This window comes from Ignavibacteriota bacterium (genome assembly GCA_016708125.1).
Lineage (GTDB): Bacteria > Bacteroidota > Ignavibacteria > Ignavibacteriales > Melioribacteraceae.
Window position 1 is genome coordinate 3,924,944 of the sequence record JADJGF010000001.1, and the last position, 57,671, is coordinate 3,982,614.

Below are 57,671 nucleotides of genomic sequence, written 5' to 3' on the forward strand. Positions count from 1 at the left end.
CTAAAGGTTTTTCGCATGCTACACCAATCAGTTCGCCCTTCCCAGATTCAATTGCATTTACAATTTCTTCCATAACTTCAAGTCGCGTAAAATTTGGAGTTAAAATCCAAACCGCATCTATATTCGGATCAGCAACTAAATCAGCTATTGAATTATGAACTTGTGGTTCGCCAACTTTTAACTGTTTAACCAATGCTGCGGCTTCATTTGCAGAATTAATATTTTTATCAAAAATTCCGTTTATATCTCCGTCACGAACAGAAACCCATGAACGAATGTGAAATCTTCCGATAAATCCGGTTCCAATTATTCCAACACCTAATCTTTTTTTTACCATATTTTTTCCTTTAAAATTTTTCTAAAAATTTTAAGCTTTATTTTCTTTAAACATTAATCCAAAAAATAACATTACAATTGCAGCAAAAATAGCTGGAATATACCAGAAATTCTGCCATTCAATTAAATTATTTCCGGTGATAATATTATTAAATAAAATACCGGCAATTTGCGATCCGATTAACATTCCTAAACCATATGTTGCAAGAATGATAAACCCTTGAGCTTGTCCACGAATATCAACTGGAGCAGTTTTATCCACATAAATAAATCCGGCAACAAAAAAGAAATCATAACAAATTCCATGTAAAATTACTCCCGAAATTATCATCCATGCAATTGAATCATCTGCTCCTAATGCAAACAGAAAGTAACGTAATGCCCAAGCTGCCATTCCGGTAAGCAACATTTTTTTTACACCTAAAATTGGAAATAACATCGGCATAATTAGAATGAACACTACTTCTGACATTTGTCCGAATGACATAACAAAAGCAGGATTTTCAATTCCGGTTTCATTTATATAAACAGGAGCATATGCATAATAAACAGCCAAAGGAATGCTAATTAAGAATGAACTTATAATAAAAATTGTAAAAGATTTTGTATTTAATCTTTTTATCGCATCAATACCTATAATTTTTCTAAAAGAAGTTTTTTCACCTTTTGCCGGAGGTGGAGTATGTGGAAGTGTAAAACTAAAAAAGCCCATAAGTAAACTTACAATACCGGCAATTGTTAACGGAAGTGAAGATTCATCAGCGCCCAAAATTTTACTCACAAATATTCCAGCAATAATCCAGCCGATGGTTCCGAAAACTCTGATTACGGGAAAATCTTTTTCTTGGTTGTTAAGATTTGCAAATGCTAATGAATTTGTTAATCCAACAGTAGGCATGTATGCTAACATATGAATTAACAAAAGTAAGATGAAAAGCGTTGGTGATGTTTCAGCGGCAAACGGAGTTAATAAAATTGAAATACCGCCAATGATATGCAAAACGCCTAAAACTTTTTCAGTTGCAAAAAATCTATCTGCAACCATTCCCAAAAAAAACGGTGAAATTATTGCTGAAATAGGACTAACAGTATAAGCCCAATGAATTACCGAAGTCATTCCAATTGCGTTCATATAATTTCCAACCGTTACGTACCATGCCCCCCAAATTGCATACTGAAGAAACATCATAATACCTAATCTTACTTTTACGTTCATTAAATCTCTCCGGAATCTGAATAAAAAATTATTAACTAATAATAAAATAAATTATTTTACTTTGTGATAAAAATAAATCTTAAAAATGTTGAGGCAATAAAAAAAAAATATTATATTGCAAGTAAAACGATTGTTCTTAAAATAAACTAAATTTTTATTTAATTCCATAAACAAATATCAAACATTTTTTTTAGTTTTAGATTATCTTAATAATTAAGTTAAATAATCACAAAATTTCATACAATAAATTATTCCTTTTACACATAGGAGTTAAAATGGATAAGAAAGACTTAACAAGTAATGATTCAAAAAATGGAATTTCAAGGCGAAGTTTTATTGGAAGAACCGCTCTCGCAACTGCTGCATTTACAATTATACCTCGCCATGTCTTAGGTGGAAAAGGCTATATTGCACCAAGTGATAAATTAAATATTGCATGCATAGGAATTGGCGGAAAAGGTGTTGAAGATTCAGAAGCAATGCAAAATGAAAACGTTGTTGCTCTTTGTGATGTTGATGATGTAAGAGGAGCCGAAACAAGACTTAAATATCCAAACGCAAAATTTTACAAAGATTTCAGAGTTCTTTTAGAAAAAGAAAAAAATATTGATGCAATTACTGTTAGTACCCCAGATCATACACATGCTATAATAGCATATACTGCAATAACACTTGGTAAACACGTCTATGTTCAAAAACCATTAACACATACAGTTTATGAAGCAAGAAAACTTGCTCAAGCTGCAAAAGAATATAACATTGTTTCTCAAATGGGAAATCAAGGACATGCTAGTGATGGTGCACGATTAATAAATGAATGGATTGCAGACGGTGCAATCGGTGATGTTCACGAAGTTCATACTTGGACAAACAGACCAATTTGGCCGCAAGGAATAAAAAAACCTGAAGAAATTCCATCATTACCAAATTATTTAGATTGGAATTTATGGCTTGGACCTGCACCATATAGAGAATATCATCCAGCTTATCATCCATTTAGCTGGAGAGGCTGGTGGGATTTTGGAACCGGTGCACTTGGTGATATGGGTGCTCATATTTTAGATCAACCATTTTGGGCTTTAAATCTTGATTTTCCCGACACAATTCAAGCTACATCATCCGAATTTAATGAAGAAACCTTCCCCGTTTCCTCAATTGTAACTTGGACATTCCCGGAAAAAGATGGAAGAGCTCCGGTTAAAATAGTTTGGTATGATGGCGGGCTTATGCCTCCTAGACCAGAAGATTTGGAACCCGGAAGAAAACTTGGAGTTTGCATTTACTATGGATCTGATGGAAAACTTATGCATGATAGTTATGGAGAAAGTCCACGTTTAATCCCCGAAACAGCAATGAAGAATTTTGATATGCCAAAGAAGACTTTATTAAGATCCCCAGGCATTTATGAAGAATGGATTCAAGCAATTAAAAATGGTACAAAAAGCACAACTGATTTTGAATATAGTGCAAAATTAACAGAAACAATGTTACTTGGAAATGTTGCTATTAAATTGAAAGAAAAAAATACAATTTTGGAATATGATGGTAAAAAAGGTCAGTTTACAAACATGGATGAAGCAAATGAATTGCTGACAAAAAAATATCCCCAAGGTTGGGAAATGTAAAATATTTTAATTCAACTTTAACTAAAAAATAAAATATTATGGATCAAAATAATTCTGGATTTTCTCGTAGAGATTTTCTTAAAACTTCAGCAACAGTTGGCATTGGATTGTTTGTTGCACCTTATATTAAAACTTCAGGTCAAAAATCATCAAGCAATGATATAAATGTTGCACTACTTGGTGCCGGAGCTGAAGGTCAAGTTTTAATGGATGCATGTCTAAAAATTCCAAATATTAGATTTAAAGCAGTCTGTGATATTTGGGAAAATTATCATTTAACTCGTGCAACAAGATTACTTAAAAAATTTGGTCATGATGCAAATGGTTATATTGATTATAGAGAAATGTTAGCAAAAGAAAAAGACTTGGATGCTGTAATTGTTGCAACTCCGGATTTTTGGCATGCTCGTCACTCTATTGATTCTATGGAAGCTGGATTACATGTATATTTAGAAAAAGAGATGGCAAATACTTTAGAAGGTGCACGTCAAATAGTTAATGCTGCCAAACGAACCGGAAAAATTGTTCAAGTCGGCCATCAAAGAAGAAGCAATCCGTATTATTTGCATTCATATAATAATTTGATAAAAGATGCCAGACTTCTTGGTAAAATTACAACCGTAAATGGTCAATGGAATAGATCTGTTCAGCCGGATAATGGCTGGCCGCAAAAATTTCCTATTCCAAACCATATTCTAAGTAAATACGGTTATAATAATATGCAAGAACATAGAAATTGGCGATGGTATAAAAAATTAGGCGGTGGACCAATTGTAGATTTAGGCTCACATCAAATTGATATTTACACTTGGTTTTTGGGTGTTCCTCCAAGTTCAGTAATGGCAAGCGGCGGAACTGATTATTATGAAAAAAGTACACATGAATGGTATGATACAGTATTAGCAACCTTTAAGTATAATACACCGAGCGGAATTGTAAGAGCTTTTTATCAAACAATTACTACAAATAGCAACCAAGGATATTTTGAAACTTTTATGGGTGATCAAGGAGCTTTAACAATTTCAGAATCTGCCGGAAGAGTTGGAGTTTATAAAGAAGCCAACGCTCCTCTTTGGGATCAATGGGTTACAAAAGGATTACTTGATGCACCAAAAGAAGATGCAAAAAAGGAAAATACTGCGGCAATTTTAGATGTTCGTGAAACTGCTGCGCCGCCAAAATATTCATTACCAATTCAATTTAATGATCCATATCATAAACCTCATTTGGAAAATTTCTTTAATACAATTAGAGGGAAAGATACTTTAAATTGTCCGGTTGAAGTTGGTTATGAAACTGCCGTTGCTGTTTTAAAAGTTAACGAAGCAATTCAAGCTAAACGTGAAATTAATTTTAATCCATCCGAATTTAAAATTTAGATATAATTTATGAAATATAATTTCAAACTTTTATTAAACTTTATAATATTTTTATTTTTAATTAATGCATCTAAAATTACTCCTCAAGATCGTAAAGTTGGTGATGTAAATGACGGCAGTAAATTACATCCCGTACATTTATTGAATTTAGTTGATCATGACGGAAACTCAATTGATCCAAAATATGAATATGGAATTCCATTTTCTACAAAAAATACTTGTGCAAATGAATGTCATAATTACAAAGTAATTAGCGATGGGTTTCATTTTAATTATAATGATTCAAATAAAATTGATTTAGAAACTCATGAGCCATGGATTTATACTGATCCAACAACCCTAACAATAATTCCACTTTCTTATAAAAAACAAAAAGGAACTTTTTCTCCGGATGAATTAAATATATCACCAATGGAATTTTTATTTCGCTTTGGTCCATATTATCCCGGCGGAGATATTAGTGAATTAGATAGTCTTGAAAATCCTAAAGATTTTATGAGATGGAATGTCTCGGGTAAATTAGAAGTAAATTGTTTGATTTGTCATGATACAGATCCGTTTTATGATCAAGCCGAATATGCTTCAAATATTAGAAAACAAAATTATAAGTGGGCGGCTGTTGCAAGTACTAGTTTTGCTGAATTTAAAGGCAACGCTTCAAAAATGCCTAATAATTATGATATGTACAATTTAACAACCGTTCAAAGTATTGATCAAAGGTCTTCAGTTCCGCCGACTTTAAAATATGATTCAACGAAATTTAATTCTGCAAATAAAATTTATTTTAATGTTTCAAAAAAAATTCCGAATGATAATTGTTATTATTGCCATTCCTCAATTGTTGCTAATGAAAATATTCATTCAAATTGGAAGAATGAAGAAGACGTTCATCTTAAAGCCGGATTAAATTGTATTGATTGTCACCGAAATGGCTTAGATCATAATATGATGAAAGGGATTTCCGATTCAAAAATTCCGCAGTCAAATTCGTTTACTTGTGAAGGATGTCATATTCCAAATTCAAATGATAGAAAACCGGTTAACGGAAATTTAGGCGCACCAATTCCACAACATTTGGGAATTCCGCCAATTCATTTCGAAAGATTATCTTGTACAACTTGTCATTCCGGAACCTGGCCAACTAATAAACCCAATATGATCAAAACTTCACGCGCACATTTTTTGGGAATGCACGGAACAAATAAATCACTGGATGTTTTTCCGCATATTTTAACAAATATTTTTACAGAAAATAATTCCAATAAAATTGAACCGAGAAATTTAATATTTCCATCTTTTTGGGGAATTAAAGATAGCTCCGCAAAAATTTCACCTTTACCAATTGAATTTGTCGAGCAAAATATCAGACCAATGTTAGCTTTGGATTCAATTTATAATTTTGGAACTTGGCCAAGTGTGAAAGAGAGTTTAATTATTTCAATTTTGGATTCGATTAAAAGTGCAAAACTTTTTAAAGGCCAACCGGTTTTAATTACCGGCGGTAAAATTTTTGAAGTTGATGGAAAAAATCTTGTTAATGAAGAATATTTTGTAAATGGATTTACTTGGAGAATTGCTCACACTGTAAGACCAGCTTCGCAAGCACTTGGAATAAACGGTTGCAGCGATTGCCATTCGATGTCATCTGCTTTTTTTACAAGTAATATTGATGTTGAAAGTTCTCTACTCTCACAGCAAGGGAAAAATATTTCCGCAAGCAGTTTTCAAAACAATAATGAAATTTATCAATCTTTATTTTCATTAACTTTTTTCTTCAGACCTTTTCTAAAGTTTATAATTATTTTTTCGGCAATTATAATTTTTATAGTAATTATTGGTTATGCTGTGTTTGGAATTAGATCAATTTCAAGTTTTATTTTTTCCAACAGTAATAATTCTTATGGAGATAAATAATTTTTATGTTTAGAATTTTATCATTTCTGCTGATTGTTGGATCATTAATTTGGCTTTATAATTTTGGGAAGAAAAACGGTTTCACAATTTCTGATTTATTTAAAAAATTCTTCTCCAATTTCAAAAATTTATTTAATAATATTTCTTCTCTAAAAAATGAATTGTTCGCACAAAAAATTAAAATAATTAAAAATATTTTTTACACAATTACAACTTCCCTATTTCTCGTAATGGCAATTTCTGCATTTTTACCCGCAATAATTATTGGCGAAAATTTAAGCGGAATTTTTCTATTGATTCATGTTTCATTTGCACCGTTTTTTGCAATTTCATTAGCAATAACAATTGTTTTATTTGCGCATTCAAATCAATTTGCCAAAAGTGATTTTATTTATCAAAATGAAATTGAAAAAAATAATTTGCCAAAATTTAATAATGATGGTTATTTAAAATTAATATTCTGGTTGATTGCAATTTTTTCATTACCGGCAATTATTTCAATTATCTTAAATATGTTTCCGTTATTTGGAACTGAAGGTCAAAATATTTTGTTAGAAATTCATAGATATTCTACTTTGCTCATGTTTATTTTGGTAGTTTTACAAAGTGGATATTTAGCAACTAAATTCAGAAATGAATTAAAATAATTTTGAAATTTTAATTTCTTTGGAGTTAATAAAAATGATGAAAAGTAACAAATTAAGTACACTTATTTTCGCAAGTTTATTTTTGGGATTATTTGCTACAAATGTTTTTTCTCAAAAAATGGTTCCTATAAAAATTGATCTTCCAAAAGCAATGTTTGTTGGAACACCAACAAATATGACAATCGATAAATTAGAAAAACCATTGGGTAAACCAAGACCTCCATTTTTAGCTCCGGAAGGAACCAAAAATCTCGCCTTAAATAAAAAAGTCGTAAGCACAGATGATATGCCAATAATTGGTGAAGTTGATTATTTAACTGATGGTGAAAAAGACGGCGACGAAGGTAATTTTGTTGAACTTGGACCTTTTACTCAACATGTAACAATTGATTTAGAAAAAGAATATAATATTTATGCCTTAGTATTGTGGCATTTTCATAAACAGCCAAGAGTTTATTTTGATGTTGTTGTTCAACTTTCGAATGATAAAGATTTTAAAAAAGGTGTAAAAACAATTTTTAACAATGATCTTGATAACTCAAGCAAACAAGGCAAAGGAACCGATTGGCATTATGTAGAAACTGCAGAAGGTAAATTAATTGATGCAAAAGGTGAAAAAGCAAGATATGTTAGATGTTACAGTAAAGGAAATAACAGTAACGATTTAAATCATTATATAGAAGTTGCAGTTTACGGAAAATAGAAAAATATTATCCAATTTAAATGACGGTTACATTTTTGTGATCGTCATTTTTTTTGCCCTCTTTTTAAGATTATTTGATTTAAATAATCGTCCGTTCCATACAGATGAAGCCGTCCACGCAATAAAATTCGGTGAATTACTTGAAACCGGAAAATATATTTATGATCCAATAGAATATCATGGTCCAACTTTAAATTACTTTTCCTTAATTTCTGCAAAAATTTTCGATGAAAAAATATTATCCGATACAAATGAAGTTACATTAAGAATTGTTCCGGCTATAATTTCAGTAATATTAATTATTCTGTTAATTTCTATTAAATCAGAAATGAATAAATTTTTGATTTTGCTTATTGGAATTTTAATTTCTATTTCACCAATATTTGTTTTTTACAGCAGATATTATATTCAAGAATCTATGTTGGTTACTTTCTCTTATTCAGCAATTATAACATTCTATAAATATTTTAAATCAAAAAAAACATTGTGGATAATTTTATCTGCAATATTTTGCTCACTAATTTTTACGACAAAAGAAACGAGCATAATAATTTATTTTTCCGGATTTGCATCGTTCATAATTCTTAATTTTTTTAACAAAAAATTAAAATCGAAATTTAGAATTAACAAAAATCATCTAATATTATTTTTAATAATTTTCATAATTGTTTCAATTTTATTTTATTCATCATTTTTTACAAATCCAAATGGAATTCTTGACTCATTAAAAACTTTTACAAATTATTTTGGCAAAGCTGGTAATAATACGGAGCATATCCAACCTTGGTATTATTATTTTAGTTTTTTACTTTTCACAAAAAATGATTTAGTAATTTTTACAGAAATTCCATTATTCATTTTTTATTTGATAGGAATTTATTTTTTATTTTCTAAAAAATATTTTTTGCAAAATTACTTTTTCAGATTCATATTTTGGTTTAGCTTAATTCAAGCAATCGTTTACATTATTATACCTTATAAAACTCCTTGGCTTGCATTAAATTTTTGGATTGGATTTTTGTTTATTTCTTCATTTGGAATTTATTCGTCATATTTAATTATATCAAAGAAAAATCAAAAAACTCTTATTGTATCTTTTATTTTTTTAATTGTATCTCATAATATTTTTCAGACATATTTAACAAATTTCAAATTCCCATATCAACTGGGAAATCCTTTTACATATTCGCAGCCAACTCCGGATGTAATTTCTGCTTCGGAAAATATTATTAAAGTTGCAGAAAGTGATTCGACAAATATAAATATCTTTGTAAATGTAATTTCTAAAAACAATGATTATTGGCCTTTACCTTGGTATTTGCGAAAAATTAAAAATATTGCTTGGAATGAAAATGTACCTAACGATATTCATCATTTTGAAATAATTATTACTACTCCAGATTTTGAAGAAGAAATAATAAATAAATTATATTCTCTTCCCGAGCCTGGAAAAATAAATTTGTATGTTCCCCTTTTTAATGATTACACAACAATAAGACCAAATGTTGAGATTATTGGTATAGTAAGAAATAGTTTACATGAAAAATATTTACGAACTTTAAATAATCATACAAAGTAAAATTTTATATGATCAATTTTCCTAAAAATGACTCAAATAATTTACATCATTTTATACATGAAGCAATGGCAACAGTTTTTGAAATTATTATTGATTTAGAAGATAAAAAATATGCAGAGCAAGCTGCACAAAATGTGTTTTCGGAAATTGATAAATTAGAAAACAAATTCAGCAGATTTAGACCCAATACTGATATATCTAAAATCAATAATTCCAAAGTTGGTGAAAAAATAAAATTAAGTTTTGAAACTTTTGGATGCATATGGATTGCAAAACAAATTTTTGAAATAAGCAATGGATTGTTTGATATAACAGCCGGAAATGTAATTGATCATTGGAAAAATAAATTTTCTGGAAACGAAATATCGGTTGAAAATAATTCTGATTTTGGAATTAATAATTTTGTTTTGGATGAACCTAATTTTACCATAGAAAAATTAAATCAAAATATCAGCTTTGATTTGGGCGGGATTGGTAAAGGTTATGCAATTGATTTGGCAGCAAAATTATTAATTGAATGGGATATTGAAAATGCCTTAATTCACGGCGGTGGAAGCTCTGTTAAAACAATTGGTAAGAATAACAATTCCGATGGATGGTTAATTTCAGTAAGCAATCCAAATAATAATTTGCAAACAATTGCAGAAATTTTACTTAAAAATTCTTCATTAAGCGGATCCGGAAAACAAAAAGAGAACCACATTATTAATCCGAAATCACTTTTGCCCAATAATGACAGAACCGCTGCTTGGGTTTTGTCGGAATCTGCAACTATTTCAGATGCAATGTCAACAGCTTTTATGTTGATGAATGAAAACGAAATTACGGAAATTTGTAATACTAATAATTTTATAAGCGGAATGATAATTTTGAAAGATTCAACCGTATTAAAAAAAGAGGATATTTTTATTTCAAATAATTTTTCTGCAGATAAATTTTTTATATAGATAAATAAAATCTGCAATAATTTTATTTGAACTTTTACCAATACTTAATCGACTGTCTCTATCGCAAGACCAAACTACCGGAAATTCAAGGATTCTAAAATTTTCCTTTTGAGCTAAAAGAATTAATTCAATCTCAAATAAAAATCCTTTTGTAATTAATTTTGGAAATAAATTTCTTGCAACATCACCATTATATACTTTAAATCCGCATTGAGTATCTGTAAGATTTTTGGGGATTTTCAAAAAATATTTTATTGCAAAACCAAAAATTTTTGATATAATTTTTCTATCTAAATCTTGTTCATTAATAATTTTTGATCCCTTCATTTTTCTTGAACCGTTTGCAATTTCGCATTGATTATTTTTTATCAAATCAATACCAACAATGGCATTTTCAAATGGAACTGTTAAACCGGAATCTGCATAAATAATTATCTTCCCTTTTGAATTTTTTATACCTTCAATAATTGCTCCGCCCTTTCCAACATTTTGAAAAAGTTGTATAACTTTAAATGAATTTTTAACCTTAATTTTATTGTCATTTGCAATTTGAAATGTGTTATCTGAACTTCCGTCATCAACAATTATTATTTCACCAATAAAATTTTGCTCAGATAAAAATTTATCCGCCGCCAAAATATCAATAGATATTTTTTTACTTTCATTAAACGCTGGTATTATTATTGAAATTTCCATTTGAAAAAATTATAAATGATTATTCTAAAAAATAAAAAAGCTACTTAATCAATTATTCTAAATTTGAGTAAATAGCTTTTTAAAACTACATTATTTAATTAATCTTACTTATCGTCAAATGCTGCATCAAATTTTACGTTTGATGGTTTGAAATCAATTTTTCTAACAAACTCACAAGCTTCTTTTACACCGTGTTCACGTTCCATTCCGCTGTCTTCCCATTCAACAGACAATGGTCCGTTATAATTAATATGATTTAATGCTCTGATAATTTCTTCAAAATTTACTCCACCGTGACCTAAAGATCTGAAATCCCAACCTCTATCTTTATGACCAAAATCTAAATGCGAAGCTAAAATTCCATTTCTTCCATTGAGTTGTCTTGCCGCATCTTTCATATGAACATGATAAATTCTATCCGAAAATTCATGAATAAACATAACCGGATCAACCATTTGCCAGTGAAGATGGCTTGGATCAAAGTTAAAACCAAAAGTTTTTCTTCCACCGATTACTTCAATTGCTCTTTGTGCAGTCACAATATCAAAAGCAATTTCTGTTGGATGAACTTCAAGAGCAAATTTAACTCCGCATTCATCAAAAACATCAAGAATTGGATTCCACATTTTTGCAAAGTAAGAAAATCCTTCTTCAATTGTTTTCGGAGAAACCGGAGGAAAGCTATAAAACATATGCCATATTGAAGATCCGGTGAATCCATTAACAACATCAATTCCTAAATTCTTTGCTGCTCTTGCAGAATTCTTCATTGCTTCAACAGCCCATGCTCTTTTTTTCTCTGCATCGCCAGCACAATCTTTTGGAGCAAATCCATCTGAACGATCATCATTATTTAAATCGCAAACAAGCTGCCCAGCCAAATGATTACTTATGGCAAAAAGTTTTAATCCATTTTTTCTTAAAATATCTAATTGTGATTCACAATAATTTAGATCTGTTGCTGCACGAAAAACATCCATATGATCGCCCCAGCAAGCTAATTCAATTCCGTCATATCCCCAATCTTTAACTTTTTTTGCTAAAATTTCAAGTGGAATATCTGCCCATTGAGCAGTACATAAAGTTATTGATCTTGCCATTTTAAAACTCCTTAACAAATTTTAAATTGAAGTCCATTTCTCATTTCCTTTGGAATTTTTTATTACAGCATCAATAAATTTCATTCCTCTCACACCATCATCAACATTTGGGAAATCAGAAATCAATTCCAAATCAACCTCAAGATTATATTCTTTTAGTCGAATTGTATCGCCAAAATTATTATAAATATTTGCAATTGCTTCTAATAATGCTTCCGGATGACCTGAAGGTAATCTTGTAGCTCGTGCTGCAGCTTTACTAAAATTACCGACGTATAGATTTCCCCTTTTCCAAACTTGCATTGGATTATCACCATCTTTTACATGGAGGTAATTTGGTTCCTCTTGATGCCATTCCAAACTTTTCTTTGTGCCATAAATCCAAATTGCTAAATCATTTTCTTCACCTACAGAAATTTGGCTGCAAAATAAAACTCCTTTTGCTCCATTATTAAAATGCAACAAAACATTTGCATCATCATCAACCGGTCTTCCTTCAACGAATGATGTAATGTCGGCGCTAATTTCCGTTATTCTTAAACCAGTAAAATACTCAGCTAAATTTGCAGCGTGAATACCAATATCGCCAATACTTCCACCTGCACCGGTTTGTTTGGGATCAGTTCTCCAAGAAGCTTGCATTTGTCCGGTTTTCTCAATTGCGTTAGTTAACCATCCTTGCGGATATCTTACAACAACTTTTCTAATTTCACCAAGTTCGCCATTTTTAATCAAATCTTTACCAAGTTTTGCCATTGGGTAACCGGTGTATGTGTGCATTAGTCCAAAAACTTTTCCAGTATTTTTTACAATTTGTTCCAATTCCAAAGCTTGATCAACTGAAATTGTCATTGGTTTTTCGCACATTACATGAAATCCGGCATTTAGAAAATCTTTTGCCATTGGGAAATGCCAGTTATTTGGAGTAGTAATTGATACAAAATCAATTCTTTCATTTTTGGGAAGACTTAATTCGCCTTCAATCATTTTTTGATAATTATCATAAACACGATTTGAATTTAAATTTAGTTCTTTCCCCATTTGGTGAGATTTAATTGGATCAATATCAAAAGCTCCGGCAACAATTTCAACATTTCCATCCATTCTTGCAGCTTTTCTATGAACTTCTCCAATGAATGCTCCGGGTCCTCCGCCAAGCATTCCCATTTTTAATTTTCTACTCATTTTAATCTCTATTTTTTTTATACAAATTACTTATAAACTTGCTTGAACTTTTTTCTTTCTTCCAAATTTAAAATATAATAAACTGAAAAGCACAATTAAAATTGCCGGAAGAATTGACATGTATCTAAGTGTTTCAGATCCTTGAGTTCCTGTATCCATAAATACTCCCATTATTGGAAGTACAATAGAAACCGAAAACATTCCAAGTCCGCCAATAACTGAGAGACCTAATGCCCCACTTTCCGGAATCTCTTCGGCTACAAAACCTAACATAGTTGGCCAAAAGAAACAAACACCAACAGCAAATACTGCTGCTGAGAAATAAACCATTATTCCATCAGAATTACTTAACAATTGCAAACCAATAAATGACATTACTGCAGAAAACAATAACATTCCGGATGTACTTAATTTATGAACTACTGGTCCGGCAAACGCTCTTCCTAATGCCATTAAACCTGTTGTTAATGCTAATACAAGCATTGGAACTGCATGTGCGTCTGCTAAAAGTGTACTAATTCTTTGTTGAGTTGCTAATTCCGTAACAGCAGTTAAAAGCATACTAAAAGCCATGAATATATAAATAGGTTTTAATAAAGATTTCCACATTTCAGAAGTTGTTACACCGGATGTAACTCTTTCCGTTTGAGGGAAGTTTTCTTTTAAAAACATATATCCATAAATAATTAAAGGAATATATAGCACTGCAACGTAAATTCTCCAATTTAAGTTTATAACATCAAGCATAAAATATGCTAACAAACTTCCAATAACAATTCCACCGGGAAACCAAACATGAAATCTATTAAGCATTGTTGCTTTATTTTTGGGATATAAAGAAGCAACTAAAGGATTGCATGCAGCTTCAATTGCACCATTTCCAATACCAATTGCGGCAGTTGAAAAAAATAAACTCCACATTCCGCTAGAGAAGATAGTTCCCGTAATTCCAATAAAATGTAGAATGAAAGCCATTGTTAACACTTTTTTCATTCCCCACGAATCAACAAAGGAACCAAATAAAATCATTGAAATTGTAAATCCATAAAATGCCGGACCAAAAGCAAACCCAATATCCGTTGCGGTAAGTCCATAATCGGTCATAAATATTGGTTCCAATCTTGCTCTAAGTGCAAAACTAATTGCCGTAACAATTAGCGCAATACAACTCATTAGAAATAATTTTTTCGAATTAATATTTTGTGTATTCATATAAGATTACACTCCTATAAACTAATAGTGATTTAAAATAATTTTATATTCTTACAATTATAATTCCCAACCAGCAGGATATTTTCTAATTAAAAATTCATTAGCTTCGGGAATATTTGTAATTTCACCTTTTTCACCATCCCAAACTAATTTATCGAATTTATCAGCCATGCGAATTGCAATATTTCCAAGCATCATTGTTTCAACAAGTTTTGATGCATATTCAAAATTAGAAGTAGCCTGAACATTTTTCTTAATTGCTTCAACCCATTCTTCATGAATTCCCGGTGATCGAGGAATAGTTTTTTCCGGTTGTTTATATTCTTGCATTTTTGTTTCCGGAATTAATCTTGGACTGCTTCCGTAACATCCACACATAATTTTGCCTTTTGAACCATAAAACATAACTCCGCCGTCTTCGTCGCCCATTCTTCTGCCGGGTTCTAATTCTTCGGGTCTTGGGGGCATAACTCCGCCATCATACCAGCTTAATTGAACTGCTGGCAAATTTCCTCTTTCAGGAAAATGATAATGGAATATTTCTGCAACAGGCCAGCTTTCGCCATTAAATTTACTTGAGCTTGCTTCAATTATTGTTGGGTATTCAAGTTTTAAAGTTTCATATGGAATATCAAATATATGTGCTCCCATATCACCTAATGCTCCGGTACCAAATTCACACCAAGCTCTCCAACTCCATGGCATATAAGAAGGATGATATGGACGAAATTCTGCTGGGCCCACCCAAAGATTCCAATCAATATCTCTTGGTACAGAAGGGATTTCAGTTGGTCGTTCCATTCCGGTTTCCCAAACTGGTCTATTTGTCCAACAATCAACTTTTGTTACTGGTCCAATTGCACCATCAGCCAGCCATTCAGCTATTAGTCTAATTCCTTCTTGGGCATGACCTTGATTCCCCATTTGAGTAATTACACCGGTTTCTTTCGCAATTTGATTTAAAATTCTTGCTTCTTTTACCGAATGAGTTAAAGGTTTTTGTACAAATACATGTTTACCTCTGCGCATTGCATAGGCTGCTGCAACCGCATGTGTATGATCCGGAGTACTGACAGTTACCGCATCAATATCTTTTTGTTTATCTAGCATTTCTCTAAAATCTCTGTACTTTGGTATTTTGTTGAGTACTTCCAAAAGTTCAGGTTTATTTTCCTCTTTAGTTTTTGTTAAAGTCTCATCAATTTTTCTATCGTCAACATCGCAAAGTGCAACAATATTTTCAGTTGCCGCAACTGTCCACATATCTGATCTTCCTTTTCCACCTGCTCCAATTATTGCGATATTTAATTTATCACTTGGAGCAACATAACCTTTACCGCCTAAAACATGTCTGGGAATAATTGAAAAAGCCGCAGTAGTCATTGTTACATTTCCAATAAACTTGCGTCTTGTCATTCCACTTGAATTTTTTTCTCCCATTGTAAATTCTCCAGTTTAATCTGTAAAATTAATTTATTTATTAATGCATTTTTCTAATTTCTTAATAACTTGACAAGTACCTCTTACAGTATGATAAAAAACTTTCCAGCTTGTTCCCATATAATCCCAAATAACATCACCATTTTCCGCAAGTAAAGCGAACCATTCACCTTTTTCCCAATTTATCATTTTAGTAAAAACAAAATCATGTACATTGAAAAAAGCATTTAAATATTTTTCATCTTTTGTTAATAAATATGCATCTAAAAATCCAACCATTGCTTCTGCTTGCTGCCAAAATTCTTTTGTGACTTCGGTTACTGCGCCAATTCTTCTTCCTTCAACATATATTCCGCCAAATTTCCAATCAATTCCATTATTATATGTGTGTTCATAAATTGGGAGAACTTTATTTAAACTTTTTTCTCTTGGAATTCCTAAAATATCTTGAGAAAGTAAATATAACCAGGTTAGTTCAATATTATGACCATAAGAAGTAATATCAGTGGATTTTCCATTTTCATCAAATCTATCACGTCCCCAAACTGTTTCAAGTTCAACATTTGCAATTGGTTTCCAATCATGTGTAAACATGGAAATTCCAGTCCCGGTTTCCGAATCAATCATTTTATCAAAAATTAATTCTATTACTTCTTCCAAAGCTTTTTTATGATTTTCATCTTTAGTCAATTCATATAAAGTTGTATAAGCTTCCATCAAATGCATATGAACGTCTAGTGATTTATGAACACTTATATCACCTCTTGAACTTTTGATTTTAAAGAAGCGGTCGAAATGTTCAAAATATCCTTTGTTAATTTTATCAGCGACTTTTTCTTGTAGTAAATTAAATACTTTTATTGCTTCATTTTTAGCAAACTCATCTCCGGTTAAAAGTGCATATTCTGAAAGTCCATAAATTAAAAACGAGTGTCCGTAAATAATTTTATTTACATCTTTTGGAGTTCCGTCTTCTTCAACAATCCAATAAAATCCGCCGATTTCTTCATCATAAAAATGTTTAAACAGAAAATCGATACCTTGTTTTAATGCCTCTATTCCGTTTGGCCAATTAAAACCTAAACGCATTGCATGCGAAATTGTAAAAATACTTCTGCATTGTGAAAGAAAAGATTTTTCCGTAACGTTGGTTCTATTACCGTTTCTATCATAATTTGTTTGGAATCCGCCGAATTTTGGCTCAACGGCTCTTTCAGCCCAAAATGGAATTAGATTATTATTTAAATAATCTGTTGTAACATCTAAATACTTGCTTAATTTTTCGCGCAACTCAGCATTCATAAATTCTCCCAAAATTATTTAAGTAAGTTTTACTTTTTACTTAAATCTCTATAAGCTAATTCTTTTATTTCGATTATTTGTCCCGGGTTGTGTCCTTGAATTGCAAAGTGACCTTTTGCATAATCTGAATCCGTGTATTCTGTCATCAATTCATCATTAATCCAAATCTGCATTTGAGTTCCGACCATTCTAACTTTCATTGTGAACCATTCATTATCTTTTGTAATTAATTTTTTAGCTTGTGCCGTTGGTTTACCGGGTTTCCAAAGTGTAGCTGTGTGTGCATCTTGATGATTATCGATTTGGGCTTCATATCCAGCCGGCCAATTATCCGGATTATCTGCCGGAGGATTTGCTCTGAAATACAATCCACTATTGCCTTTATCACTAATTTTAAATGCCCCCTTAATTTCAAAATCAGCAGCAACTGCATCTGTATAAATATGACCCATTCCGCCATCACCAATCATAATTCCATCTTTAACATCCCACATTGCTTTACCTTTTACGAACCAACCATCCAAATTTTTTCCGTTAAAAAGTGAAACCCAGTCGGAATCGCATTCTTTAACACAATGAGAACTGCAAGACATAATGAATAATGTAGATAGGAGAAGAAACTTTTTCATTCGTTAACCTCTTTATTTAATTTGAAGTGATAAATGTGAAAACCTTTTTAAACATTTACGATAAGAACTATTTATTTGAAAAGACAATCGTTTGTCTAATTGTAAAAGCAAATTATGTATTTTTTTCAATATTGGCAAATATTTAATGGCATAAGCCAATTATTTTTTATGATTGTGAAATAATATTTATATAAAATTTATTTGCTTTCATTTTCCCAAAATCAATTTTGCAATTTTGTTTTGGGATATGGAATTTTATATCCTTTAACTGAATGCCAAATTATTCTGTTAAATGTATCTTCATCAATTCTATCATAATTCTCTAAATTTTGTTCTAACGATTTCTGCGCCCAAAATAATTGTTCTCCGGTAATTTCAGAAAGTGACGGATTTAATTCATCTAATGAAATATTATTTTTTCTTGCTTTGTAAGTCGAAAAGTCCGGTTTATTTGTAAAGCAATCGCTCATTGGTTCTGCAGCTAAATCAAATTGATTTAGTGGAGGAATACCTAAAATATTTTCAATTGTTCTGAACATATTAATTTGTGAATAATTTGTGGATATTACTTCTCCCCTTTTTGTGTAAGGACTGATAACTAATCCAACTGTTCTATGTCCATCAATATGATCAAGACCGTCTTGCGGATCATCTTCCGTTACTAAGATGCAAGTTTCCTTCCAAAATTTACTGTTCGAAATAACATCAACAATTTGTCCAAGTGCAAGATCATTATCTGCGACAGCCGCACGCGGAGTTGGTAATCCCGGTCTCGTTCCGGAAGTATGATCGTTTGGAAGAAGCATAATAATAAAATTGGGAAGATTATTATTTTTTTCAAATTCTTTAAATTCTCTTATGAATTCTGCTGCGCGGTAAACATCTGGAATTGTTTCCGGAAATCCCACAAAATTTTCGGATGTATATTTTTCAATTTGAGGAAGATTAACCTTTGAACGAAATTTAACTTTATTTGTTCCGTTCTTGTAATCGTTATAAATATCTGTAAATGTTGCTGTGTTTGGTTCAATAATTGCGTCAACAAATTCGCCGTAATTTCTAAAAGTTAAACCGTGATTTAAAACATTATCCCAAATAAATCCGGCTGGTGAATAAGCAATTGGATCACCTCCATTGTAAGGATAACTGCGTGGAAAATCTCCAAAAAATTTTTCAAGATAATCTGTAACATAAGCTTCATCAGTCCATTGATGTCCGTCAGCGCTAAGAATTCCGCTGCAATAAAAATTATCCAGAAGAACAAATTCTTCGGCTAAGGCATGATGATTTGGCGTAACATTTCTACCAAAATGAACGAGAGATGTATCTCCGTTTCCTTGCGGCATATCCCCAAAAACTTGATCGTAAGTTCTGTTTTCCTTAATAATATAAATCACATGTTTAAAAAAAGATTTTTGTCCTGGCAATTGCGGAACTGCAACAATATCGTCCATTTTTTCTTTACTATTAATGTGATTAAACATTTTAGAATAAGAATTATTTTCCTTAACAATTTCGGTTAGTTCAAGTAGTTTTTCATTATTAGGCAATTGAATAATTGAAACCGAACCAAGATGGTTATGCGAATTATAACCTTTAGCATCCTTCTCTAAATTTCTTGATCCAACTCCCTTAGTGTTTGCTACAATTAATTTTTTCTCGTCATTATCAAGAATTATTGCTCCCGGATACCATCCAGTTGGAATAAAGTGTTTTTCGTTTTTGGGATTTTCTAAATCTATTACACAAATTGCATTATCGGTTCCATTAGCAACAAAAAGTTTTTTCCCATCTTTAGAAATTGTAAGTGAATTAGGCGCACTTCCAAATGGTAAATCTTTATTCATTTTAACATTTATTTCATTTACAACTTTATCAGTCTTTGTGTCAATTACGGAAATGAAATCACTGTTAGCGCAAGCAACATATAAAAATTCCATATTGGGACTTAATACCATTCCAGTTGGATGCAAGCCTACATCTATAATATTTTCCTCTTTACCGGATTTTAAATTTACTATTGATAACGATCCGTTATTTGCAATTCCGGTTTTTGGATTTACCAAAACTTCACTTCCTGAAGATTCATAAGTTGGCTCATCTAATTTTGGTTTTCTTCCTCCCCAATTACTAACATAAGCTTTTACATCTGAAAATACTAAAACTTGGTAAGGTGATATTCCAACTGATATTTCGGTCATTGAAAAATCTTTCATACTAACAACGGCAATTGAATTACTTCTGCTTAACGGAACAAAAAGTTCTTCTTCTTTATTTGAAAAATCAAATCCGCCTGGAACCGGATGACCGCCGATTTTAGGTTCATTAAATAATATTGATGTTTCCCACTGCCATATATTTTCATCATTTAATTTTGCAATTAAAATTCTATCTCTTGCTTGACTTGCAAAAATATTTTTTTGATCAGTTGTAAACTTCACTCCGTTAAATGAAGCTCCACCGCCAATATGTAATGTTTGAATTACTTTTTGAGAATCAACACTTATTATTTCTAAAGAACTTTTATTCAATACTGCTAAGGTTTTGCCATCATTACTCAAATCCAAATCGACTGGTCTTCCGGGAAAATAAATTTGTGTTCCTTCCGGTCTAAGTAATTGATTGCTTGGAACTAAATAACACCCGTCGGATTGAGGTCCAACATATTTATAGTTTTTCTCTTCAGATTTGCAAGACAGAACTATAATCAATAAAAGAAATATGAAATACTTTTTTTTATTTTTCATTTAGTTTCCATTAACTTTAACAAAAATAATTTAGGTGATCCTATAATTCCCTTATCCAAATATTTCTATAGCTAACCGGATTTCCATGATCCTGCAATGAAATAGGTTCTTTTTCTTTATGGTTTTCATACTTTGGTTCGCCAATATAAACTGATGTTCCTTTTAATTCAACATGATTTTGAACTAAAACACCATTCTGAATAACCGTAATAAATGCGGGTTTTTCAACTTCACCATTTTCTTTAATTTTTGGTGCTGAATAAAAAATATCATACGTCTGCCAAACCCCCGGAGCTTTACAAACATTAACCAAAGGTATAAATTGTTTATAGATACTTCCTGCTTGTCCATTGGAATAAGTTACATTATTGTAAGAATCTAAAACTTGAACTTCATATCTTTCTTGAAGAAATATTCCGCTGTTCCCTCTTCCTTGTCCATCGCCTTCAACTTTTTCCGGAGTTTTCCATTCAATATGAAGCTGGCAATCACCGAAAGATTTTTTTGTGCGAATACTTCCCGCTTTCTTAACGACGGTCATTGCTCCTTCACCCAATTGCCATTTTGCTTCACCGCCCTTTACATTTTCCCATTCGTCTAAATTTGTTCCATCAAATAAAATTATTGCATCAGATGGTGGTAAATTATTTTCTCCGGGAGTTACAATTGCCGGAACCGGTTTCCAAACTTCTGTTAACTTTGGGTTTCCTTCATCTTGACCAAAATTTTGAAGTGGTAAAATCATCATTCCGATTATAATCAATAACAAACTTTTAAAGATATTTTCATTTTGCGATTTCATAAATATTCTCCTTCCGATTCTTGGGTATGAATTTATTGAATTTTATTTAACCAAATTTTGTTGAATAATTTTATTTTGCAATTTCTTAAAAATCTAAATTTAATTTTTGTACATAGCTTATAAGATTTCCTAAAGTAAAATAAATAAAAGTGACTGAAGTTATGTATAATCTAAATAGATTTTTTTTATTTATGGAGGGGCCTTATGTCTAAAATAATTTTGCGTTTGAAGAATTTTATTTTCATCTATATTTGATATGAGCACAATAAATAAAAAATATTTTTACACTGCAAAAATTATCCTACTTGAGCAGTATCATTTTTTTTGTTTTAATAATTTTTTCGGAAATTAATTTATAGAAATATATGCCGCTGTTTAATTCACTTGCATCAAACAATACTTCATAAATTCCCGGTTTTTGTTTTTGGTTAACTAATGTTACAACTTCTCTGCCAAGAAGATCATAAATAATTAATTTTACAGACTGAATATATCCTAATTCCATATTGGGAATTGTGTATCTTATTTTTGTAATTGGATTAAATGGATTTGGATAATTTTGGAATAATTCAATTTTCTGGGGAATCATTTTTTCATTCTTTATTGCGACTGCTGTAGATTTTATAAAATAATTAAATGATTCAGCAGTGTTTGAACCCCAAACAGATTTACTTCCGGCTGTATAACCAAGTTTTAATGCTTCTTCCGAGAGTTCACCGCTTCCTTCTAATGAAGCCGAAACTTTAATATTCTGGTTTACATCAATAATATTTTTCCCATCCGGAGTTTTTAGAAATCCCCAAAAAGGAGCAGAGATTTCCGCTTCGTTTCCATTTTCCGAAACAGCAATTTTTATAATTCCATAATAAATCGGACCTTTATCTTCAACTACTACATAGGTAGAATCTTCAAACAAAACCCACTGCGAATACCAGTCATAAGTTCCTGGTGTAAGTCTAACAATTCCTTGAGTGAGATCATTTTGCCAATTTGCATTATAATCTTCTTCAGAAATATATTCATGATTCAAGTAATGTCCTGTGTTATATTCGCCATTATAAAATTCAACTTCCATATTCATATCGTAACCTTTACTATCCGGGTAATACCCGCCTTCTCTAAGCGGATAGCCGGTTGTGTCATTATCATCAACATCAATTGTAAAAATAAAATAATATCTTCCGCTTTTTGTATGACCGAGAGAAGTTGATGAAGTATTTCCAATAATTCCTTTTGATTTTATATAGCCGTAAAGTGAATTTTCATCGTTGGTAAATTTTACCTCAAGAATATCAACATCGGAATAATCTAAAAATTGTGCCGGTTCTCCGCCCTCTTCATAACCATCAGTATCGTGAACATTATTTGCTGAGTCAGAAACTATAACTGGAATATTTTCCCAATCATTAAAATTTCCATCAATTATGATATTGTTTTGAGAATATAAAAACGTACTAAAAAATATTAGAGATAGGATCAGTAATTTGTTCATAAGTATTTCACTTGATTGAGTTATATGAATTTGTGAATATTATTCAGAGCTGCCATTTTTATTTATTAATTCCAAGGCTGAATTAATAAATATTTCTCCGGTTTTTTCTCCAAGACTTGTTCTTGAAATGTAATTGTAAGTTTTAAAACTGTTAAAATCTTCTTTAGTTAAAATGTATCCATAAGCATCATTTGTTAATCCAAATAAAAAAGGATTTTTAGTTTTCATTTTTCGTTTTAAATAAAATCCTATATTTGGTAAAGCTTCGCCCGGAATTGTAATTATTTGCGCAGTTCCAATATTTATTAAATTTAAAATTGTTGATACTTCATTGTTTTGAATATTATAATCAATAATAGAATTTTTCAAAATTGCTTTCATGAGTTCTGATTCTATCGGAAATTTAATTTTACTATGAGCAATTTCAATTTTGGGATTTTTCTGAATTTCTGCATCTGCAACTATTCTTAAAGATTCGTCGGCTAATAATTCGCCAATTCTAATACACTCTTCCCAATTATTTGCTTCTTTTCCATTCTCCAATCGATTATCCGCAGTAACCATACCGCCTTGCGCGCTATTCATAAAAATTGCAATACCGCCAATTTGATTTTCAATTTTATTATAAAATGGTCCAATTAAATCCGGTGTGCAAATGCCTCTATCGCTTCCAATAACTTCGGGATGAATTGCATAATTAACTAAAGTAGAAATAACATTTTTATTCTTTTCAGAAATAAATTGAATTACGCCGCATCGCGGATCAAACAGTTTTGGCGCGTAAGCATTATAGGCAATTTTTCCGTTTAACTCTTCAACTGCAACTTTTAGATAACTTGGTTGTGTTTTTTCTAACGCTTCGTTTATTGCTTCTGCAGTTTTTTGAACAACAGTTTCAATATAATTTAAGTCTGCGCCGCTATTACCATTCTCATCCGCAAAGCCATATAAATCCGGCGCGCTGTGAGTATGCGTTGCACCAATTAAAATATTTTCCGGTTTTATTTTTGGCACTAACTTTCTTATTCTATCACCAATTATTTTTGTAACGCCTAAATTATCAATTGAGACAATTGCAAATCTCACGCTATCTTTTTCAACAACAATTACTCGTGTAGAAAGTTCACCATGCTTTATATTTGCCTGTTTGGGAATTCCAACTCCACCGGAAACCGGAAGCAAAGGATTGGGAGTTATTATGCGAGAGGCTGCTCCGACTTTTAATTCAGAAGCTGATACATATTGTGAGACCAATATTAAGAAAGAAAACAAAATTAAAAATGTTTTTATTTTTTTCATTGATTTTCCTTCCAATATTTTTGTTGTTAAATTTTTGCCGGATTTAGAACCACATATTTTACTGTTTTTCTATTCCATGTATAAACAATATGAACCAAACCATCATTCGATTGAATTACCGATGGATATGAATATTCCTCATCGTCAATAGTATCTGGATTTGAAACTGATTCTAATTCCAAAATATTTTTCCAATTTTTTCCATCATTTGAAATTGCAATAGCTAACGGAATTCTTTTTCCCCAATTTGTTTTAGTTGGATTATAAACTAATAAATGTCGTCCGTCACTAAGTGTTACGGCATCAATACCGGAATTAGGATTCGGTAAATTTAATGCGGTCATTTTCCCCCAAGATTTTCCATTATCAAATGACCAAACTTGTGATATTACTTCATTTTCAGTTCTGCAAAGTAATTGTAAACTATTATTAGGATGTATTAAAATTGTCGGTTGAATTGCTCCAAATTCTTTTTCATCATTTAAATCGCCCGAAGAAATCCAAGTTCTCCCCAAATCTTTACTTTTTTCAATTTGAATTTTCCAGCCGTCGTGTTCAGTGCTTGTTGGTGAAATAATTTCACCATTGCTTAATTGAATCGGTTTATTTTTAATTGGTCCATAAATTCCATCCGGTAAACGAATTGGCTCCGACCAAGTTCTTCCATTATCATTTGAAGTAACATAAAGTCCCCACCATTCTCGTGGACTTGGTCCAACTTTATAATATAAAAATAAAGGTCCATTTTGTGGTTGAAATAAAACCGGATTCCATGATGGATATCTCGATCCATCTTTTTGAATTCCATTTACAACTTCAGTAGGAATTGACCATTTCCCATTTTCACTTATTGAAACCCAAATTCCTACATCGGGATTTTTTTCATGAGTTCCGCCAAACCAAGCTGCAACAACATTATTTCCGCTTACTGCAATTGTGGATGCGTGACATTGCGAAGTTGGCGCATTCGAAATTTCATAAATAAATTCTTCTTTAACTATTGATTGATGTTTTACTTTTTCAGAATTGTTAATTGGTTTTGTACAGTTTGCAAATACAAAGCTAATTAGTAAATAAAACAAATAAGTTCTCATAATTTATTTTCTCAAATTTCTAAATCAATTTTATTTGGACAAATATCTAATAATAAAACCATTGAGTATCTACAGTCGGTACTAAAAATTCACCGGTAAAATTTTTAACAACAAGGACTGATGTTTCAAGCGACTTCGGTCCATCATTTAATTTCAATTTATATAGCACATCATTGTTTATCCAAACTGAATATTTCTTTTTTAAATCTTCAAGTTCTTTATCAAGCAATTTTTTATGCTTCTCAAAAAGAATTGCGTTATACACATCATTCTTATACTTATAAAATCTTGTTGTATCTATATCGGAAATTCTTAATTCTTTCCATCTGAATTTAAAATAATTTTTCATCTCGTCATCAGTTACTGAAATTTTTTGAATTATGTGATCTCTGAAAATATCATAAGTCCATTTTTCTTCCCACAACTCAATATCTTTTTTTACGTTTGAGGAATCCAAAACGCCATCGGATTTTGCTATCTCAATAAACTGATTATTTTTAATCATTGTTCCAACTTCGGTTATCAATCTATTTTTAAGATCATTCAAATCAGAACTTTCAATAATAGTTTTTCTGTGATAATTCATATAATTAAAATAATCTTCAACAGTTGTAATTCCGTTTACAGAAGAATATAATTTTTGCGGAAGTATTTTTTTTAATTGCTTCAAATAACTTTTTGATGTGTCAGTAACTTGACTTAAATTTTTTACCATTGATCCACTTTTGGGAATTCCGTTTTTAATCCATTCGAAAAGAGGTTTCACCATTTGATCTATTGTTGTATTGCTAACTCTGATATCCAATGGCGTTAATAACGAATCCATTAACTTATGTACAATTTTATCAGATTCAACATTATGCAAACGCGCATACATTTTTTTTCTTTTTGTACCAAATTTTAATTCGTCAGATTTAATTGCTTCTCGTTTAATTTCGACTACTTGAAAAATTGCATATCCATCATTAAAAGGAATTGGTTCTGACGGTTTTCCAATTTCTAAATTTTGAATTGATGCAAACATTTCCGGAGGCATTTCCATAAAATCCATCCAGTCAGTTTCAAAATTTTCTTTCTTTACATTTTTAACTTCTAATCGATCAATTTGCTTATCAATAAAATCTCCCAAATTTGATATTTGAGCTTGTTCATAAGCTTCTGCAGCTTTTTGTAAAGATGGCGTAGGATAAATTAAGAGTCTGAATTTTATGCTTGATTTTTTTAATGCATCAACTATTTTTTCTTCCGGTATTTTTACTTTTGCATGAACGTGTTTAAGGTAAAATGATTCTAACAAATTATTATTTGTTCTATTCTTTACTCGATCGGAAACATATTTACTTTTATTGTAACCTTTGCTGTAACCTTCGTTTGCAATCAGCATTTCTTTGATCATAAGATCTAAGTAATGTTTTCTGGGATTGCTCCCTAATCGCAAAGTTTTCAAGCTGAATTCAAAACTGCTTTTAAATTCGTCAACCGTTATAATTCTATTGCCAACTTTTGCAATGATTTGATCTTCCGGAATTTTATCATCTGAGCATGATAAAAAAAATAACCCGATTATTAAGGCAACAATCGGGTTTGCAAATTTATTTTTATGTGAATTCAAAATTATAAACTACCTAATATTTTTAGCTACTTAATAATTGCAAATTTACCTCTTTGTGTTTTAAGTCCTTTAGCTTCAACCACAAAGAAATACATTCCAAATGCAACTTCGGGACCATCTTCAGTTGTTAAATCCCACGGATGACGGCCTACATCAAACGCATCTTCATGTTCAATTTTTTTAACAAGTTCACCGCTTGCAGTAAAAATATAAATTGTACATTTTGGCGGAAGATTAACAAAATCAACACGTCTTTGAGAATTGCCGGCAATTTCATAAATAGATTCCAAAGTACTTGTTGCAACATAAGGATCCGGAACAACATAAACTTTTTTCTCATCATTAATTTTAACATCCGTGGCTTTCCATTCGCCGCCTTCTACTGCAAAACGAAAAGTATCTTGTTCAGTAGGATTTCGTTCTGTTCTAAAACTATATACATCACCAGGAGACGGCGGAACTACAGTAGTGTCTTTTCTTAGGAAATCTGGTTTGAAGAATCTCAATTCCCAAGAAGACCAATACCTATCGTTACTTACAACATGATCATACTTAGGGAATTTAATTACAACACGCGTGCTATCCCAAATTTGTCCAAACATTTCCGGAGGTAAATAATTTCCGTTATTTCTATTTTTTTCATAAATAACATTTATGGTCATTTTTATTTTATTATTTGGATCGGTTACATCCCAGACACTAAAATTTATTGGATACTGTTTTAATACAAGTGAACCCGGAGGAGCGTACGAAGTATCGACAATATGATCATAAACAACTAAATCAAAATCCCGCGGAAGTGCATATCCTGAGCCAGTAAGCTCAATTGAATTACAACGAATATTAGATTTAGTGTCGGTTGCCCACAATTTCCAATCAGTTGTTTCTCGTTTATATTTATTGTATTTGATTACAGAAATATTTCTAACATTATCATTATTTATTTCATCTTCAATTGGGAATTTCAGATCATATTTAACACCTTGATAAACTCCTTTTTCAATTGCTGCGTAACCTTTTTTCACAAATTCTGAAGGTCCGGGATGAATTACATTAAATAGAGTATCGCCGGTAGTAGTATTCATTAAAGTTATTCCTCTTGTACCACCCCATTTATAAAGTGGTGTAAGTGCAGTCAGCCAGCCATCATCTTTAAAAGTTATTTGATAAATATCAGATAAATGATCAGTAGCGTGATGTTTATTAAAAACATCAACGTTAAAATTTCCACCGCGAGAATAACCGCTACTATGTTCAATTTTCAAAGAATCAACAAACGGTTCCGTATATCCGGCGGCAGATTCTTGAGGCACACAAACAGCTGTATTTCTATCACGGAAAACTACATCACCTAATTCATTTACAGTAATATTAAATGCACATTCACTTGGCATTGCTTGTAAAGGATAATCTTCAGTTACAATTCCTCTATCAAAAAAATCATAATCATTTCCGGCATCGATTGAAGTTACTGCATAATAATATGTTCTTCCGTTTTCAACTAAAGTATCTACATATGAATGTTTTAATCCGCTGTTGTTTCCCATATCGTAATGAACTCCAAGATTAGGGAAAGGTATTGGATGTGCTCCCCTTAATCCATCATCGGATCTATCATAAATTTTAAGTGGTTCAAACAAAAGTACATTCCCAAAAGCATCTGTAACTGTTTTAATATCTAAGAAATCCGGATCCGTACTTCTATAAAGTCTATATCCGTTAAAATCCAAACCAAAGAATGGATCTTTAGAAAACTCAGCTTCTGTATCCCAATACAATTGTACCTTTCTATCAGAAACATTTGATATAAGAGTTGGCTGTAATGGAGGTGTTAGAAATCTATAATTATCATTATAAATACTTTGCATAGTAGCTTTATTTCTTACAATATCTTCCTGGTTTTCACCCATAAGTAAAGCAATTGTAAATCTTTTCCAAACAGGTCTTTGAGCTTGCTCAAGTGCGTCAGTAGTTTCTAATTTGACATCCTTTGCACCAAAAATAAAAACAATATCATCGTCCGTTTCTTCTATTTCCGGATCTTCTACTTTACTTAAATATTTTTCCCAAAACCCTTTCTGGTTTCTTAGTTCTTTATTAGATTCATAAACATAAATATGTCCCAAACCAGCTTGATCTGCCTCATCAATATCAGTAATATCATAGTTAGATTCACCAATATCAATTCTTCCATTTGTTTCACTTCCGTCTGAATCAGGTCCGGGCCATCCATTTTCATCAGGACCTATTCCATCTGTGCCTCTATCATCGTTAACTGGTTCAAAATCTAATTTATCATTCTTATTTACGTCTTCACCAGGATCAAGTGCACCATTTAGGTTTTTGTCTTCAGTATCCCATGTTGCATTTCCAGATGTACCTTCAATATTCAATAGTCCAGTATCACTAAATGATTTCCAATCACCGTCATTATCTATTTTATCAAACATACTTTCATCAACAAGTCCATCTTTATCATCATCAATACTGTTATCTTCAATACCCGGACTTTCCAAAAATGCAAAGCCAAAAACACCTATTTTTTGATATGTATTTAATTGATCAGGAAATTTATGCCATTGATATAAAATATCAAAAGCTAATCTTCCTTCATCTCCGGTTCCAAATTCAGCCACTACATAATCAACAGCATTAAACGTACTTTGTATTATACTTGCATCAGCCCACATTCCTGTAACAACTCTATTTAAGTTATAATCACTATAGTTGCGAATTCTGTAAACTGAAACTAAAATATCTTCAGCAAGAGGATGAAACCAGGCATACGATCTTGATTCAACTTCAACACCCATACCACGAATACTAACTTTATTTACGTCTGGATCTTTCCATTTTGTGGTATTTGGAGTACCGTCAGCATTTTTCATCGGCCAATATCTAAGTGTTGTATAGTCTTCCCAATAATCATTTTCATGATCATCAAGCATATAAACTGTTTCTTGATCAGCTATTGTTCCAGCTTTATATTCACCATTCCAACTACCTGCTCTTGGTCCTGGACCTGTTGTTCTTGGCGGTCTTCCTGCCGGAGGTCTGGTATCCCCAACGTACGAACCTCCCGGCCAATATTCCGGCCAAGTTCTTTTATCGGTACTAATTGCCATACTTTTTAAAATACTTGTTGGAGGATCCAAATTTAGATCAAGTACTCCATTAAAATTTACATCTTCACTTGGAGTTAGTTCACCATCACCATCAACATCTTCATTAATTCCCCATATATATCCATAAAATCCATCATTGAACCAACCTGGAATTGGCTGCCAAATTTGCTGATGTGTTCTATCCGAAGATAATTGAGCAACTGTAGCATTACTAACGTGAGGCAAATAGGCATTACTTAGAATTCCAAATTGTTCGCCGTCCCAATTTTCCGGAACAACTTTGCCTTCTAATGCTTTCATATCAGTAACATAAGCAGCAACTAAAAAGTTTGCACTCGATAAATAATTTAATCCTTCGCTTCCGGGCCATCGCATTCCAACTCCGCCAGACATTCCGGCATCCGTAATATTTCCAACATTCCAAACAGAAGTGTAAATTAAATTTCTATCAAACAAACCTCTTGCCCAATATCTTGCCCAATGCATTGGATGAGAATCTGATGTTGAACCTGCAACTTGCGCGTATATTTTATTTTCAGAACAAACTAATATTAAGGATGTTAAAAAAATAATTAAAGATAATTTTAATGTTTCTCTAAATTTTTTAAGTAATAACACTTAAAATCTCCTGTTTTACTAATTCTTTAAAAATTTATAAATTTTTATAATTTTAATAAGCACTTATTCCAATAGAAAATCTATTAACTGAACTTAAAACTCCCCAATCCGACCAAGAATAATCTACTGTAAAAGTAGCAAGATCAAGGATTTTATAATTTATTCCTGCACCTAATGTTAATCCGTTTTCTGCAGTATCTGAAAAAAGTGATTGATATCCTCCACGTAAATAAAATGCATCAAAGACTTTTGCTTCCATTCCCAAATCAACTGTTTCAACATTGTTGCTTGGATGATTTAAATTACTTCCAAATGTAATTGAATTATTTTCATCTAAATCCATTACATAAGCAACACCGAATCTAAATAACAACGGTAAGGCGTAAGTCTCAGTTGCAAGATTTATTGGAACATTATCATTATTTAAATAAACTGTTTTACGACCATCAACATCTATGATTCCTGTTAAATCTCTTCCAGATAAACCAAATTCTGCACCTAAATTACTAATTGTTCCGCCAAGTTTTAAACCATCAACCGGAGTTTGAAAAAGTATTGCCATATCAAAGCCAAATGCTGAACCGCTTACATGCCAAATACTTTGTCTAAAATATTTAGCGCCAACACTTGCAGAAACTCGATCTGTAATATTCATTGCATAGTATAAACCAGCAACAAAATCAGAAGCTGAATATGTTTCACCGTTTCCTTCAGGTCTGAAAACTGTTCTAACCGGATTCTCACCGTAATTTAACATTGCAAGATGAAATCCAAGCGAACCTCCTAAAGAAGGCAAAGGAATAACGAGGCCTAATGAACTAAAATCAGTATCAACAAACCAATCAGTTTTAGTAACTTGAACTGAAATAGTTTTTAACTGAGTAATTCCAGCCGGATTCCAATATAATGCAGAAGGATCATCTGCAATTGCCACAAATGCACCGCCTACAGCTTCGGCTCTTGCGCCAATTCCAATGCCAAGCATTGCAGCAGCGTTTGATCCCCGTTTATTGGCATCTGTATTATATCCCAAATCATCGGAATTAACTTGCCCAAATAGTTGAATTGAGAAATTAAGTATGAGAAATAAAATTAAAAGTTTTTCTGTTTTCATATATTTTCTTAGTATAAAATTTTAATTAAAATTGTATTCCTAATCCAATTTGAATAAATCTTGGTCTTGCATACCATGAAGGATTATAGTCTGCTTCCTCATGTGTAAAGGCTCCAACTTCATCGATTCTTTCATATCTTCGTTCACCAATTTCCGGAATATAAGCATTTGGCCCAGCTCTACCCGTAATAGAGTTAACATTATTTTCTTCAAGATGGTTTAGAACATTATAAATGTTTAGGCTTGCAATAAAATCTAAACTAAACAAAGTAAACCCATTTGAGATTTTCATATCAATATTCCATCTGATTGGTCTTCGATCAATATTTGACCACCAGCCGCTTGGAAGTTCTAATGCATAATCAATTGTTGTTGGTGTGTAAGGAAGCGCTGAACCAAGTCTTCCTAAAAGACTAACGACAGTTCTTTCCCAAGGTCTTATACTAAATGATCCATTTAAAGAGTGAGTCTGATCCCAATCTAAAAATTCAATATTTCTTGTCGCTAATGTATATGCACCTTGACTTGGACCAGAAAGAATTTGTACAGCTAATAATGCATCGGCAGAAGACGATGAACCTTTTGCAACCATATAGGTGTAATCTAATCCTCCGGAAAATCTTCCATCAGATGATCTATAATTTAAAGCAAAAGTTAATCCGGAAGAATGTCCGTATTCTTTATTAACATATCTGGAGAATGTAGTAGCATTACTTAATGTAAGTAATTCAATACCTAATAAATCTCTAATGTCTTTGTAATAAACACTTAGCTCCATCGAAAGTTCTTGTGTCAAAGCTTGCTGAACTCCAATTTCGTATTGTACGGTTTTTTCTGGTTTTAAATTTGGATTTCCGATTGTTCTATTTGCAATACTAAATTGATTATAATGAGGAAGAACAGGGTTATCAAACATTTTTTCATAACTTGGAGTTTGAAAAAAATGTCCGTATGATAATCTTAACGCACCTCCATCGGAGATTGGGAAAGACAATCCCAAACGCGGACTTAATTGATACTTACTTTCTGATTGAACATAATATCTGTCATCACCAACAAGTTCCGGCTTAACATCAACGTACGATGGTGCATATCTATCTTGGGAATCAAAATAATCAAATCTTATTCCTGCATTAAGTACAATTTCACCCATATTTAAAGTTGTCTGCGCAAATGCTGCACCTTCTAATGGTTTTCTTGTATAATCAACATAAAATAAATCATCAGCTGAACTATCAGGAGAAGCTTCTCTTAATAAAATATTTCCGAAAGCATAATTTCTTGTTGCTTCTCTAAATTCATAATAAGGTAATTCAAAAGCTCTAATTTCACTTTGTGTATATGGGAATTGCATTATTTCATGACCGAGTACTTCTTTCATCGGTGCATTTTTATAATGAATATTATATGATTTTCCCTCAAATCCAAACTTAATTTCTAAAACTTTATTTATCTGCCAAGTTAAATCACCATTTATAAGATGGATTTTTTGATCAAACCAATTTCTATCCCAACTACTAATACCGCCATAATCAAATCCTGTACTTGCTCCCGGATCCCATTGATTTACTGCATTAAGCTGATATCTTGAATCTTCTGCACTTTCGTACATATATTCTTTCTCATTATTCATTTGATATGAATACCGTAAATTATAATATAAATTATCAGCAGGTGTATGAGTAATAACAAACATGTGTGTTATGTTATCATTATAAGTTGTTGGCATTGCATCCGGACAAAACTTCCAGCTATTGCTAAAATCCTTTGAAGTTGTAGTATTATAAAAAATACTGTAGGAAGTTGTTAATCCACCAAAAGGCTGATAAACCAATTTTGTATTAAAGTTATAATTATTAAAAGTTTCCATATTTACCATTTCACCATTTCCAGTGTGAAGTGAATCCGGTAATGGAATTACCAATGGATCGGGAGGATCAAATCTGGCTCTGTACCATTCTCTATAAACTGCTATTTCCCAACCGTCTTCGGGGTTAAATCTTCTTTCGCCATTTAAATATCCTTTGGAATCTTCAATCCTACCATTAAAAAGAAATCCAAGTTTTCCAAAACTTTCCGGTAGAAATTTAACAGGAGCCGAGATTGAAAATTTTACTTCACTTTCATTCATTGGATCAAAATCTTCTAATCCGCCAACGTACATTGGAGAATTTGGTGAATAATATCCTCCGGTAAGTGCTTCAACTGTTCCGGAAAAATTTTGTTCAGGAACTTTTGTAACAACATTTATAATTCCAGATTGGGCAGAACCGTATTCAGCATTAAATGTTCCGGTAATTACTTGCAATTCTTGGATAAAATTATTTTCAACATTTACGTTCGAACCGCCGCTTTGACTAAATGTATTTGTAACCGGAACTCCATCAATCATGTAAGAAATTTCTCTTGATCTTCCGCCTCTAATATGCAAATTACCGCCGGAATCTTTAATTACACCAGCTTGAAGTTGAATAACTTCATCTAAAGTTGAAACAGGAAGCGATTCAATTTCATCGCTATTTACATAAGAAGCAGAATTTGTACGATCTAACTCTACTGCTTCTCTTTCAGCAACAACAAGTACAACTTCACCTTCAATAATTGCTTCTTCCAGTTTAACATCTAAATTCACGGTTCTATCAATATAAACGCGAATGTCTGATATTTCAACCGTCTTATAACCAATCATTGAAAAGCGTAATTTGTAAGTATTCGGCTGCAAATTTATAATTATATATTCACCATTAACATCGGTCGCAGAACCTTGTCCTCCGCCATCAAGAACAACTACGTTTACGCCAAATAAAGCTTCTCCGGTTCTGGCATCAGTAATCTTTCCGCCAATTTTACCGGTAGATCCAGCAAATAATGTTAAATGTGAGATAAAAATAATTAGGAATGAAAATATTGATTTATTTTTTAACAATATCATTCTTGAACCTATAAATTAACTTTTAATTAATGTAAAACTTATAAAAACTATTTTTACCAAAAACCAATATTTTTTTAACTTTAATAATCTTTAATTCTGTTTTTCTAAATTCTGCTTTGCTTTTAGTTCTGATGCTTTATTAAGAGCAGTTTCAAAATTGGATGTTAAAAATTTAAAATAATATTTTTCTTTCAGAAAATTTTCAAATTCAGTTCTTAAAGCTTTTTCTTTTTCACTTCTATACTTAACTTTTTCTAAATCCGGAAGATTTGTAACTTTTTGTAATTCTTCGTTAACTTTATTTTTTACCGCTTTTTGATAAAGTATTGTACTTAGCAAAGAAGTTTTTATTTTGCCGATTTGATTTTGCAGTTCTTGATCTTCATTCAAACCTTGTTCTTTTGCATATTTTGAAATAAGATGCTGTTCTTTAATTCCAGATAATCGTTGAAAAAATTCATTTCTATTTGTCGGAGATTTTTTTCTTTCAGCAAAAATATCAGATAAGTAAATTTTTCCGTTTGAATATTCTGCCAAAATTGTTTTTTGTTCATTATCAATAATTTTATCAAAATTAATTGTTTCTGATTTCGCATTTTCAACTAATGATAAAATGTTTTCAATTTTAGAATTAAATAATTTAAAATTGTATTTCTTTTCCAAAACATTTATTTGTTCATTAATCAAATTTTGAATAAAAACTCTTCGGCTATGAAAAAGTGATTGCCAAATTTTTTGTTTTACTTCATCGAAAGCTGGAACTTCTACTTCTCGTTTTTCACCTTTGTACAAAATATAATACCCGCCATAACCTTTAAAAGGAGAAGAATAATTAAATTGTGAAAGCGTATCCATCACAATTCTAATTGCGTTATCTCCAACTGATTCTCTAATTATCCAACCAAGATCTCCGCCTTTTTTATTTGTCGAAATATCTTGCGAAAATATTTCAACAACTTCTTCAAAATTTTTTCCGTTTTTCAGTTGTTCATAAGCACTATTTATTTCTTTCTGCTGCGATAAATGAAATTTTTCATCAGAGGATTCAAGAAATGGGCGCATAATATATTTCATTTTATATTGAGGAGAAAATTCAGCATAAAATTTATTTATCAAACTATCAGAAATTATTTTAGGACTAATTTCATTTTGAATAAAATTTTGATAGAGTAATCTTCGTTCGTTATTTGAAATAATGTTTAAATAAATTGAATCTTTATCAACATTTCTTTCAAGTGCTTCTAAAACAGAAATTTTTTCCAAAGCTTTATTTGAAACTATTTCCTCAAGATTTGTTTGTGTTGGAATTTTTTCCGGTTTGTATTGTGTACTCAGAAGATAATGATCTATGTATTCATTTTGCAGAACATTTCCGCCGGTAAATTCAGCTAAAACTAAATTTTCATTATTTGAGGAACAATTCCAAAAAATAAAAATTGCTATTGGGATTATAAAAAAAATCCTATTAAACTTTATGCTAATCATAGTGCCAAAATTTTAAGACTATTTTGTGAATTATAAAAATATCAGATTTTCTAAAGATAGAAAATGTATTTCAAAAAATGTGAATGGGGATATTCCCCATTCACACATTGAAGAATTGTTTACTTTAACAATACCATTCTTTTGGTAATTGAGTTTGAACCAGCTTCCAATCTATAATAATAAACTCCGCTTGGCACACTATTACCAAATTCATTTTTACCATTCCAAACTGCTGATTGGTTTCCTGAAATCATTTTTCCGTTAATAAGTGTTTTAACTTTTTGGCCTAATGAATTATAAATAACTAAAGAAATTTCTGAAAGTTTTGGAACAGAGAAACTAATATTTGTTTCCGGGTTAAACGGATTTGGATAATTGTTTCTTAGTTCAAAATTGTTAGAAATAAGATTACCATTATCTTGTCTAACATCTGTAAGAATTGTTAATTCTCCGCGTGTTGTTATATCTGTACCCCAATCGTCTATCGGAGTTTCGTTCATACCGCAAATTGCAATAATATCACCATCATTGAAATAATCAACTCCGGTTTTGTTTTTATAATACATTTTTAAAGTACGTAAAGACATACCAACTTCAATAAAATCATTACCCCAAGCATGTGCCATCCAATCTGGTTGACCATCCATTGTTAAAGGATCATCGCTAGAATTATTTAGTAACATTCCATCATGATGCATAACAGTTACACTATCTTTATTTATAACTTCATAATTAAATATTTCATAATCAGAACCAAGATCAGTTTCACCGTTATATTCTGAATAATCAGCTGCCCAATAATCCAAATTATTTATTGGAGCTTTGCCTTCATTTGCAACTTGCCAATCATCATTTGTTCTTGCACCCCATTCCAACATAACTTCAGTTCCAATTGGATTTTGACCTTCAACTGCTAAACTTGCCAAATAACCAACTGTTGTATAGTGCGCTTCGTACCATCCAGAATTCCATCCTGTTGTTACATCATTATCAATATCGACTAAAATATGGTAATAACCTCTCGAAGCATTATAAATAGTACCTTCTCGGTCATTTTGATAAGCATTATTCGGCCAGCAAGGTCCACCCCACATTTTGAGATACCAATAAATATTTTCACCGTCTGTTTTAGCTTTTACTTCTTTAATATCAACAATATCAGAAACTATTGCACCAACTTCAGCTGGGAAAACTCCGTCTTCATTATTATTTTTTTGAATTAAAGTTGGAATATTTGCCCAATCTGATTCGTCTCCATCAAATGTTATAAGTTGAGGACGAGCTGCGATTGCATCCGGTAAAGTTAATTCACCTCTCGTAGAAATGTCTGTTCCCCAATCATCAATCGGAGTTTCGATCATTCCGCAAAGTCCAATTACATCACCAGGATTAAAATAATTGTAACCTTTTGCTTCATAATATTTCTTAACCGGAGTAATCTCGATTCCAAATTCTAGGAAATCATAACCCCAGCCATGTCCAGCCCAATATGAACGTAAAGTATCATTTAAAATTTCATCATTATCTGAACTGTTGATTCCAACAGAACCTTGCCAAGAAACCATTTTTGCTGAATCAGCATTTGGAACATCCATATTGAAAATTTCATAATCAGAACCTAAATCGGTTTCTCCATTATATTCTGAATAATCTGCACCCCAATATGATAAATTCCTAACAGGATTTGCACCTTCATTTTCAACTTTCCAATCATCATTAGTTCTTCCGCCCCATTCCAACATAACTTCAGCGCCAATTGGATTTTGTCCTTCAACAGCTAAACTTTGCAAATAACCAACAGGTGTATAATGTGCTTCATACCAAGCCGTATTCCATCCGGTTGTAACATCATTATCTAAATCAAGCAGAACGTGGTAAGAACCTCTTGATTCATTATATATAGTTCCGCCGTGATCATTTTGATATGCATTATTCGGCCAAGCGGGACCACCCCACATACGTCTGAAAACAAAAAGAGTATTTCCAACAAATGTTGCTTTCATTTCTTTAATATCTACAATATCAGAAACTGCAGCACCGACTTCTGCTGGGAAAACTCCGTCTTCATTATTTGCTTTTTGAACCAATAATGGTAAACTATCCCAATCCGTACTATCCCCATCCATAAATATTTGAGAACGTACATCCGAAAATGAAACGAACAAAATTGTTAAGAGTAAAAACTGCAAAGTTTTTTTCATACTGCCTCCCGTTAAGTGTTTTGAAAATTATTGAATAAATATTTTATTCACAACCGTAGGTAAAAAGGAAATTCAATTTAATTGATTAAGGAAATCGTTAAATTTTTTGCTGTAAATTTTATAATCAAATTTAGTGCAAACGATTGCCTAACTCAATGTTAACAATAAATAAATAATTTGTCAAGTTAAAAAGCTAACTAAACTTGCTAATTATAAAGTGAAAATAATCCTTAAAGTTTTTTTAGAGAAATGAATTTTTTGAAATTTATATTTATACAGCCACTTCTCAGATATTAAAATTATATTTCTGCGCTAAAATATTATTGACAAATTATTAAATCATTACTGCATTGTTAAATAAATATTAACATTTTAATTTTTGTTTACAACTAATGAAGAAGCTCCCAATATCGCAGAATTCTTTAATGTTGATCTTTCAATTTTAAGTTGCGTGAGCTGGGTTTTAAATTCGTATTCGTTTATTTTTTCATACATAGATTTCTTAAAAAATTTGTATGCTTTGCTGACTGAACCTCCCAAAATAATTATTTCCGGATTTAGTGCATACATTATAGAATTTATCAAATTTCCCATATGTTCTCCAAATTCAATTAAAATTTCTAAAGCCTTTTCATCACCATTTTGTGCACTTTTTAAAATTTCTTCGCCTTTTATTCCATACTTAAATTGAAAAAATTGTCCGCTGCAATAATATTCATAATTTTTATCTAAGTATTTCATTAACCCAAATTCACCGGCTCCGCAATTTTTACCGGCAAATAATTCTCCGTTAATAATAATTCCACCGCCCAAGCCTGTACCCATTGCTAAACCAATAATATCTTTATAAAATTTTCCTTTCCCGAAATGCTTTTCACCAAGGATGAAACAATTTACATCGTTATTTACATATGTTGGAATTTTAAATTTATTTTCTAATATTTCTTTTAAGTGAACTTCCCTCCAAGATGGAATATTATGAACTTCATAAACAATTCCTTTTTCAATATTTACAATACTTGGTACACCAATTCCAATTCCTCTAACATTTTTAGTAATTATTTTTGATATGACATCTATAATTTCATTAATTACAATTTCTTGACTTTCTTTTGAAGAAATTTTATTTGATATCAATTTTACAATTTTATTATCTTCAACTAAACCAATTCTAACATTTGTCCCGCCTAAATCAATTCCAATAACTTGATTCTTTTTCAATCCAGCTCCAAAATTTATAAAGTAATATTTTTTCCGGTTTCCGAAGATTTATAAGCTGCTTCAACGATTTTTAAAACTATTTGACCTTCAGAAAATCCAGGTGATGGTTGTTTTCTAGATTTTATACACTCAACAAAATTTTGCATTTGTTTTGAATATATTGATTGATCGCAATGTTCTGTTTTAGTTGTTTTAGGAATTTCAATTTTCTCTTCAGATTTTAATTTAACAAAAGTTGGAAGTACTGATGCATAGCCTAAAGTTCCAAAAATTTGAGTACTTGCTTCTGGGCCATCCATATGAGCCTGCCACCAACCACTTTCAATTATTGATGTTGTTCCGTTATCCCAAGTAATTACAATAATTCCACTATCATCAACATTATAATCACCAAAATGAGTTCCAATTTTTGCAAAAACTTCTTTTGGTTTAGGATCACCTAAAATATATCTTACCGTATCAATTGCATGAACGCCCATATCTATTAAAGCACCGCCGCCGGACATTTCTTTTTGAGTAAACCATCCACCCGGTCCCCAATTTTCATGAATTCCATATCCTTTAGTTTTAATAATTTTACCAAGTTTGCCGGAAATAACTAAATTTTTAACAAAATTAACTTCATCATCAAACCGCCACATGTGACCAACCATTGCAATTTTGTTATTCTTATTTGCAGCATTTATAATTTCTTCACCTTCAATGGGATTAAGAGCCATTGGTTTTTCGAGAAAAACATCTTTACCATGATTTAGAAAATCAATTGCAATTGGCGCGTGAAATTTATTTGGTGTGCTAATAATTACAGCATCAATATTTTCAACATTTAAAAAATCTCTATAATCTTCTGAAAATTTTTTAATTCCATATTTTTGAGCAAAATTTTGGGCAGAATCAATTGGTAATCCAACAACTGATGAAATTTCAACATCATCTATTAATTGCAAACCTCTTGCATGATAATCTGCAATAAATCCGCAACCAATTAATGCAATATTTATTTTTTTCATTTTTGATTCAAGTTTAATTCTTCAACATTTTCATAAATTTTCTTAATTGCTTCAACAATATTTTCCATATCGTTTTTCGTTCCCATAAGAATTTTATGATGAAAACAAACTGATGTTTCGTTAAATAATTTTTCACATACGGGAAGTTTGAATCTTGATGGTTTAATATCTTCCCAATATTGAGCATTAAGTTTATGTCTTGCCGGTTTTGTATGCGGTACATACAATGAAGCGTTATTTAATGGCTCATAACATGGTTCCACCGCAATTCCAAGCTCAGCACTAAGTGCTTTTCTGAATTTATCAACAGGGAGATTTTTGAATTCATTACTATTATATCTAAATGTAAAATTAAAATATGCTTCTTTTGTTTCTCTTTCGTCCCTTTTCATAGGAATTATTCCGGGAAGATTTTTAAGAAGTGAATTTATGTAAATTCCATTTTCATCTCTATTTTTATTTTGCTCTGTAAGTCTTTTCATTCCTTCAACCAAAATTGCGGCTTGAAATTCCGTAATTCTATAATTGCCGGATTGAATAAAATTTCCTTCATCAAAATAAACTCCGGCACCTTTATCTGTATTTTGAGATTCTTCAACTTCGGGTCTCCTTCCGCAATTTCTTAGCGCATCTAATTTTTCGGCAAGATCAAAATTATTTGTAGATAAAGCACCGCCTTCTCCCGCAGTTAAATGTTTGGATAATTGAAAACTAAAACTTCCAACATCTCCAATACTTCCAGCCTTTTTTCCATTCCATTCACCGCCATGTTTATGAGCACAATCTTCAATAACTGCCAAATTATATTTTTTTGCAATTTCCATTATTGCATCCATATCTGCAAAATTTCCATAAAGATGTACGGGAATAATTGCTTTTGTTTTAGGAGTAATTGCTTTTTCTATTTCTTCCGGATCAATACACCAAGTATCTTCGCAAACATCGACAAGAATTGGTGTGGCGTTTACATCAATAATAGTTGCTGCAGTAGCTTGCCAAGTTAAACCTGGGAGAATAACTTCATCTCCTAACCCAATTCCCAAAGCTTCAAGAGCTAATTGTAAAGTTATTGTTCCGTTAGCAGCAGAAATTGCATATTTAGTTCCAGTAAAATCCGCAAACATTTTATTAAATTCAATTTCTTTTGGACCGTTATAAGACCAAATTCCGCTGTGTAAAACTTGCAGTAATGCTTTCTCTTCGTTTTCATCCCACACTGGCCAAGCAGGCCAAGGATTTGATTTTATATCTCTAACCGGAGTTCCACCGTTGATTGCTAATTTTGACATATTTACCTCACTTTATAAATCAAATTATTTTAAATTCCATCCTTTAATTCGAATTTCAGAATTATGCAAATCTATTTTATCGGAAATTTCCGCTTCAATAATTCTAATTTCATTTGGCAACAAACTTATATAATTGTCACTCCATAAAACTGGTAAAATCACTTCGTTCAAATATTTATCAAAAAGTAATAACTCAATAAAAAACGCAATCACATCATTATTATTTTCAATTTTAATTTTTATATTATTTCCGGAAATAATTTCTTGTGATATATTCACTGAAACTTTTGGCAATAAATCAATTTCCGAAAAATTAGCATATTGCTTGCTCGGTGTATAATAATTCCATCCTTCAACTTTTGCTTCATAATCTAGAATATCTTCTTTTTTGCTAAGCCAATAAAAATTATTACTTATCTGATTATTTTGATTATCAAAAATTCTCAGATCAACAAAATAAACTGTAGTTAATTCAAGATTATTGTGAATTTTCAAAATACTTTTTGATGATTCTGCATCGATTGATATTTGTAAATTTTGTTCAAAAATAATTTCTGATTTCAAATTATAAATCTTAATTTCAGCCTTAAAATTTTCTAAATGAGAAAGTGAATTATTTAAAATATAAATTTCAAAATCTCCATAATTATAAATTAGCTGGATAGTTTCATTAGCTATTTTTGCGCCAAAATAAGCACCATTCGGCATTAAGAAAGAATCGTAAAGCTGCCAATATAATTCGGGCCAAGCTGAGTTTAGCATCCATTGAATTATTCCGGTTGCATTTTTTTGATTCACTTGAAAAGCTTCAAACATTGGTCGCATTAATTCATAGTTCAACATTTGTGCTTTAAAAACAAAATCCTCAACATTTTTAGGTTTACCATATCTTTTTTCAATCGCAATTTGAGTTCTATCAATATGAGAAAAGTAATTTTTCCCGCAGTGAAAATTCCAAACGACATCAACCGGCCAAAGATTTTCTTGCGGAATAAATTTTTTCAAACTTTCAATTGGAGGAATATTTGCACCGGGACAAGTTTCTGTATTAAACCCGTAAGCACCGCCTAAATTTTTATTTGTGTACCAATAAATTGGCGGTGTATAAGCATATGGTCCCAACATTTTTACTCGCGATGAACCGCTTATTTCACTAATTATTTCTTGTGATGTAATAATTCCCTGTTCACTTCCAACACCTCCGGTTGAATTCAAATATGGACGAGTTTGATCATATTTATTGAAAGTTTCTATATATTTTTTTTCTAAATCCGGATGAGGCAGCATATCGCTACCAACTGTCCACACAAATATTGACGGATGATTTCGCAGCCATAATAATTGATCTTCCCAAGATTTAGCAATTAATTCAATTTCATTTTTTTCAATTACGCCGCCATATTTTGGGTGAACTTCTTTTCCCAAATATTCTTTGTGTTCCCATTGACAGCTCCAGCCGACCATTATTAAAATTCCATTTTCATCGCAAAGATCATATAACTTTTGATCTTTTCCCCAAAAGCCTTCGAGACGAATGCAATTAAGATTCATATCCTTAACATATTTTATTTGTGTTTCCAAAGTTTGATGAGTGTCTTGCAAAAGTAAATCATCGGTCCAGCCCGCACCTCTAATTAACAATTTATGTCCATTAATTTTAAACCCGCGATGTCCTCCGTCATTTATATAATCTTCAATTTTCCTAATTCCAAATTTTGTTGAAGTTTCATCAAGTATTTCATTATTAGAAATTGCAGACAATTTTATTTCATATAAATTTGGTTCACCTAATTTATTCGGCCACCAAATTTTTGGGTTTTCTAAATTTAGCTGAGGAAATTCTTTAACACTTAATTTTACATTTTTTGTTTCACCAACTTCCAAATTAATTTCTTTTTTGAAAATTATATTTTCAATTTTTCCAATTAGTTCACAATTTATTTTTTTTGCTAAATGATTTACCAATTCTGCAGAAACTATTAATTCTGCATTTCTAAAATTAGTTAAGTCAATTTCACTTTCAACAAAAGGATTTTTAATTTCAACTCCTTTATTGAAGTGAATTGAAATATCTCTAAAAATTCCTAAATTATTATCCGGTGGATTTGGATTCCAATCAACAAATCCAATTGTAAAATCACCGGGTTTTGGAGGAATAACTTCAATAGCTAAAATATTTTTTCCAACTTTAATATTTTCAGAAATATTAAATTGAAATCTTCTAAATGCACCAAAAATATTTTTTTCATCAGCAATTAATTTTCCATTCAACCAAACATTTGCTTTGTAGTTTATTCCGTCAAAATGCAGCAGAACTGTTTGATTTACTTGTTCATCATTCATGATAAACTCTGATCTGTACCACCAAGGAATTTTAAATTGTTCTGTTGAAATATTTTTTAAATTTGTTCCAAAATATGGATTTTTATAAACTCCATTTTCTACTAAAGTACCTAAAACAGTTGAAGGAATTTTTGCAACATACCAATCTGAATCATCAAATTTTTCCGAAGAAATATTTTCAACTTTTTCAGCAATAATTTTTTCCGAAGAAATTAATTTCCAATTATTTTGAAGAAGTATATTATTCATAAGTTGAATTTAATTTTTAAAGATAATTTTAAATAACTGTTCGAGTTGAGAAAAATCGGGAATAATAATATTTGCACCGGCTCTAATTAAACGAGTTCTTTTTTTATAATTCATTCCATGTCTTCTAACTTCATCTGAAGCAATGCCAATGCAGAAAGCTCCGACTTTTCTTCCTTCAATAATTTCAACCGGACCATCGCCGATTACCATTAAATTTTCACCTTTGCAATTTCCTTCTTCAACTATTCTATTTATTACAATTTTTTTTGCATCGCCAATTTCATTTCCTTTGCTGCCTCTAATTCCACCGGAAAATAAATTCCCATAACCTAAAGAATCAGCTTCTGCCACAACGCTGTCTTCATCAGTTCCGCTTGCTAAAAATAATTTCAGATTTCGTTTATTAAATTCTTTTAACATTTCTACGGAACCTAAAATTGTAAAATCGTGAATTGTCCGTTCACCTTTTTCAAACTTTTTAATTCTGTCATCCACACTAAGCATTAAATTATCTAAATAAATTTGTTTGTATTCTGCTGGAGTTTTTATTTTCGATTTTGAAATAATTCCTTCTTCAATTATTATATCTCTCAATCCCATCATTTGAATAATTGTCTGAATGCCGGTTGTGTCATTTATAAACTTTTCACATTTTATTGAAAGTCGATTATATTCATCAGTGGATAATTCTTTTAATTTTTCTCCGCAAATTTCTTCAAGCATTAACTTATGCATTACCGTTTCCCAACCTTCGCGCAAAGTGGAAATTGTTCCATCGTGATCTAAAATTATATTTTGAATATTTAAATTTTTCGGAAGTTCACCAATAATTTCGATTTCGGAATTTTCAAAATATTTTGCTTTCCTTGGATCATAGGCCAATGCAAGATCATAATTATAATAACTTTCTTCGGCTAACTTTAAGATTTCTTCTTGAGTTGCAGAACCGGTTTGTCTGATTCTTTTTAAAATTATAGCCGATGCTAAATTTGCAATTTCTAATGAAGAATCAATTGCAGCGCCGCTTCCCAAGCTTAGCGCGAACGCACTTACGCAAGCATTTCCCGAACCAAGTTTATCAATATCACCGGTTAAATATATTCCCGGAACCGATACAGTATCTTGATTATCAAAATAAATTAATCCACTCTCACCTCTAATCATTAATAGCGGAGTTTTTATTTTATCATATAATTCTTTTAAATTTTTAACTGAAATTTCAGAATCTTTTTCATCAAATATTTCTATTCCTAAAATTTTCGAAATCGAAAAAGCGTTAACTTTTAAAATAGAATTCTTCAGATTAATTGAACTATTTCTTAAATCACCAATAATTTTACATTTTGGATTTTCAACAATAATTTCATTCAATTTTCTTAGCGCATAATCATCCAAAAGTGTGCTTTTAAATTGCTGATTTATAATAAGTACATCTAATTCTTTAATTTTGATTTTAAGATTATTTAGTATAATATCTAAATAATTTTTTTCTGCAAAATTTAATGAACCAAAATCAATTCTAGAAATTTCTTCTTTATTTTCAAGAGGTTTAATATAAGTGTAAGTTTCCCAAACTTTATTTATGCACAAAAGATTTTCTGTATTAACATTTTTTTCTTTGAGCTGAAATAATAATTCTCGCCCAAGAATATCATTTCCAACAAATCCAAATGCATAAATATTTTTTGCACTTAAACTCACAAGATTATTTACAATATTTCCCGCAGCTCCCAAGTAAGATTTTATTGATGATCCGTACAAAACCGGCTTACCGGTTTCAATAGAATTCTCGCCGGTATTTTGAATTTGATCATAATAAATGTCCAAAGCAAAATCGCCAATTACACCAACTTTTATTTTTTCAAACTTTTCTAAAATTTTATTTATTTCAAATATTTTCATAAAAAATCCGAATTACATTTTAAAATTTTCATCTACAGCTTGACAAATTATATGTCCAATTAAAATATGCATTTCTTGAACTCTCGGCGTATCATCCGAAGGAATTACAATATTTAGATCACAATTTCCATTAAATTTGCCGCCGCCTTTTCCGCTTAAACCAAGAGTTTTACAGCCTATTTCTTTAGCTTTCAAAAAAGCAAGTATTACATTTTCACTATTTCCGGTTGATGAAATTCCAATAATTAAATCACCGGATTTAGCAATTGCTTCAACTTGTCTTTCAAAAACATGCTGATATCCATAATCATTTCCAATAGCAGTTAATGCGGAAGTATCCGTTGTTATAGCAATTGCCGGCAAACCTTTTCTTTCAATTTTATATCTTCCGGTAAACTCGGCGGCAATATGTTGAGCATCGGCAGCGCTTCCGCCATTTCCCATCAATATAATTTTGTTGCCTTGTTTAAGTGTATTTACAGCTAATTCGCAAGCTAATTCAATATTTTGCTGCAAGGAGTTTGTTACTTTTTCAATTACTAACTTATGGGATTGTAATTCATACTCAATAATTTTTTTCATAATTAATTTATTTTAGTTAAAAAATATTTTTTACCAAACAATTTAACGCAAACGATTGTTTGTTTCAAATTTAGATAATATGCTTTAATTAAACAACATAAATAAAATCGTACATAATCTAAAAATAAATTGACACTTCTTAAAGAATTCAATTTTGATTATTGAGTTTAAAATCATATATTAACTTTTAAATATTCCACAAACGATTGTTCTTTAATTGTTTGAGGTTTTTTGCTAAGTTAGATTTGAATTTAAAGGGAATTTATATGGCACCTACCTTAAAGGATGTAGCTGCTTTTGTTGGAGTTCATCCTTCAACCGTTTCAAGAGTTTTACGTGGTAAAGAAAATTTAAAAATTTCTGCTAAAACACACGAAAAAATTATTAAAGCAGTTAAAGAACTTAATTATATTCCCGATTTTACAGCTCGTGCGTTAAGAATGAAAAAAAGTTTTACAATTGGTTTAATTGTGCCGGATATTTTGAATCCTTACTTTGCAAGAATTGCAAGAAGAATTGAACAATTGGGTTTTGAAAAAAGATACACGGTAATTGTATGCAACACGGATGAAGATCAAGAAAAAGAAATATTATATCTTAATCAATTAATTTCCCGCGGAGTTGATGGAATTATTTTAGCTCCGGTGCAGGATAGTAAAGATCATCTTGTTGATTTAGTTGATAAAAAGATACCATTTGTTTTAATTGATAGAATTTTTGATGAACTAAATGTTGATGCTGTTATTACAAATAATGCCGAATCTGTTATTAAAGCAATTGCACATTTAGTAAAATTAGGTCATACAAAAATTGCTTTTTTAAGAGGTCAAAAAAATATTTATACAATAAAAAATAGATTAGCCGGTTATCAGCAAGCTTTACAAGAATTTAATTTAAAATTAGATGATAATTATATTGTTGGCGAAGGTTTTGAGTTTGAACAAGGATATGAAGCAACTTTAAGATTATTAGAACTTCCCAAATTGCCTACTGCAATTGTTTCTTCCGGCGGTGATTTAGTTACTCTTGGTGCAATTAAAGCAATTCTTGAAAAGGGTTTGAGGATTCCCGATGATATTTCCATAATAGCTTTTTTTGATAGCTTGTACTCGCCTTTTCTATCTACTCCCCTTACTACAATTACGCATTCCCGACAAAAAATGGGTGAAAAAGCTTTTAAACTATTACTAAAACAAATTGAAACGAATAAACTAAATAATCCGAAAATTATTTGCGTAGACACAAAATTTGAAATTAGAAAATCAACTGCAAAACCGAAATTAACTTAAGTTCTTCAATCAACAATTAAAATCGTAAATATTATTTAGGAAAATGCAAAATGATTTTTGAGAATAATTCCCAAGCTGCAATTAGATTAAAAGGATCATTACCCAAAATTGGAATTAGACCGGTAATTGACGGAAGAAGAAACGGTGTAAGGGAATCACTTGAAGAACAAACAATGAATATGGCAAAATCCGCAGCGGAATTTTTATCAAATAATTTAAAACACTCAAATGGAATGCCGGTTGAGTGCGTTATTGCAGATACTACAATTGGCGGAGTTGTTGAAGCCGCACTTACTGCAGAAAAATTTTCTCGCGAAGGAGTTGGAGTTTCTTTAACAGTTACACCAGCTTGGTGTTACGGAACCGAAGTAATGGATATTGATCCACTTACGCCAAAAGCTATTTGGGGATTTAACGGAACTGAAAGACCGGGAGCAGTTTATTTGGCGGCTGCAATTTCCGGTTATAATCAAAAAGGTTTACCAACTTTTAGTATCTACGGAAAAAATGTACAAGACTCTAATGATAATTCAATTCCTGAAGATGTTAAAGAAAAATTATTGCTTTTTGCTAAAGCAGGTTTAGCCGTTGCCGAAATGAGAAACAAATCTTATTTGGCGATCGGCGGAGTTTCAATGGGAATTGTTGGATCAATTGTTGACCAAGATTTTCTTCAAAATTATTTGGGAATGAGAACAGCTTCAATTGATATGACTGAAGTAATAAGAAGAATGGATGAAGGAATATACGATAAATCAGAATTTGAAAAAGCCCTCAGATGGACAAAAATAAATTGCAAAGAAGGTGAAGATATTAATTCCAATGAAAAACAACTTTCCAGAGAGCAAAAAGATAAAGATTGGGAAACTGTTGTAAAAATGACAATTATTATTCGCGATTTAATGATAGGAAACGATAAACTAAAAGAGATTGGATTTGAAGAGGAATCATTGGGAAATAATGCAATTGTTTCGGGATTTCAAGGACAAAGACAATGGACTGATCACTTTCCAAATGGAGATTTTTCTGAGGCAATTTTAAATTCATCATTTGATTGGAATGGAATTAGAGAAGCATTTACTGTTGCAACAGAAAATGATAGTTTAAATGGAATCTCGATGTTATTCGGACATTTATTAACCGATACTGCACAAATTTTTTCCGATGTCAGAACTTTTTGGAGTCTGGAATCTGTCAAAAGAGTTACAAATTTTGAACTAACCGGAAAAGCTAAAAACGGAATTATTCATTTAATAAATTCCGGCTCAACAACTTTGGATGGAACTGGTCGACAAAAACAAAATGGCAATTCAATTATGAAACCATTCTGGCAAATTACAAATGAAGATGTTGATGAATGTTTGAAAGCTACAAAATGGTGTCCGGCAAATTTAGGATATTTTAGAGGCGGCGGTTATTCTTCACAATTTTTAACAATTGGTGAAATGCCGGTTACAATGTGCAGAATAAATATTATTAAAGGTTTGGGTCCGGTTTTGCAAATTGCTGAAGGATTTACAATTGATTTACCAAATGAAGTTCATAATATTTTAGATAGAAGAACAGACCCAACTTGGCCAACAACTTGGTTTGCTCCAATACTAACCGGTAAAGGCGCGTTTGTTGATGTTTATTCCGTAATGAAAAATTGGGGTGCAAATCATGGTGCAATTAGTTACGGACATATCGGAGATAAATTAATTACTCTTGCTTCAATGTTAAGAATTCCGGTTAACATGCATAATATTTCTGAAGATAGAATTTTTAGACCAAGCGCGTGGAGTGCTTTCGGAACAGCTAATTTAGAAGCCGCCGATTTGGAAGCTTGTAAAAATTTTGGACCAATTTACGGATAATTTTTTAAAAAAATTATTTAACAATTTCCCTCACAATTCTCATTTTCTATTTGAATTGTTGTGTGATTGATTTGAAATTTATTTAGTAAACCTTCATTAATTTTCTTAAACAACTCAGCGGAATTAAATTTACTTTTGGGAACAACATGAACCGTGAGTGCAGTTTCAGAAGTACTTAAAGCCCATATGTGTAAATGATGTATTGATTGAATTTCGGAAAATTCTAAAAAATAATTTTTTACTTTTTCATAATTAATATTTGCCGGAACTCCATCCAAAGATAAAATTGTTGAATCTCTTAACAATTTCCAAGTTCCCCAAAATATTACACAAACAATAATAATACTAATTACAGAATCCAGCCAATAAAGTTTTGTCAGAAAAATTACAAATCCGGAAACGACTACTCCGGCTGAAATTATTGCATCTGCAAGCATATGCAAATATGCACCTTTTATATTTAGATCTTTTTCCTTTCCGTGCAAAAATAATCTTGCTGTAATTCCATTTATAATTACTCCAATTCCGGCAACAATCATAACAATATTTCCATTAACTTCTTTAGCTGAATTTAATCTTTCAATTGCTTCCCAAAGAATCATTCCTAATGCAAAAATTAATAGAAGTGAATTTAACATCGCCGCTAAAATTGTTGTTCTTTTAAATCCGTATGTAAAATTTTTTGTAGGTTTTTTCAAAACAAGATAATTTGCAGTCCACGCAATTATCAATCCTAAAACGTCGCTTAAATTATGTCCCGCATCAGCAACAAGAGCTAAGGAATTATATGATAATCCAAAAAATATTTCTATTAAAATGAAAATCGAATTTAGAATTATTCCGATTTTAAACTTTTTATTAAACTCATTATGATCTATATGGTGATTATGCATTGTGACTTTCAAAAAATTATCTCACTCATCAAAAATACAAAATACTTTTGATGAATGAGATTTTAAAATAGATTTAGAATAATTGATTGGTCTTAAACGAAATTCTAAAAACTCTTCCCGGTTCAAAAACTTTTAATCCGGAAGCAAACGGATCTCGTAAGTAAGATAAATGCTGATAATAATTTGCATTCAAAATATTCTCAATTTCTACACTTACAGAATATTGATTGAAATTATAATTAATTCCTAAATCAATTTTATTCCACGCACCGGAAGTTGTTTCATCTAAAAGATCATCAATTCTCAATTGAGCATCGTTATAAGTATGTTTGAGAAAAAAAGTAAAATTTAAATATTCCGGAGAAATGATTTTTGTCCCAATTTTTAATGGAGGAATTTCTGAAAGCGGCAAATTGTTAGAATTATTTTTTGCCCACAAATATGATAAATCAAATTCAAGAAAATCATATTTCGTATAAAAGTTTGCGCCCAATATAGTTGCATCAATATTGCTGTATGTTAAAAACGCAGTTTGATCAATAAATTGTTTTGATAAATTATTATAATTCCAAACTTTTGAGCCGAATAATTCCAACGAAAAATTATTATAAGTTATTGAACTTCTTAATGTAGCTTTTATCGGCTGATCTAAATTTGGATTTCCGCTCCATGCCGGTTTGGTTCCCGGTTTTTTTACTGCGATAAATAAACTTTCCGTTTCGGGACTTTCGCTGTTTACTTCTATCATTCCACCCAATCCCACATTGTTGAAAATGATATTTGTATGAGAAATTCCAAAACTAAAAACCGGAAAATATCTTTCTAATTTCACATTATTGAAATAAACATTATAAAATTCTTCGCGACTTTCATCACCTACTTTTTGGTATGACAAACCAATTTTGCTATGAAGCTGAATTCGGGAAAATTCAAAAGTCTTAAATAAGTTTACTAAATAAGAATTTACATTCGGCATCAAATCGTTTTCCAAATTTACCATTGCAGATTTAAAGAAATTATTTGCGTCCCAATTTCTGTAAACAATTTCATAAAAATCTCCGATTGCTCCAACTGTTAAATTTTTAGCCGAAGTACGCATCAACATTGTATTGACCCGCAAATCATTATCCATAACATGATCAGTAAAGTTGAAATATAATTTGTGATTTTCATAACGAATAAATGAGCTGTAAACTCTATTCAATCTTTCATCCATCAATAAATATGGAAACGAAACATTATCCGTGTAAGAAAAAGAAAATCCGTAAGAAAGTTTATTAATCATTCCTCTTAAGGAACCTTCAGCTAAAGTAAAATTATAATTTTCTTTAAAACCGTAACTATCGGAAAATGTTCTTTTATCACCATCAACAAATGGAGAACCGTTTGCATATCTTAAATTTATTCTTTGATTTTGAAAATCTGTAGCTCCGGCAAAATCAATACCGTTTTGTGCGCCGGTGAGTGTTGATAATCCGAGTTGAACATTTAAATTATCATTCGGAATTGATCTGTTAAATTGAACTACTCCTCCCAATCCCGCTTGAATATTATTGCTGCTTTTATTTAAATCAACGGATTCCAAATCGAGCGGATTAATTCTTGTAAGCGGTGAATCCATTCTATTTGGGCAAGCTGAATGATATCGTTCGCCGTCAATCACAACATTTATATCACCTTTTTTTAATCCATCTGCATAAATATCTTGAGCAAAAAACACTCCTTTTCTTATTAGAGAAAAACCATTTTTACCCAAAACATTTTCAAGATTGTCTTTAGAAATTTGATTTGTTGCATCACCTAAACTTAATTTTTTTGCATTAATTTCTACTTGTTTTAACCAAAATGAATTTAAAGAATCTTCACTTTGTGAAAAAAGATTTACCGAAAAAACGCAAAGGAATAATAGAATAATTTTATTTGACAAAGTTATACCTCTCTCATTTTTATGAAATAATAATTTTAAATAATTCTGAGATGTAATTAAAACTTTGGCGGCGGAGTTTTTGGTTCGTAATTTAAATGAATTGCATTTGTTGTAAACTGATAAATAAGATAAACAGAAGTTTTGAAAATATTATTTATAACTATTTTTGCAAAAGAATGCGGAATTTTCAGAAATTCAATTGAAACTATTTTGGGCGATTTGCTTGTTTCATTTACTTGTTTTCTAATTTCATTTTGAAGATGGCATTTTCCCATACACATATTTTGCGGATTATCTTTTTCAACACAAAGCTCCGCAACAATGAAACTGTAATTTATTACATAATCCAAAAGAGGAAAAATTATTCTAAACACGAATGTTGAATAAATAATTAACGTTATTAAAATTACTGTTTTAAAATAATTTGACATTTTTTACAAAATTAATTTCTGTTAAAATTAAAAAATTATTTTACAAAATGGAACAAAATGTATTTTTTAAGCATCTAATAGAAAAAAGAAGGCGTAAAATGGCAAATACATTTCAAATGAATTTAAACGAATTCTTAGAAAAAATTGAAGACTTAATTAAAGAAGGTAATTTACGAAGAATAATTGTGAGAGACCAAAGCGGAGAAAAGTATATAGAAATTCCTCTTTTGGTTGGAGCAATTGGTTCACTTGCAGCACCTTACATAACTTTAATTGGAGTTTTAGCCGGAGTTTTGGCAAAATTTTCAGTGGAAATTACAAAGAAAGATGAAAGCCAAACTACAGAAATTTATGAAGTAAAAAAATAATTTTAGAAAACTAAATCGCAAGCGTCCGGCGGCATCCAATGCGGATCTTTCCCATCCCATTTTACGTTGCAGCCAATTGGGTTTGTGAGTTTTATTGAAATTTCCTTTCCGCTTGTTAATTCTTCAAGAGCATTTTCTAAATCATTAATTGAAATTAATTGAGGATTTCTCGGATTATCAACTCCCCTTCCCGTATACTGCAATTTTCTTTCTTTATCAAAAACGAAAAAATGTGGAGTACGTAAAGCACCATATTTTATTGCTATTTCTTGAGTTTCATCTCGCAAATAAATCCACGGAAATTTTTTCTCATTCATTCTAATTATCATATTTTCAAAACTATCTTCGGCGTAAGTATTTTTGCTATTAGAATTTATTCCAATAAACCTTACATTTTTCTCAACAAATTTTTCTGCGGTTTTCCTTGTAATTTCATCGGAATTAATTACATATGGACAATGATTACATGTGAAAAATACTACTAAATATTTATCTGTAAATTGTGATAAAGAATAATTCTTTCCATCAGTTGCGGGAAGTGAAAAATCCGGAGCAGTATTTCCAATTTCTAAAGTGAAAGACATAAATTTTCCTTTCTAATTTATTTTGCAACCAAATCTGAAATTTCAAAATGAATTTTATCAGTAATTTCACTATGCATTAATAATAATTTTTCAAAATATTCTTGATCAATTTCATTTATTTCCACAGCATTTTTAATCCATTCTAACTCAAATAAATGAAGATCACCATCAACAAGCGCAATGTTTATGGCATCTTTAATAAATTTTTCCGCAACATTTTTTGATGAAAATTTCGGAGGCTCAAAACTTATAAAATTATTTTCAAGTAAATTATTTATTGATTCATTAACAAAACTTTCTTCAAATCCGAAAAGTTTACCAAGTTTTAATATTTTATTTTTTTCTTCATTATGAATTATTCTGTCTTGTCCGACTAAAACCAATAATCCTCTAAAGTAATTACTTTTATCTTGAATTGTTATTTGCAAATTTACTCCAATAAATGATGAGTGAGTTGATTCTAATACAAAACTAACAAAACTTTGTTCCGATAAAAATAGAAAAATGAATGATCTTCCCCCGAAAAAACAAGACAAAAAAGTATTTAGGAAATAGAAAAAAAATTAAGCGACATTTTTAGAGTCTGTAAAAAGATTTGTGTAAATGGTTTTTAATTAAATGCTGTTGAGCCCCCCTATTGCGGGGTAAACTATTGCCCAATCTTTAGAACAAATGCTCAAAAGTGAATTAACCGAACACTTAGGTTATGAAAAATATTCACCAACAGGCAAAAATAATGGCAACAGCAGAAATGGTAAAACTCATAAATCTCTCAAGAATGATCCGTTAACTAACGGAGAGACCGCTTGAGAAAATTTACCCTATAGTTTTTTTTGATGCAATTCATTACAAAGTTAGAGATGAATCAAAGAAAGTAATTTCAAAAGCAGTATACACTTGTCTTGCAGTTGATATCGAAGGACACAAAGATTTACTTGGTTTGTGGGTTGGTGAAGCAGAGGGATCAAACTTCTGGCTAAGTGTTCTTAAAAACCTTGGAGTTGAAGTGATACATTGAGCTTGCAGAAATGATATTTTCATTGCATCAATTGATGGATTGAAAGGTTTCCCCGAAGCCATAAATTCTGTTTTCCCAAAAGCTGAAATCCAGTCATGCGTTATTTACCAGACCTGCTTGCAGCAGGCAAGTAAGAAATACCATAAAGTATGCCGCTTCTAAAGATCAAAAACAATTTATGTTAGAACTGAAGGAAGTTTACAAAGCTCCAACTGAAGAAGCTACTTTGTTAAATCTTGATAATTTAGAAAATAATTGGGCTAATAAATACTCCCTTGCTATTAGGTCTTGGAGAAATAATTGGACGAACCTTTCAACATTTTTCAAGTATCCAAAAGAAATTAGAACGGTTATTTATACTACAAATGCGGTTGAATCTGTACATCGTCAATTTAGAAAAGTAACAAAATCCCGATCACTTTTCCCAAATGATGATGCTCTAAAAAAAATGTTATATTTGGCTTACAGAGATTTATCTAAAAAATGGTCGATGCCTATTCAGAATTGGGCACTTATTCTTTCTAATTTTTCTGTTTATTTTAAGGAAAGATTTCATGATTTTTAATAACTTATTTTTCCATTTACACAAATTATTTTACACTCTCTTTCCGATAAAAAGAATCTACATACTTTCATTTATTCTAATTTCTGCATTATTGTCCATAACAATAGAAAGTTTTTTATGATTAATTTGAAACTTGTAAAATTCAATTATTTCTAGAATAATATTATGCTTTTAATTTATTAGTCTATCATGTAAAAAATTATTTTTTACTTTCAATTTTATCTTTAAGCATTTTTATAAAATATCCGCCAACGACAGACCTCGCCTGAAAACCAACTTGCTTGGCATTTATTGTTTCGTACCAATCAGTCATTGGAACTCTATCAGGAGTTTCATTTACAAATTTGTAAATTGGAATAATAAATTTCTTAAATGTTTCAACATCATTTGTTAGTGAAGCTGTCCATATTATCCAATCTGATTTAGTGTAAGTTCTTCTATTATCCAATGGTAATCCAAATTCATTTTGTTTTGTAAGATAATATTTTATTTCTGTATCAATTATATTTTTATTGAAAAGATTGAACCCAAGCTGCTGATCCCAAACAAGATTATATTTTTGGCTCCATGTTCCGGGTTGATCAAAAGTTAATTTATAATGATCTTTATCAAATGCCATTTGTTCCCATTTAATTGCCATCTCTTTTGCATTTGATAAATATTTTTCACCTAACTCTTTTTCGCCAAGCATTTTTGCAATTTTTCCAAAACTTGCAATTCCCAAAATAGCTTTAACCGATAGATTTGTATTATGCGCAAAATGTCCCGCAAAATCATCCGTACATAATTGATTTTCGGGATCGAGTCCATTTGCCAGAAGATAATCTGCCCAAATTTTTAATGTTTCCCAGTGTTTTTGTGCATAATTTGCATTCCCTTCAATATGAGCAATTGCCGCAGTAAGAATTAACATATTACCAGATTCTTCAACCGGCATATCACCGCCGTAAGTTTGTCCATTAGCAATCGGATAAGTGCCAACATCATGCGGAGCAAATTGCTTTTGCCATTTTCCGCTTTCAGCATAATAAAATATTGGATTTAACATTCCTTTTAATAGATCTGGATTATAGTACAAAAACAATGGTGCAGAAGGATATGTTACATCTACAGTTCCGATAGAACCGTTACTAAAATTTTCTTTTGAAAAAAATAAAATTTCCCCGTTAGAATCTTTTACCAATTTATGAGCAGCAATAGATTGCCGAAATGCAAGAATACAAAGATCAGCATATTCTTCACCGCCAGAAATAATGGCATCATTTTTAAGCTGAGCATCAAACTCACTACAACTTTTCATTATTTCATTATAATCCGAATAAGATTTTTCAAGCAAATTTTCAAAATTTTCATTCTCGCTTTTTCGCCACCATGCATTTAAATTTTCACCAAAATACTGAATTGACTTAATATCATCGTATCCAAGCATAATAAAATTTCCAACAGATTGATCCCCTACTTGCTTATGTGAATGAGAGATTGCCAATACCGGCATTAGCTCATCCATATTTGATATAATCTCAATTGATTTAATTTGGGTGATTTTTCCGGATTCAATAAATTCTTTTTTCGTTTTTTGGTATTCACCAATTGCATAATCAAAATTCTCGTTCTCAATTCCGCCTAAATAAAAATATCCCCAGTCTATTCTTCTATTATCTCCTTTTTTTCCTAAAATATTTTGTTCGGTTGTTCCAGTTTTTAAATAATTTA

At 31.0% G+C, this 57,671-nt stretch carries 42 protein-coding genes and 1 pseudogene (2 of these 43 running past the window's edge); 11 read left to right on the forward strand and 32 right to left on the reverse strand.

The genetic code is table 11. The annotated features are described in order from the left end of the window. Window positions 1-337, reverse strand: the start of a protein-coding gene (locus IPH62_16960) for a Gfo/Idh/MocA family oxidoreductase (GenBank protein ID MBK7106965.1). The gene continues 914 nt to the left of window position 1, outside the view; only the first 337 of its 1,251 coding nucleotides appear in the window; it begins with the start codon at window positions 335-337; its stop codon lies off the left edge, out of view. A gap of 30 nt (window positions 338-367) precedes the next feature. Then, window positions 368-1,552 (reverse strand): MFS transporter, encoded by a 1,185-nt coding sequence (locus IPH62_16965; GenBank protein MBK7106966.1) that lies wholly within the window; start codon window positions 1,550-1,552, stop codon window positions 368-370. A gap of 275 nt (window positions 1,553-1,827) precedes the next feature. On the opposite strand from IPH62_16965, the gene IPH62_16970 reads away from it, so the two are divergent. From IPH62_16970 to IPH62_17000, 7 genes are read left to right on the forward strand one after another with little or no spacing between them, the layout of a single operon-like run. Beyond that, a complete protein-coding gene (locus IPH62_16970; protein ID MBK7106967.1) occupies window positions 1,828-3,177 on the forward strand; it encodes a Gfo/Idh/MocA family oxidoreductase in 1,350 nt (449 codons plus the stop codon). A gap of 38 nt (window positions 3,178-3,215) precedes the next feature. Then, on the forward strand, window positions 3,216-4,556 hold the full coding sequence (locus IPH62_16975; protein MBK7106968.1) for a Gfo/Idh/MocA family oxidoreductase: 1,341 nt from the start codon (window positions 3,216-3,218) through the stop codon (window positions 4,554-4,556). 9 nt (window positions 4,557-4,565) lie between these two features. Next, entirely contained in the window at window positions 4,566-6,470 is a 1,905-nt protein-coding gene (locus tag IPH62_16980) for a hypothetical protein (GenBank protein MBK7106969.1), read from the forward strand. A 5-nt stretch (window positions 6,471-6,475) separates the two neighbouring features. Continuing rightward, the gene (locus IPH62_16985; protein ID MBK7106970.1) at window positions 6,476-7,117 is read left to right on the forward strand and encodes a hypothetical protein; all 642 of its coding nucleotides are present in this window, start codon (window positions 6,476-6,478) and stop codon (window positions 7,115-7,117) included. A 37-nt stretch (window positions 7,118-7,154) separates the two neighbouring features. Next, window positions 7,155-7,820: a hypothetical protein gene (locus IPH62_16990; GenBank protein ID MBK7106971.1), complete on the forward strand. Its 666-nt coding sequence runs from the start codon at window positions 7,155-7,157 to the stop codon at window positions 7,818-7,820. 37 nt (window positions 7,821-7,857) lie between these two features. After that, the gene (locus tag IPH62_16995; GenBank protein MBK7106972.1) at window positions 7,858-9,399 is read left to right on the forward strand and encodes a TIGR03663 family protein; all 1,542 of its coding nucleotides are present in this window, start codon (window positions 7,858-7,860) and stop codon (window positions 9,397-9,399) included. Between the two features lie 8 nt (window positions 9,400-9,407). Then, window positions 9,408-10,346 carry an FAD:protein FMN transferase gene (locus IPH62_17000; GenBank protein ID MBK7106973.1) on the forward strand — a complete coding sequence of 313 codons (939 nt, stop codon included), beginning with the start codon at window positions 9,408-9,410 and terminating at the stop codon, window positions 10,344-10,346. Here IPH62_17000 and IPH62_17005 read toward each other — a convergent pair. From IPH62_17005 to gmhA, 24 genes are all read right to left on the reverse strand, one after another. Then, on the reverse strand, window positions 10,311-11,042 hold the full coding sequence (locus tag IPH62_17005) for a glycosyltransferase (GenBank protein ID MBK7106974.1): 732 nt from the start codon (window positions 11,040-11,042) through the stop codon (window positions 10,311-10,313). The two genes, IPH62_17000 and IPH62_17005, sit on opposite strands and share 36 nt — an antisense overlap. Before the next feature lie 104 nt (window positions 11,043-11,146). Then, window positions 11,147-12,142: a sugar phosphate isomerase/epimerase gene (locus IPH62_17010; GenBank protein ID MBK7106975.1), complete on the reverse strand. Its 996-nt coding sequence runs from the start codon at window positions 12,140-12,142 to the stop codon at window positions 11,147-11,149. A 21-nt stretch (window positions 12,143-12,163) separates the two neighbouring features. Continuing rightward, on the reverse strand, window positions 12,164-13,327 hold the full coding sequence (locus tag IPH62_17015; protein MBK7106976.1) for a Gfo/Idh/MocA family oxidoreductase: 1,164 nt from the start codon (window positions 13,325-13,327) through the stop codon (window positions 12,164-12,166). A gap of 30 nt (window positions 13,328-13,357) precedes the next feature. Continuing rightward, complete coding sequence (locus tag IPH62_17020) at window positions 13,358-14,539, reverse strand: MFS transporter (GenBank protein MBK7106977.1); 1,182 nt, start codon at window positions 14,537-14,539, stop codon at window positions 13,358-13,360. A gap of 57 nt (window positions 14,540-14,596) precedes the next feature. Then, window positions 14,597-15,979: a Gfo/Idh/MocA family oxidoreductase gene (locus IPH62_17025; protein ID MBK7106978.1), complete on the reverse strand. Its 1,383-nt coding sequence runs from the start codon at window positions 15,977-15,979 to the stop codon at window positions 14,597-14,599. A 33-nt stretch (window positions 15,980-16,012) separates the two neighbouring features. Next, on the reverse strand, window positions 16,013-17,281 hold the full coding sequence (locus IPH62_17030; GenBank protein ID MBK7106979.1) for an AGE family epimerase/isomerase: 1,269 nt from the start codon (window positions 17,279-17,281) through the stop codon (window positions 16,013-16,015). 29 nt (window positions 17,282-17,310) lie between these two features. After that, complete coding sequence (locus tag IPH62_17035; protein ID MBK7106980.1) at window positions 17,311-17,910, reverse strand: DUF1080 domain-containing protein; 600 nt, start codon at window positions 17,908-17,910, stop codon at window positions 17,311-17,313. Between the two features lie 221 nt (window positions 17,911-18,131). After that, window positions 18,132-20,657 carry a hypothetical protein gene (locus tag IPH62_17040; protein ID MBK7106981.1) on the reverse strand — a complete coding sequence of 842 codons (2,526 nt, stop codon included), beginning with the start codon at window positions 20,655-20,657 and terminating at the stop codon, window positions 18,132-18,134. Window positions 20,658-20,697: 40 nt separating this feature from the next. Further along, on the reverse strand, window positions 20,698-21,405 hold the full coding sequence (locus IPH62_17045; protein ID MBK7106982.1) for a DUF1080 domain-containing protein: 708 nt from the start codon (window positions 21,403-21,405) through the stop codon (window positions 20,698-20,700). 355 nt (window positions 21,406-21,760) lie between these two features. Beyond that, window positions 21,761-22,951 carry a T9SS type A sorting domain-containing protein gene (locus IPH62_17050; protein ID MBK7106983.1) on the reverse strand — a complete coding sequence of 397 codons (1,191 nt, stop codon included), beginning with the start codon at window positions 22,949-22,951 and terminating at the stop codon, window positions 21,761-21,763. A gap of 39 nt (window positions 22,952-22,990) precedes the next feature. Further along, window positions 22,991-24,250: a hypothetical protein gene (locus IPH62_17055; protein MBK7106984.1), complete on the reverse strand. Its 1,260-nt coding sequence runs from the start codon at window positions 24,248-24,250 to the stop codon at window positions 22,991-22,993. A gap of 26 nt (window positions 24,251-24,276) precedes the next feature. After that, window positions 24,277-25,344, reverse strand: coding sequence for an exo-alpha-sialidase (locus IPH62_17060; GenBank protein MBK7106985.1), 1,068 nt, complete (start codon window positions 25,342-25,344; stop codon window positions 24,277-24,279). A gap of 46 nt (window positions 25,345-25,390) precedes the next feature. Further along, complete coding sequence (locus IPH62_17065; protein MBK7106986.1) at window positions 25,391-26,956, reverse strand: peptidyl-prolyl cis-trans isomerase; 1,566 nt, start codon at window positions 26,954-26,956, stop codon at window positions 25,391-25,393. Between the two features lie 26 nt (window positions 26,957-26,982). Beyond that, window positions 26,983-30,699 (reverse strand): hypothetical protein, encoded by a 3,717-nt coding sequence (locus tag IPH62_17070; GenBank protein ID MBK7106987.1) that lies wholly within the window; start codon window positions 30,697-30,699, stop codon window positions 26,983-26,985. 52 nt (window positions 30,700-30,751) lie between these two features. After that, window positions 30,752-31,813, reverse strand: a complete 1,062-nt coding sequence (locus IPH62_17075) for a PorV/PorQ family protein (GenBank protein MBK7106988.1) — start codon at window positions 31,811-31,813, stop codon at window positions 30,752-30,754. A 25-nt stretch (window positions 31,814-31,838) separates the two neighbouring features. Then, window positions 31,839-34,745, reverse strand: a complete 2,907-nt coding sequence (locus IPH62_17080) for a TonB-dependent receptor (GenBank protein ID MBK7106989.1) — start codon at window positions 34,743-34,745, stop codon at window positions 31,839-31,841. 90 nt (window positions 34,746-34,835) lie between these two features. Further along, a complete protein-coding gene (locus IPH62_17085) occupies window positions 34,836-36,230 on the reverse strand; it encodes a peptidylprolyl isomerase (GenBank protein MBK7106990.1) in 1,395 nt (464 codons plus the stop codon). A 119-nt stretch (window positions 36,231-36,349) separates the two neighbouring features. Then, window positions 36,350-38,431, reverse strand: coding sequence for a T9SS type A sorting domain-containing protein (locus IPH62_17090; GenBank protein ID MBK7106991.1), 2,082 nt, complete (start codon window positions 38,429-38,431; stop codon window positions 36,350-36,352). Window positions 38,432-38,803: 372 nt separating this feature from the next. Beyond that, a complete protein-coding gene (locus tag IPH62_17095) occupies window positions 38,804-39,652 on the reverse strand; it encodes an ROK family protein (protein MBK7106992.1) in 849 nt (282 codons plus the stop codon). Window positions 39,653-39,666: 14 nt separating this feature from the next. Further along, entirely contained in the window at window positions 39,667-40,662 is a 996-nt protein-coding gene (locus IPH62_17100) for a Gfo/Idh/MocA family oxidoreductase (protein MBK7106993.1), read from the reverse strand. After that, window positions 40,659-41,951 carry a DegT/DnrJ/EryC1/StrS family aminotransferase gene (locus tag IPH62_17105; GenBank protein ID MBK7106994.1) on the reverse strand — a complete coding sequence of 431 codons (1,293 nt, stop codon included), beginning with the start codon at window positions 41,949-41,951 and terminating at the stop codon, window positions 40,659-40,661. The genes IPH62_17100 and IPH62_17105 overlap by 4 nt, the downstream gene beginning before the upstream one ends. Before the next feature lie 24 nt (window positions 41,952-41,975). After that, the gene (locus tag IPH62_17110; protein MBK7106995.1) at window positions 41,976-44,543 is read right to left on the reverse strand and encodes a glycoside hydrolase family 2; all 2,568 of its coding nucleotides are present in this window, start codon (window positions 44,541-44,543) and stop codon (window positions 41,976-41,978) included. 9 nt (window positions 44,544-44,552) lie between these two features. Then, a complete protein-coding gene (locus tag IPH62_17115; GenBank protein MBK7106996.1) occupies window positions 44,553-46,445 on the reverse strand; it encodes an HAD hydrolase-like protein in 1,893 nt (630 codons plus the stop codon). 12 nt (window positions 46,446-46,457) lie between these two features. Further along, window positions 46,458-47,027, reverse strand: a complete 570-nt coding sequence (gmhA, locus tag IPH62_17120) for a D-sedoheptulose 7-phosphate isomerase (GenBank protein MBK7106997.1) — start codon at window positions 47,025-47,027, stop codon at window positions 46,458-46,460. A 266-nt stretch (window positions 47,028-47,293) separates the two neighbouring features. Here gmhA and IPH62_17125 point away from each other — a divergent pair, with 266 nt between their 5' ends. Next, window positions 47,294-48,316 carry a LacI family DNA-binding transcriptional regulator gene (locus IPH62_17125; GenBank protein MBK7106998.1) on the forward strand — a complete coding sequence of 341 codons (1,023 nt, stop codon included), beginning with the start codon at window positions 47,294-47,296 and terminating at the stop codon, window positions 48,314-48,316. A gap of 50 nt (window positions 48,317-48,366) precedes the next feature. Beyond that, window positions 48,367-50,172 carry an L-fucose isomerase gene (locus tag IPH62_17130; protein MBK7106999.1) on the forward strand — a complete coding sequence of 602 codons (1,806 nt, stop codon included), beginning with the start codon at window positions 48,367-48,369 and terminating at the stop codon, window positions 50,170-50,172. 17 nt (window positions 50,173-50,189) lie between these two features. Here the strand turns inward: IPH62_17130 and IPH62_17135 are convergent, their stop codons facing one another. The 3 genes from IPH62_17135 to IPH62_17145 form a co-directional block, all read right to left on the reverse strand. Continuing rightward, complete coding sequence (locus IPH62_17135; protein ID MBK7107000.1) at window positions 50,190-51,065, reverse strand: cation transporter; 876 nt, start codon at window positions 51,063-51,065, stop codon at window positions 50,190-50,192. Between the two features lie 73 nt (window positions 51,066-51,138). Beyond that, complete coding sequence (locus IPH62_17140) at window positions 51,139-52,992, reverse strand: hypothetical protein (protein MBK7107001.1); 1,854 nt, start codon at window positions 52,990-52,992, stop codon at window positions 51,139-51,141. 56 nt (window positions 52,993-53,048) lie between these two features. Then, complete coding sequence (locus IPH62_17145) at window positions 53,049-53,423, reverse strand: hypothetical protein (protein MBK7107002.1); 375 nt, start codon at window positions 53,421-53,423, stop codon at window positions 53,049-53,051. A 98-nt stretch (window positions 53,424-53,521) separates the two neighbouring features. On the opposite strand from IPH62_17145, the gene IPH62_17150 reads away from it, so the two are divergent. Next, on the forward strand, window positions 53,522-53,791 hold the full coding sequence (locus IPH62_17150; GenBank protein MBK7107003.1) for a DUF4342 domain-containing protein: 270 nt from the start codon (window positions 53,522-53,524) through the stop codon (window positions 53,789-53,791). A 2-nt stretch (window positions 53,792-53,793) separates the two neighbouring features. Here the strand turns inward: IPH62_17150 and IPH62_17155 are convergent, their stop codons facing one another. Further along, window positions 53,794-54,375 (reverse strand): thioredoxin family protein, encoded by a 582-nt coding sequence (locus tag IPH62_17155; GenBank protein ID MBK7107004.1) that lies wholly within the window; start codon window positions 54,373-54,375, stop codon window positions 53,794-53,796. 17 nt (window positions 54,376-54,392) lie between these two features. After that, a complete protein-coding gene (locus IPH62_17160; protein ID MBK7107005.1) occupies window positions 54,393-54,803 on the reverse strand; it encodes a hypothetical protein in 411 nt (136 codons plus the stop codon). Between the two features lie 232 nt (window positions 54,804-55,035). On the opposite strand from IPH62_17160, the pseudogene IPH62_17165 reads away from it, so the two are divergent. Next, window positions 55,036-55,823, forward strand: a pseudogene (locus tag IPH62_17165) (IS256 family transposase). A 334-nt stretch (window positions 55,824-56,157) separates the two neighbouring features. On the opposite strand, the gene IPH62_17170 reads toward IPH62_17165, so the two are convergent. Then, window positions 56,158-57,671: the 3' portion of a DUF4965 domain-containing protein gene (locus IPH62_17170; GenBank protein MBK7107006.1), read on the reverse strand. Its footprint extends 994 nt past the window's final position; only the last 1,514 of its 2,508 coding nucleotides appear in the window; the start codon falls outside the window, past its right edge — the gene reads right to left on this strand; its stop codon occupies window positions 56,158-56,160.

Excerpts from the sequence above, each read along its gene's own strand:
- IPH62_16965 (MBK7106966.1), bottom strand. The coding sequence starts at position 1,552 with ATGAACGTAAAAGTAAGATTAGGTATTATGATGTTTCTTCAGTATGCA.
- IPH62_16970 (MBK7106967.1), top strand. The coding sequence starts at position 1,828 with ATGGATAAGAAAGACTTAACAAGTAATGATTCAAAAAATGGAATTTCA.
- IPH62_16975 (MBK7106968.1), top strand. The coding sequence starts at position 3,216 with ATGGATCAAAATAATTCTGGATTTTCTCGTAGAGATTTTCTTAAAACT.
- IPH62_16980 (MBK7106969.1), top strand. The coding sequence starts at position 4,566 with ATGAAATATAATTTCAAACTTTTATTAAACTTTATAATATTTTTATTT.
- IPH62_16985 (MBK7106970.1), top strand. The coding sequence starts at position 6,476 with ATGTTTAGAATTTTATCATTTCTGCTGATTGTTGGATCATTAATTTGG.
- IPH62_16990 (MBK7106971.1), top strand. The coding sequence starts at position 7,155 with ATGAAAAGTAACAAATTAAGTACACTTATTTTCGCAAGTTTATTTTTG.
- IPH62_17000 (MBK7106973.1), top strand. The coding sequence starts at position 9,408 with ATGATCAATTTTCCTAAAAATGACTCAAATAATTTACATCATTTTATA.
- IPH62_17005 (MBK7106974.1), bottom strand. The coding sequence starts at position 11,042 with ATGGAAATTTCAATAATAATACCAGCGTTTAATGAAAGTAAAAAAATA.
- IPH62_17010 (MBK7106975.1), bottom strand. The coding sequence starts at position 12,142 with ATGGCAAGATCAATAACTTTATGTACTGCTCAATGGGCAGATATTCCA.
- IPH62_17015 (MBK7106976.1), bottom strand. The coding sequence starts at position 13,327 with ATGAGTAGAAAATTAAAAATGGGAATGCTTGGCGGAGGACCCGGAGCA.
- IPH62_17020 (MBK7106977.1), bottom strand. The coding sequence starts at position 14,539 with ATGAATACACAAAATATTAATTCGAAAAAATTATTTCTAATGAGTTGT.
- IPH62_17025 (MBK7106978.1), bottom strand. The coding sequence starts at position 15,979 with ATGGGAGAAAAAAATTCAAGTGGAATGACAAGACGCAAGTTTATTGGA.
- IPH62_17030 (MBK7106979.1), bottom strand. The coding sequence starts at position 17,281 with ATGAATGCTGAGTTGCGCGAAAAATTAAGCAAGTATTTAGATGTTACA.
- IPH62_17035 (MBK7106980.1), bottom strand. The coding sequence starts at position 17,910 with ATGAAAAAGTTTCTTCTCCTATCTACATTATTCATTATGTCTTGCAGT.
- IPH62_17040 (MBK7106981.1), bottom strand. The coding sequence starts at position 20,657 with ATGAAAAATAAAAAAAAGTATTTCATATTTCTTTTATTGATTATAGTT.
- IPH62_17045 (MBK7106982.1), bottom strand. The coding sequence starts at position 21,405 with ATGATGATTTTACCACTTCAAAATTTTGGTCAAGATGAAGGAAACCCA.
- IPH62_17050 (MBK7106983.1), bottom strand. The coding sequence starts at position 22,951 with ATGAACAAATTACTGATCCTATCTCTAATATTTTTTAGTACGTTTTTA.
- IPH62_17055 (MBK7106984.1), bottom strand. The coding sequence starts at position 24,250 with ATGAAAAAAATAAAAACATTTTTAATTTTGTTTTCTTTCTTAATATTG.
- IPH62_17060 (MBK7106985.1), bottom strand. The coding sequence starts at position 25,344 with ATGAGAACTTATTTGTTTTATTTACTAATTAGCTTTGTATTTGCAAAC.
- IPH62_17075 (MBK7106988.1), bottom strand. The coding sequence starts at position 31,813 with ATGAAAACAGAAAAACTTTTAATTTTATTTCTCATACTTAATTTCTCA.
- IPH62_17080 (MBK7106989.1), bottom strand. The coding sequence starts at position 34,745 with ATGATATTGTTAAAAAATAAATCAATATTTTCATTCCTAATTATTTTT.
- IPH62_17085 (MBK7106990.1), bottom strand. The coding sequence starts at position 36,230 with ATGATTAGCATAAAGTTTAATAGGATTTTTTTTATAATCCCAATAGCA.
- IPH62_17090 (MBK7106991.1), bottom strand. The coding sequence starts at position 38,431 with ATGAAAAAAACTTTGCAGTTTTTACTCTTAACAATTTTGTTCGTTTCA.
- IPH62_17100 (MBK7106993.1), bottom strand. The coding sequence starts at position 40,662 with ATGAAAAAAATAAATATTGCATTAATTGGTTGCGGATTTATTGCAGAT.
- IPH62_17105 (MBK7106994.1), bottom strand. The coding sequence starts at position 41,951 with ATGTCAAAATTAGCAATCAACGGTGGAACTCCGGTTAGAGATATAAAA.
- IPH62_17110 (MBK7106995.1), bottom strand. The coding sequence starts at position 44,543 with ATGAATAATATACTTCTTCAAAATAATTGGAAATTAATTTCTTCGGAA.
- IPH62_17115 (MBK7106996.1), bottom strand. The coding sequence starts at position 46,445 with ATGAAAATATTTGAAATAAATAAAATTTTAGAAAAGTTTGAAAAAATA.
- gmhA (MBK7106997.1), bottom strand. The coding sequence starts at position 47,027 with ATGAAAAAAATTATTGAGTATGAATTACAATCCCATAAGTTAGTAATT.
- IPH62_17125 (MBK7106998.1), top strand. The coding sequence starts at position 47,294 with ATGGCACCTACCTTAAAGGATGTAGCTGCTTTTGTTGGAGTTCATCCT.
- IPH62_17130 (MBK7106999.1), top strand. The coding sequence starts at position 48,367 with ATGATTTTTGAGAATAATTCCCAAGCTGCAATTAGATTAAAAGGATCA.
- IPH62_17135 (MBK7107000.1), bottom strand. The coding sequence starts at position 51,065 with ATGCATAATCACCATATAGATCATAATGAGTTTAATAAAAAGTTTAAA.
- IPH62_17145 (MBK7107002.1), bottom strand. The coding sequence starts at position 53,423 with ATGTCAAATTATTTTAAAACAGTAATTTTAATAACGTTAATTATTTAT.
- IPH62_17150 (MBK7107003.1), top strand. The coding sequence starts at position 53,522 with ATGGCAAATACATTTCAAATGAATTTAAACGAATTCTTAGAAAAAATT.
- IPH62_17155 (MBK7107004.1), bottom strand. The coding sequence starts at position 54,375 with ATGTCTTTCACTTTAGAAATTGGAAATACTGCTCCGGATTTTTCACTT.